The sequence below is a fragment of the Streptomyces sp. NPDC111802 genome, from assembly GCF_055634335.1.
Window position 1 is genome coordinate 226,729 of record NZ_JBVKCZ010000004.1, and the last position, 57,671, is coordinate 284,399.

Sequence of the window (57,671 nt, forward strand, 5' to 3'; positions counted from 1 at the left end):
CGAGACGTTCTCAGGCATGCGCTCCAGTAGACAACACGGTCCGGGCCTTTGGGCCCGGACCGTGACGTATCTCGCAGGTGCCGTGAACAACTCACAGCGCCCCAAAGGGACAAGCGGGAGCCTTACGCGGCGACCGGCTGCTTCGCCTCGGCCGCCTTCGCCGCCGGGGACACGGAGTCCGCGACGCCCTCCGGCGCCGTCTTGCGCATGCCCTTCAGCAGGATGACCAGGCCCGCCGTGACCGCTGTACCGGCCGCGATGGCCAGCAGGTACAGGAACGGCTTGCCGATCAGGAAGGTGACCCAGATGCCGCCGTGCGGGGCGCGCAGGGTCGAGCCGAAGGCCATGGTCAGCGCGCCGGTGACCGCGCCACCCGCCATGGAGGCGGGGATCACGCGCAGCGGGTCGGCCGCGGCGAACGGGATCGCGCCCTCGGAGATGAAGGAGGCACCGAGGACCCAGGCCGCCTTGCCGTTCTCGCGCTCGGCGGTGGTGAACAGCTTCTTGCGGATGGTGGTGGCCAGGGCCATGCCCAGCGGCGGGACCATACCGGCGGCCATCACGGCGGCCATGATCTTCATCGCGGAGTCGCTGGGCGCCGCGACCGAGATGCCGGCCGTGGCGAAGGTGTAGGCCACCTTGTTGACCGGGCCGCCGAGGTCGAAGCACATCATCAGGCCGAGCAGGACGCCGAGCAGGACGGCGTTGGTGCCGGAGAGGCTGTTCAGCCAGTCGGTGAGGCCCTTCTGCGCCTCGGAGATCGGCTTGCCGATCACCACGAACATCAGGAAGCCGACGACCGCCGAGGAGACCAGCGGGATCACCACCACCGGCATGATGCCGCGCATGACCGGCGGGATGTTGATCCGCTGGATACCGAGGACCACACCACCGGCGATCAGACCGGCGACCAGACCACCGAGGAACCCGGCGCCGATCGTCACGGAGATCGCGCCGCCGACGAAGCCGGGCACGAGCCCTGGCCGGTCCGCCATGCCGTACGCGATGTACCCGGCGAGGACCGGGACGAGGAAGCCGAACGCGGCCGCGCCGATCTGGAACAGCAGTGCGCCCCAGCTGTCGACCTGGCCCCAGTCGAAGTGCTCGGTGACCGACTTGGCCTCGTTGATCTGGTAGCCGCCGATCGCGAAGCCCAGCGCGATCAGCAGACCGCCGGCCGCGACGAACGGGACCATGTAGCTCACGCCGGACATCAGCCACTTGCGCAGCTTGGTGCCGTAGCCCTCGCCGGGCTCGCCCGTGCGCTCGACGGGGGTGCCGGGCCGGGCGGCCGCCGTGACCTCACCGCGGGCCGCCTTCTCGCGCACCTCGGCGATGAGTTCGGCGGGGCGGTTGATGCCCGCCTTCACGCCGGTGTCCACGGTCGGCTTGCCGGCGAACCGGTCCTTCTCCCGTACGGCCACGTCGTGGGCGAAGATCACGCCGTCCGCCGCCGCGATGACGGCCGGGTCGAGCCGGGTGAACCCGGCCGAGCCCTGTGTCTCGACGACGAGTTCGACGCCCGCCTCGCGGCCCGCGTTCTCCAGCGACTCGGCCGCCATGTACGTGTGGGCGATGCCGGTCGGGCAGGAGGTGACGGCGACGATGCGGAAGGGGCGCTCGGTGGCCGTAGCCGCGGGGGTGGTGCCCGTGGCGGCGTCGGCGGAGGCCGCCACCGACGACGCCACGGAGTCCTGGGAGGTCCCGGCGTCGGAGGACTCGGCCGCCGGGGGCTCCTCGCCGCGGATCAGCGCCGCCGCCGACGCCGCGTCGCCCACGGACCGCAGCGCGTCCGTGAACTCGGTGTTCATCAGCTGCCGGGCCAGCGACGACAGGATCGTCAGATGGGCGTCGTCCGCGCCCGCCGGAGCGGCGATCAGGAAGATCAGGTCGGCCGGGCCGTCCGTCGCGCCGAAGTCGATACCGGCGGCGCTGCGCCCGAAGGCGAGCGTCGGCTCGGTGACGTGCTCGCTGCGGCAGTGCGGGATGCCGATGCCGCCGTCGAGGCCGGTGGGCATCTGTGCCTCGCGGGCGGCCACGTCGGCGAGGAAGCCCTCCAGGTCGGTCACCCGGCCCAGGGCCACCATGCGTTCGGCGAGGGCGCGCGCCGCCGCTTCCTTGGTGTCGGCGGACAGGTCGAGATCGACCAGGTCCGCGGTGATCATGTCGCTCATCGCGGGCTCCTTCGCACGCGTATCGCCCGGGGAGTCTGGTGGGCGGTGAAGGGGACGGGGGTGCCATGGGGGGTGGCGGGGCTGTGGTGGGGGGTCGCGGGGGTGGCGGAGGCGGGCTCGGGGAAGACCCGCCCCCGCCGGGCGGCAGAGCGGCTCAGAAGGCGCTGCCGTCCGTCGATGGCCGTGGCTAAGGGCGAGCTTCGCCGCCGACGGGACCGATCGGCAAGAAATGTGACAACCACGACATTGGTCATGACGCCGGCTCCTTCAGTACGCGGTCCATCGGCACCTCGGCCGTGACCGTCACCGCCGCCCGGTCCAGGTCGGCCGGGGACGGCATCACGCTGCCGGGCAGCCGCACGGCCGCCGCGCCATGGGCGACCGCCGAGGCGAGCGCCTCCGGACCGCTGCCGCCGGCGATCAGGAAGCCGGCGAGCGAGGAGTCACCGGCGCCGACATTGCTGCGTACGGTGTCCACGCGCGCGCTGCCGAACCAGGCGCCCGCGTCGTCCACGAGCAGCTGCCCGTCGGCGCCCAGGCTCGCGAGTACCGCGTGTGCGCCCATCGCGCGCAACTCCTCGGCGGCCTTCAACGCGTCGCCCACGGTGGCCAGGGAGCGCCCGACCGCCGCCGCGAGCTCCTCGGCGTTCGGCTTCACCACGTCGGGCCGGGCCCGCAGCGCTTCGAGGAGAGCGCGCCCGGAGGTGTCCAGCGCGATCCGCGCGCCCCCGTCGTGCGCCCGCGCGACGACATCGGCGTACCAGGACGGGGCGAGCCCGCGCGGGAGGCTGCCGCAGCAGGCGATCCAGTCCGCGTCGCGCGACTGCTCGCGCACCGTCTCCAGGAGCAGTTCCTGCTCGGCCGTCGACAGTTCGGGTCCCGGCGCGTTGATCTTCGTGAGTACGCCGTCCGACTCCGCGAGCGCGATGTTGGAGCGGGTGGCGCCGGTGACCGGGACCGGTGCGACCTCGATTCCCTGCGCGTCGAGCAGGTCGGCGACCAGTGCGCCGGGCGCACCACCCAGGGGCAGGACCGCGACCGTGCGCTGTCCGGCGGCCGCGACCGCGCGCGAGACGTTCACGCCCTTGCCGCCCGGGTCCATGCGCTCGCCGGTGGCGCGGATGACCTCGCCCCGGTCGAGGGAGGGGACCTCGTAGGTGCGGTCCAGGGACGGGTTCGGGGTGACGGTGAGGATCATGCGCGCACTACTTCCGTGCCGCCGCGCTCGATGGCGGTGGCGTCTTCTTGGCTCAGCCCGCTGTCGGTGATCAGCAGGTCCACATCGCTCAGGTCGCCGAAGCGGGCGAAGTGCTCCTGGCCGTGCTTGGCGGAGTCGGCGAGCATCACCACACGGCGGGCCGCGGCCACCGCCGCGCGCTTCACCGCGGCCTCGGCGAGGTCGGGGGTGGTCAGACCGTGCTCGACGGAGAAGCCGTTGGCCGCGACGAACAGGACGTCGGCACGGATCTCGCCGTACGCACGCAGCGCCCAGGCGTCCACGGCGGCGCGCGTACGGTGCCGTACGCGCCCCCCGACGAGGTGGAGCTGGATGCCGGGGTGATCCGCGAGACGGGCCGCGATGGGCAGGCTGTGGGTGACGACGGTCAGGGACGCCTCCAGCGGCAGCGCGGCGGCCAGCCGGGCCACCGTCGTACCGGCGTCGACGATCATCGTGCCCTCGGTGGGCAGCTCGGCGAGGGCCGCCTTCGCGATGCGGTCCTTCTCGTCAGCCGCGGTGCCCTCCCGCTCGGCGAGGTCCGGCTCGAAGTCCAGTCGCCCGGCCGGGATCGCGCCACCGTGCACCCGGCGCACCAGCCCGGCGCGGTCGAGGGCCTTCAGGTCCCGGCGGATCGTCTCCGCCGTGACCTGGAACTCCTCGGCCAGCGACAGGACGTCCACCCGGCCCCCGTCACGGGCCAGCCGGAGAATCTCCTGCTGCCGCTCCGGTGCGTACATGTCCGTTCGCCTCCGAACTGTGCCCGAACTTGTGGTTTCGACAGGGAGAGTACGCCCGGATTTCCAGGAAGTAAACAGGTCCGGACCCAATCGGGCATGAATGGCGTCCGACCTGGGCGTGAGTGGGCATGAGTGGGCATGAGTGGGTACGACTGGACGTGCGGGAACGACGAAAAGCCCGGCAACGAAGTGCCGGGCCACCGTCTCTCTCCCCCCGCTCTCAGCCCACCAGCGCGGGCTCCTTCTCCGGCTCCGGCCCCGGGCCCGCCTCGGACCCGGACGCCTCGGCAGCTCCCTCGACGTGCAGTGCCGGCCGCTTCGGCAGCGCGAACATCAGCAGGAAGATCGCGCCCATCACCGCGGCCACCCAGCCCAGCGCGTGCTGGAAGCCGTCCGCGAAGGCCGCGGCCGCCTGCGGGCCCTGCGGGGCCTGCGCGGACTCCGTCAGCCTGTCGTCGACGACCCCGAAGAAGACCACCGAGACCAGGCCGAGGCCGAGCGCGTTGCCCATCTGCTGGACAGTGTTGATGAGGCCCGACGCCGAACCCGCGTGCTCGCGCGGCACCTCCGACAGGATCGCGTCCGTCAGCGGGGCCACGATCAGGCCCATGCCGACGCCCATCACGACCAGGGGCAGGGCCATCTGCCAGGGGGCGATGGAAAGGCCGTAGCGGCCGGCCTCCCAGATGTAGAGCAGAACGCCGATCGCCATCACCAGCGCACCCGCCTGGAGCACCTTGCGGCCGAAGCGCGGGACCAGCGCCTGCACGGACATGCCGGCCGCCGTCGAGACCGCGATCGAGAACGGGATCCCGGTCAGGCCCGCCTTCAGCGGGCTCCAGCCCAGGCCGAACTGCATGTACAGCGTCCACACCAGGAAGAAGATGCCGAGCGCAATACCGAAGACGGTCTGCACCGCGATGCCGGCCGCGAAGCTCTTCACCTTGAACAGCGACAGTTCGACGAGCGGGGAGCCGTCGCGGGCGGCCTTGCGACGCTCATACGCCACCAGCACCCCGAGGACGACGAGTGCGCCCGCCATCGACACATACCCCCGCAGCGGCCAGCCCAGCTCACGGCCACGGGTGAGCGGGTACAGCAGCATCAGCAGGCCGAGGGTGACGAGCGCGACGCCGACCAGGTCCAGCTTCAGTGCCTTCGGGGCCTTGGACTCCGTGATGAAGCGGCTGCCGAGGATCAGACCCGCGATGCCGACGGGCAGGTTGATCAGGAAGATCGGGCGCCATTCGAGACCGAAGAGGTTCCACTCCGTCAGCAGTGCGCCGAGCAGTGGACCGGTGACCGCGCCAAGTCCGACGACCGCGCCGAACAGGCCGAAGACCTTGCCGCGTTCGTGCGCCGGGAACGTCGCGTGCACGATCGACAGCACCTGCGGGACCATCAGCGCCGCCATCGCGCCCTGCAGGATGCGGGAGGCCACCAGCATCTCCGGGTTCGCGGCGAAGCCGCACAGGGCCGAGGCCAGGGTGAAGCCGCCGATACCGATCAGGAACAGCCGCTTTCGGCCATGTATGTCACCGAGACGACCGCCGGTGATCAGGCCGGCGGCGAAGGCCAGGGCATAGCCGGCGGTGATCCACTGGATCTGACTGAAGGACGCGCCGGCGTCCCGCTGGATCGACGGGATGGCGATGTTGACGATCGTGACGTCGACGAGGTCCATGAAGGCCGCGGTCATGACGATCGCCAGGGCGAACCATCGACGGCGGTCGCCCGGTGCGCTGGGGTGGATCACGAGTGCTGGTTCTGTCCCGGTTGAGGTCATGGCTTGAAGGTATTCCTTCATTAGGTCAGATCGTGTCCTAGTACTGCGGCATCCTCGGATTCATGACGAGGGACACTCCGGCACGGCTTCTGACACTCCTCTCCCTTCTCCAGACGCCCCGCGAATGGCCCGGCGGTGAGCTCGCCGACCGGCTCGGGGTGTCCCGACGGACGGTGCGGCGTGACATCGACCGGCTGCGGGAGCTGGGGTATCCGGTGCAGGCGACCATGGGGGCGGAGGGCGGCTATCGGCTCGTCGCGGGCAAGGCGATGCCGCCGCTCGTACTGGACGACGAGGAGGCCGTGGCCATCGCGGTCGGGCTGCGGGCCGGGGCCGGGCATGCGGTCGAGGGGGTGGAGGAGGCGTCGGTGCGGGCGCTGGCGAAGCTGGAGCAGGTGCTGCCGTCGCGGTTGCGGCACCGGGTGACCACGCTGCAGGCCGCGACCACGCCGTTGACCAGTGGGGACGGGGCGAGCATCGCGCCCGAGACGCTGACCGTGATGGCGTCGAGTGTGGCGGGGCGGGAGCGGTTGCGGTTCGCCTATCGCGCCGCGGACGGCACCGAGTCGCGGCGCCTGGCGGAGCCGTACCGGCTCGTCTCGACCGGGCGCCGCTGGTACCTCGTCGCATACGACCTCGATCGCGCCGACTGGCGCACGTTCCGGGTGGACCGGGTGAGCGAGCCGTTCGCGACCGGGGCGCGGTTCGCTCCGCGGGAGTTGCCTACGGGGAACGCCGCGGAGTACCTACGGCGTTCCATGCAGCGGCATCAGGCGTCGTACGACTTCGAGGTGACGTTCGCGGCGTCCGCCGAGGCTGTCGCGGCGCGGGTTCCCCGGTGGTTGGGGGTGCCGGAGCCGATGGGTGCGGAGTGCTGTCGGCTGCGGGCCACCGTGGGGGACGCGGTGGAGTGGTTGGCGGTGCGGTTGGTGTTGCTCGGGTTTGAGTTCACTGTGCGGGAGCCGGTGGAACTCGTGGAGTGTGTACGGGAGTTGGGCGGGCGGTTGAGTCGGGCCGCCGCGGGGTGAGTGGGGGGCGGGATGCCCGCGGGGGCCCGCTGCGCTGAGTTGCTGTGGGTGCGTTTCGGCTGTGGGTTCAGGACGGGGCGATCTCATCCCATGGGAACGTCCTCAGCGCCGCCAAGTTGCGCATCGCCAGGGCCGCCGGGCCGTCCGGGCCCTCTGCGGGGGCGGTGCCGGATGCCCATGTTTCCACTGCTACTCGTACCGAGGCTGCTGCCACCGCGGCGGCGAAGTCGAGGGCCGGAGAAGGGGGTTCGGCAACGTTGTCTGCAACGTTGTCCCGGCTTCTGTGGGCCAGGACCTCCGCCAGCTTCTCCTCCGACTCGTGGCAGACCTCGGCCCACACCCTTCGCAGGGCCGGGCTCGATGTGGCAAGGCGGACCAGGGTGCGGACCCAGTCCCAGGACGCCGCCGAGACACCTGCGCCGGGGGTGAGGGTGTGGTGGGCCGCGTGTTCCAGGGCCTCGGGGAGGGAGAGGTCGGCGGGGGCGTTGCGGACGGCCTGGGTCCAGCGGGCGGCGCCGGCCGCGTAGAGGGGGGCCACCGCCTCCTCCTTGGTGGCGAAGTAGCGGTAGAACGTGCGCGGGGCGATGCCTGCCGCCTGGGCGATGTCCTCGGCCCGGGTGGCCCGAAGGCCCTGTCGCACGAAGAGGGCGGCCGCCGCGCGGGCGATCTCCATGCGGGTCGCCGCCTTGCGGCGTTCCGTCAGTGAGGGGGAGATGGGGCTGCTCACGCTCGGCAGGCTATGCCCATGTGGCACAATCTGCCATCCGGGTGGGCGACCCCGTGGTTCAGGTACGGGGTGGCCCACCCGTCCGGTCGGCCCGCCGCAGAAAATGAGCCGGGCTCCGGCACCCAGGGGGGATAGGCGCCGAAGCCCGACTCGGGGGAAGTCCCGGCGCCGGGGGGAGTGCGTCGGGACTTGGTCCGTTGGTATGTGTGGTGGGGGTGTCGGGGGGCCGAACTCCCTTGCCTGGAGGTCTTTTTCCCGGTCCCTGTGAATTGAAGCGGCGTTACATCGCCATGTTTGCGCGGTCTTTGGCCACCCGGCGTACGCCCCCGCCCTTGCGGACGGAGGACTCGCACGGAGGACTCGGGCGGAGGACTACGCGGCCGCGTCGAAGCCGGTGCTGCGGGCCATCTTCTTCAGCTCCAGCAGGGCGTGCTTCTCGATCTGGCGGATGCGCTCGCGGGTCAGGCCGTGCTCCTTGCCGACCTCGGTCAGCGTGCGCTCTCGGCCGTCCTCGATGCCGTACCGCATCTTGATGATGGACGCCGTGCGCTGGTCGAGGCGGCCGATCAGGTCGTCCAGCTCCTCGCTGCGCAGGAGGGTGAGGACGGACTGCTCCGGGGAGACCGCGGAGGTGTCCTCCAGCAGGTCGCCGAACTGGGTCTCGCCCTCGTCGTCCACCGCCATGTTCAGGGAGACCGGGTCGCGGGCCCAGTCCAGGACGTCCGTCACACGCTCCGCGTTCGAACCGAGCTCCGCGGCGATCTCCGCGGGCTCCGGGTCGCGGCCGTGCTCCCGGTTGAACTCGCGCTGGACGCGGCGGATGCGGCCCAGCTCCTCCACGAGGTGGACGGGGAGGCGGATGGTGCGGGACTGGTCCGCTATCGAGCGGGTGATCGCCTGACGGATCCACCAGGTCGCGTACGTCGAGAACTTGAAGCCCTTGCGGTAGTCGAACTTCTCGACCGCGCGCACCAGGCCGGCGTTGCCCTCCTGGATCAGGTCGAGGAGGGGGAGACCGCTGCGCGGGTAGCGCCGGGCCACCGCCACGACCAGGCGGAGGTTGGAACGGATGAAGATGTCCTTGGCCCGCTCGCCGTCGGCGACCAACGCTTCCAGTTCCTCACGGGTGGCGTCCGCCTTGGCCTCCTCGTATCCGTCGAGGACCTGCCTTGCGAACACACCCGCCTCGATGATCTGCGAAAGCTCGACCTCTTTGGCGGCGTCGAGTAGCGGCGTGCGCGCGATCTCGTCGAGGTACATGCCGACCAGGTCGCGGTCCGCGATCTCGCCACCATGGGCGCGAACACTGCGTGCCGCGTCGACGGCCTCGCCGGTGGCGGACTGACGACGGGCGACGGCACGGGTTGCCATGCGTGCTCCCTTGCGAAGTGGGCGGGCGGGTGCTTCTTAACGCTGCTTCTTGAACGCTTGGGACTCTTGTCGAGTGCCCTGCATCCGATGGAAACAACGACTGGAATCAGGACAGAATTCCCAACCCACCCCGCTATTTTTCTGATCTTGCAGTACCCTGCCCGGCCATACGAGGAGGCCCGATGTCGTCGGAACGTACAGAGGTGCAGGTCAGGTCCGGAGTCGAAGGAGACCTCGAAGCCCTCACCGACATCTACAACCACTATGTACGCGAGACGGCCATCACATTCGACACCGCGGCCTTCACGCCGGAAGAGCGCCGCTCTTGGCTGGTCTCCCACCCTGAAGACGGCCCGCACCGGCTGATGGTTGCCGTGGAGGCCGGGCCCGAAGGGAACTCACAGCGGATTCTGGGCTATGCCACATCCGGCCCTTTCCGGGCCAAGCCCGCCTACGGCACCTCCGTGGAGGTCACCGTCTACCTCGCGCCGGACGCCGGCCGGCGCGGCATCGGCACCCTCCTCTACAAGGCCCTGTTCGAGGCCCTGGCCGAGGAGGACCTGCACCGCGCCTACGCGGGCATCGCCCAGCCGAACGAGGCGTCCACCCGCCTGCACGAGCGCTTCGGCTTCCGGCACATCGGCACGTATCGCGAGGTCGGCCGCAAGTTCGGCCGGTACTGGGACGTGGCCTGGTACGAGAAGGAGTTGTAGGCACGGGAAGGGCCTCGGCCAAGCCCGGCAAAGGTCTCAGCCAGGCACGGGAAGGGCTTCAGCCAAGCCCGTCACGGGCCTCAGCCGAACTGCACGGACCGCTTCGCCAGCCCCATCCAGAACCCGTCGATCACGGACTTCTGGCCCGCCTGGCCCGTCTGCTCACCGGCCGCGTCCGCGGCGCCCATCGTCACGAACAGCGGGGCGAAGTGCTCGGTGCGCGGGTGGGCGTAGCGGCCGGCCGGGGACTTGTGGAGGAAGTCCAGCAGGGCGTCCCAGTCGCCGCCCTCCAGCGCCCGCCGCCCCCAGTCGTCGAACTCCGCGGACCAGGCGGGGACGCCCTCCTGGCGCAGGGCGGCCAGGTTGTGGGTGAAGAAGCCGGAGCCGACGATCAGCACGCCCTCGTCGCGCAGCGGCGCCAGCTTGCGGCCGATCTCCATGAGCCTCACGGGGTCCAGGGTCGGCATGGAGATCTGCAGGACGGGGATGTCGGCCGCGGGGTACATCTCGACGAGCGGGACGTAGGCACCGTGGTCGAGGCCGCGGTCCGGGATGTCCTGCACGGGCATGCCCGGGGCGCGCAGCAGCTTCCGTACGGACTCGGCGAGCTCGGGGGCGCCGGGGGCCGGATAGGTCACCTGGTAGTAGTGCTCGGGGAATCCCCAGAAGTCGTAGACGAGAGGGACGGGCTCGGTGGCAGCGATCGCCAGGGGGGCCTCCTCCCAGTGGGCGGAGACCATGAGGATCGCCTTGGGGCGCGGCAGAGCGGCAGACCAGGCCGCGAGCTCGCCGGGCCAGACCGGGTCGTCCGCGAGCGGCGGGGCGCCGTGGCTGAGATAGAGAGCAGGCATGCGCTCCTGCGTGACGGCGGACATGACGGCGACTCCCTCCGGAGACTCAGTTGCTTCGCTGCAACCAGGTCGATGTGTTTGCTTCGATGCGGCTGCTTAGATGCGGCGACTTCAGTACGGTCGCTTCAGCGGTTGCTTCAAATCTAAAGCTTCCTCTGCCAGAGAACCGTACGCCCAGGTAGTTAAAACTTCAAGGAGAGCTCTCGTACAGTGGAGTACATGAATACGGCATCGACCTCCGCGCCACCCGCACCCGACGCGTCCGCACCCCCGCAGGAAACGCGTTGGCTGACCGTCGAGGAGCAGCAGGTCTGGCGCTCCTACATCGAGGCGACCACCCTGCTCTGGGACCACATGGACCGCCAGCTCCAGCGGGACGCGGGCATGCCGCACATCTACTACGGCCTCCTGGTCAAGCTCGCCGAGTCCCCGCAGCGCCGACTGCGGATGACCGAGCTGGCGATGCTCGCGAAGATCACCCGCTCCCGTCTCTCGCACGCCATCGCCCGGCTGGAGAAGAGCGGCTGGGTGCGGCGCGAGGACTGTCCCGACGACAAGCGGGGCCAGTTCGCGGTGCTGACGGACGCGGGCATGGAGATGCTGCGGGAGGCGGCACCCGGCCATGTGGAGGCCGTTCGTCAGGCGATGTTCGACCGGCTCACGCCGGAGCAGCAGAAAGCCCTCGGCGAGATCATGCAGATCGTCGCCGAGGGCCTGCAGCCGAGTGAAGCGGGTGCGGACCTGCCCTGGCTCCGCTGAACCGCTCATTCAGCGAGCCGGGGCAGGTCCTTCGAGGCGTTACGTACGGAGCGTCCCCATCCCCGTACGTACGCCCGGTCCCAAGGGGTACGACCGGACGGTCGTCGCCGGTCTCAGTGCGCGACGACCGGCACCGCGACCTCGTTCTCGGCGCCCTCCTCGGAGGAGGCCACCGTCGTGCCGCCCGGACGGCCGGCGTTGACGAAGGTCAGGGCGATGGCCGCGGCCACGACCAGGATGCCGACGGCGAACCAGATCGCGTTGGTGTAGCCCTGCACCATGCCCTCCAGCTGGACCAGCTGCTGCTGGGACCGGCTGGTCGCGCCGGCGATGTGGTCGGCGATGTAGGACGTGGTCGCCGAGGCGGCGATCGTGTTCAGCAGGGCCGTACCGATCGCGCCGCCCACCTGCTGCGAGGTGTTGACCATCGCGGAGGCGACACCGGCGTCCTGCGGCTTGACGCCCTGCGTGGCGAGTGACATCGCCGGCATGAACGCCGTACCCATGCCGAGGCCGAGCAGCAGCATCGCGGGCAGCAGGAGCGCGGCGTACGAGGAGCCGATCTCCAGCTGCGTCAGCAGCAGCATGCCGAGGGCGGCGACCAGGAAGCCGGGGCCCATCAGCAGTCGCGGCGCGACCCTGGTCATCAGTCGGGTGCCGATCTGGGTGGAGCCCGTGATCATGCCCGCGATCATCGGCAGGAAGGCGAAGCCGGTCTTCACCGGCGAGTAGCCCTTCACGATCTGCAGGTAGTAGGTCAGGAACAGGAACAGACCGAACATCGCGATGATCGCGAGGCCGAGCGAGAGGTAGACACCGCCGCGGTTGCGCTCGGTGACCACGCGCAGCGGCAGCAGCGGTGCCTTGACCCTGGCCTCGACGAGGACGAAGGCCAGCAGCAGCACGGCGGAGGCGACGAACATGCCGACCGTCACCGAGTCGGCCCAGCCGCTGGACTCGGCACGGGTGAAGCCGTAGACCAGCGCGACCAGACCGAGGGTGGAAAGGATGACGCCCGGGATGTCGAGCGCGGAGCGGTTGCGGCTGCCCTCGGGCTCACGGATGACCAGCCAGGCACCGGCCGCGGCGAGCACGGCGAACGGGATGTTGACGAAGAACGTCCAGCGCCAGTCCAGGTACTCGGTGAGGAAACCGCCGAGGATCAGACCGACGGCACCGCCACCACCGGCGATGGCGCCGTAGATGCCGAACGCCTTCGCGCGCTCCTTGGCGTCGGTGAACATCACCGCGAGCAGCGAGAGCGCGGCCGGGGCGAGCAGCGCGCCGAACGCACCCTGGAGGGCACGGGCGCCGAACATCATGGCCTCGTTGGTGGCCGCCCCGCCCAGCGCGGAGGCCGCGGCGAAGCCGCCCAGACCGATGACGAAGGCGCGCTTGCGTCCCCACAGGTCGGCGATACGGCCGCCGAACAGCAGCAGACCACCGAAGGCGAGGGCGTAGGCCGTGACGACCCACTGCCGGTTGCCGTCGGAGATGCCCAGGTCCTGCTGGGCGGAGGGCAGTGCGATGTTCACGATGGTCGCGTCGAGCACGACCATCAGCTGGGCTATCGCGATGAACGCGAGCGCTTTCCAGCGGTTGGGATCGACGGCGCCGAGGGCGCTGCCGGGAGCCTTTGCGGCCGTTTCAGACATTGCGGTACCCACTTCGGGACTTCGTGACGGAAAAAGTGAAAGGAAAGGGGACGGCTCGTCGGCTGTGACGGCCGGTGAGATTCAGCGAGATGAGGCGAGATTCCGTGAGACTCGGTGAGTCTCGGTGAAATGCGGTGAGATGCGGTGTGGTGACTGCTGTGGCGCTCTGAACTAACCGGTCAGGCCTGGCGCAGGTCCTCCATGGTCAACGCCGTGCCCGGCAGGACCGAGCGGGCCGGTGCCCGCAGTCCGTCCAGGAACAGCTGAAGATGACGGTGGACATAGCGGTCGGCCATGTCGCACCCGGTTCCGGCAGGGGGGCGGCTGAGCTGGGCCGCGGCGATCATGAGGTCGCCGACGTCCACGTCGGAGCGGAGCTGGCCGGCCGCCTTGGCGCGGTCCATGATCGCCCCGATCAACTGCTCGACCCGCTCCCGCGAGGCCTCCAGATCCGGGTGGTGCTTGTCGAACGTGCTCTGGACCATCGGGCACAGCGCGCTGATCCGCTCGTCGGCGGCGGTGTGCACGAAGCGCTCCAAGGCCTCGAAGGCATCCCCGGTCTGCGCGAGCGCGAGCTCGGCCGCCGCCGCCGTACGGTCCATGACCGTGCAGACGACCTCGCGGACCAGTGCGTCGCGGTCGGGGAAGTTGCGGTACACCGTGGCGTTGCCGACGCCGGCCCGGCGGGCGATCTCGTCGAGCGGCACGTCGGGGCCGAACTCGACGAACATCTCCTGGGCGGCGGTGACGATCCGCTCCCGGTTGCGCAGGGCGTCGGCGCGCGGCCGCGTCGCCTTGCGCGCTACGGGGGTCGCGGTCTGCACGGTGTACTCCTCGATTTCCGGTGAGTGGGCGATCCGGGGAAGGTGTCCCCGTTTCGCTTGGACACATGGCTAAACGGGGAAGGGCTCCCCGGTTATTTCCCGCCCCGGGAAAGATTTCATGTGACCTGAATCACAAACACCCGGACCCAAGAACCCACGTTCGGTCTCTTCCAACGCGCGCCCGCGCACCCCTCGACACAGGGTGATCGAGAGGGAGCAGCACGCAGTCGGGCGGCTGCCATGGACTGAAGGGCCCATGCATGCAGCCGAGCCGTCGGATACGCACCCGCCGTGTGGCCGCCCTCGCCTCCGTGACCGCCCTGACCCTGGCGGTCAGCACCTCGGCAGGCACCGGGCACCTCACGGCGGGATCCTCGACGGTGGCCGGCGCGGGCCCGATCTCGCCGGAGCACCCCTCCGCCCTGCGCCCCTGCATGATCAGCGGCCGGCCGACGGTCCAGATGTCCGAGGGCGTACCGACGGTGCGCGGCTACTCCCGCTCCACCGGAACCGTGCGCGCCCTCACCGTCATGGTCGACTTCCCCGACGCCCCCGGCCCCGGCCGCGCCCTCGACCGTTTCTCCGAGTTCTTCCCGCAGACCCAGGACTGGTTCCGCACCAGCTCCTACGGCCGCCTCGACTACCGCCCCGAGACCCCGGTCCCCGGCTGGCTGCGCATGCCCAAGTCCTTCCGGGCGTACGGCATAGAGCGCGGCGCGCCGTTCGACCCCGGCTACCGGGAGCTGGTCCAGGACATCGTGGTCGCGGCCGATCCGAAGGTGGACTTCCGGTCGTACGACTTCCTGAACGTGCTGGTGACACCCAACGCCGGCCCGTCGGCCCTGGACACGGTCCTGTCAGTGACCTTCGCGGGCAACACCGACGCCCCGGTCGCCGACGGGGTCTCGGTGGCCAACGCCTCCTTCGTCTACTCCCGCCAGGACGACGGCTCCGGCACCTACCACCGCACCGGTTACCGGGTCCTCCCCCACGAGAACGGCCACGTCTTCGGCCTGCCCGACCTGTACACCGCCGAGGGCGGCAGCGCGGTCGGCCACTGGGACATCATGAGCGAGGACTGGGGGGCCAACAACGACCTGCTCGGCTGGCACAAGTGGAAGCTGGGCTGGCTGGACGCCGCGCAGATACGCTGCGCCGCCACCCCGGGCACGACCGAGTACGTCCTGACCCCGCTGGCCCGTGAGGGCGGCCCGAAGCTGGTGTTCGTCCCCCTGGGCCGCCGCACCGGATACGCCCTCGAACTACGCACCCGCGAGGGCAACGACGAGGCCGTGTGCCGCCCCGGCGTCCTGATCTACCGGGTCGACGCGGATGTGGACACCGGGATGGGGCCGGTGAAGGTCCACGACTCCCACGAGAACAGCGGCGGGTGCACGCGCAGCGCGAACGTCCACGCCGAGCTGTCCGACGCGACGTTCGCACCCGGGGAGGAGTTCCGCGACGAGAAGCGGGGGGTGCGGGTGGCGGTGGTGGGGGTGGATCTGACGGGGGGGTATCGGGTGCGGGTGACTCGGGGGTAGGGGGTGCGGGTGGGGGCGGGTGGGGGCGGGTCGGGGTGTCGTACCCGGGCGTGAACCGGAGATTGCCGTACGCGGGCGGGAGCCGGAGATCGCCGTACGCGCGAGTAAGCGGTGGTTGCCGTATGTGCGCGGGGGTCGGATTACGGTTAGGGCTGCCGCGAACGCCGTACGGAGAGCCGATGCCCGCGAAGACGACCCTGGACGACGACCGAGCCCTGCCGTTGGAGGCGGTCACTCCGCTGATCCGGGGTGTCGCGGTGCTGCGGCGACTGACGGAGGCCGGCGGGACGCTGAGCGCGAGTGGGCTGGAGCGGGGCACCGGGCTGGCACGCTCGACGGTGGACCGGATCACGTCCACGCTCGCCCGCATGGGATACGTCCGCCTCGACGGCCGTGACATCGCCCTGGCGCCGCGCGTCATGGAACTGGGCAACGCCTACCTGGCCGCACTCGGCCTGCCCGCCCTGCTCTCCGCGCACGCGGACGCGCTCGCCGACGAGTTGGACGAGTCGGTGTCGCTCGCGGTCGCCGACCGTGACGGCATCCGCTTCATTCACCAGGCGACCCGCCGCCGCGCGATGTCCCTCAGCTTCCGCATCGGCGACCTGCTCCCGGCCGAACGCACGGCGCCGGGCCCGCTGTTCGCGACGGAGTGGACGGAGCCGGAGTGGCAGGCGTGGCGTGAGCGCCGGGCGAAGGACCCCGAGGACCGGGGCTTTCCGGCCGCACCCTGGCAGGTGCACCCGTCCTCCGACGAGGACTTCGAACGCCGGGCGGCGCGGGCGCGGGAGGACGGCTGGGCGTTGGACGACCAGTTGATCGAGCCGGGGCTGGTCGCGCTGGCCGTACCGGTGAAGGACCCCCGGGCGGGCGGCCGTATCGCCTGCGTGGTGAGCGTGGTGAGCCATACGAGCCGGCACACGGCCGCGGACCTGCGCGACACGCTCCTCCCCCGGCTGCGGACGGCGGTCACCGAGATGGAACGCGCACTGCGCGAGGCCCCGCAGCCGCGCCCCGGCCCGGTCCCGGCGGGCCTCGCGACCTGGACGGGCGCCTCCAAGCAGGAACTGGGCAGGGAGTTCGTCGAGTCACTGGCGCGCGGACTGACCGTACTGACCGCCTTCGGCGAGGGCCGGGCGGAACTGACACTCACGGACGTGGCGAACGCGACCGGGCTGGCCCGGGCGACGGCCCGACGTGCGCTCATCACATACGAACATCTGGGCCTGGTACGCCCGTCGGGGAACCGGTCCTTCACCCTGACCCCCCGCGTACTCTCCCTCGGCTACCCGCCCCTGTCCCGCACGTCCCTGGCCCAGATCGCGACCCCGCACCTGGCCGAACTCGCCGACCGCGTCCACGAGTCGGCGTCCCTGGCGGTGCTGACACCGTCGGCAGAGGAGGTCCAGTACATCGCCCGGGCCGCCACGAGCCGGGTGATGAGCGTCAACATCACGGTCGGCACGCGGCTGCCGGCGTATGCGACATCGCTGGGGCGGGTACTGCTGGCGGACCGCCCGTCGGACGAACGCCAGTCAACCGCCCCGACAGTCGAACTGCGCCCACTCACCCCCCAAACAATCACGAACCCCTCGGCCCTGGCCGCCGCCCTGAAGGAGGTCCGCACCCGCGGATACGCCCTGGTCGACGAGGAGTTGGAGGCGGGCCTGCGCTCGGTGGCGGTACCGGTACGGGACCGAACGGGCCGCGTGGTCGCCGCGCTGAACGTGGCCATGCACGCGGCACGACGGTCGGTGGAGGAGTGCGTGCGGGAGGTGCTGCCGGAGCTGATGGAGACGGCTGGACGGGTGGAGGGGGAGCTTCGGGTGGCGGGGCGGTTTGCTCGGGTGTCGGTGGCCTGAGTGCCTGGAGGTTCAGCCGTCGTACGGCCGCCTGGCGGCACGGCATAAGCCGTCGGTACGGCCTGCCGGCACGGCATCAGCCGTCGTAAGGCCTGCCGGGCACGGCACTAGACGTCGCACGGCCTGGCGGGCAGGGAACTAGCCGTCGTACGGCCTGGCGGCGCGGCCCTCGCGGAGGGTCAGCCCCCACCAGGTGAGCTGGTCGAGCAGGACATCGGCGGCCTTGGTGGTGCCGTCCTGGTCGTGCGGGCGCCCCTCGTCGTCGAACTGCTCCCAGGCCATGTGAAAGCTGACGGTGTCGCGCAGGGTGACGGCATGCAGCTCGGCGAAGACCTGACGCAACTGCTCGACGGCGCGCTGGCCGCCGGCCATGCCGCCGTAGGAGACAAAGCCGACCGGCTTGGCCCGCCACTCCCGGTAGACGTAGTCGATGGCCAGCTTCAGGGCGGCCGGGTACCCGTGGTTGTACTCGGGAGTGACGACGACGAACCCGTCGAGCCCACCGATGCGCTGGGCAAGCCTTGGCGCGTCACCCGTCACGTCGGACCGCTCCAGGGTCAGCTTGAGCTCGTCGGCGAGGGCGGGCTCGGACAGATCGATGACATGCGTCTCCATGTCACCCCGACGCCCGATCTCGGCCACGAACCACCGAGCCACCTTGTCGGCGAACCGGCCGGGCCGGACGCTGCCGATAAGAACGCCGATCTTGAGCGGGGCCTGGGAGGCGTGCGACATGGGTGTACCTCGTTTTCGGGGAACGGCTGGGAGTGATCGCGGGGCGCCTCTGAGTGGGGCCCCGCGATCACAACGTAAAATCTCAACTTAACTTGAGGTCAAGCGAGCCTGAGCCGACGTTCCGAAGATCACCGAGCCGCACCATCGCTCACCGACAACCGGGGCGAACGCCGCAGGTCAGGGCGCGTTCTGGGATCATGTCAGTCGGCCTTCTGGAAGTGACCCGTAGAGACGTGAAGCCGGGCACGTTCTTGTCGGCTCGAAGGCTTCCTCGCACACTCAATGCTTCACCCGGAAGACGGTGAACGATGGTGTCGTACGTGGGTCCAGACGGCAGTCAAGCCACGGCCCCTTCCCGTTGAACGCCTGCTCGTAGAACGCGATGACAAGCGCCTTGTTGTCGGCAGCGGACACGTGCTTCTCATGCTCTCTGGGTGCTGGGTCGTGCGTCAGAGGGTCATGGCGTCGCGGACGAGCGCCGTGTCGACGAACTGTTCGAAGCGGACGATGCGTCCTGCGCGTACGACGAAGTGGTGGGCGACGCGGACGGCGATCGGCTTCCCGGTCGCCTTGTTGGTTGCGGTGTAGCGGGCGAGGACGACGACGTTCTCGCCGTCGACGACGTAGGTGTCGTCGTGGGCGGTCCAGCCGTCCCAGTCCTGGCCGAGCTTCTCCATCACGCCGGCGGTGACGCCGTCGGGGGTGCGGTAGGTGCCGGCGAGGGGGAAGCCGGCCATCTCCGTCCACTCCACGTCGGGGGCGAGGGTGGCCCGAAGGGCCTCAAGGTCACCTGCCGCGGAGGCGAGGTACTGACGGCGCACGACGTCGGCGGGTGCGGTGGAGGTCGCGAACTCGGCCATGGTCAGCCCCACTTCATTTCGCCCTTGGCGACCTTCGCGCCGATCTGGGCGGCGATCAGCATGCCGTTGTCGGGGTAGCGCTTGACCAGCACCTCGGTCAGCGTGGCGCCGTCGGACGCCTTGCCGAGCTCCTCCTCGAAGGCGAGGAGGTACTCGCGGGTCGCGGAGATGGCGGACGCGTCCGCCGCCGTACCGGGCAGACGGTGGCCCGGCACGACGAGCCGCGGGTCGAGCGCGGCCATCTCGTCCAGCAGGTCGATCCACGCGGCACGGTCGCCGGGGGTGGGGGTGTCGGCGACCCAGACGTGCTCCTGCTGGAAGAGCAGGACGCCGCCGAGGAGGGCACGCTGCTCGGCCTGCCACAGATAGTGGCGGTCGGGCAGCGCGGCCGGGCCGCCCTTGAGCTCGAAGCGGCGGCCCTCCAGGGTGAGGTCGCCGGTCAGCGGGGTGAGGTCGACCAGGCGGGTGGGCAGGTTCGGGCCGAGCGTGGCCCATGCCTTGAGCTTGCCCTCGTAGGAGTGCTGGATGTGTTCGATGACGATCGGGGTGGCCACGAAGGCCGCGTCGGGGAAGGCGTCGGCGATGACTTCGGCGCCGAAGTAGAAGTCGGGGTCGGCGTGACTGACGAAGACGGTGGTCAGCGTCTTGCCGGAGTCGAGGATCTCGGCGGCGAGGCGGTGGCCGTCGGCGCGGGTGAAGGCGACGTCGACCAGGAGGGCCTCGTTCTCGCCGGTGACGAGGGTGGCGGTCTTGTTCTTGCTGCCGGCCGGGAAGTCGAGGTCGAGGACCTTGAAGGACAGGGTGCTCATGCGAGGGCTCCTTTACGCAAGGGATGGGGTGGGGGCAGGGGAAGATCAGTGGACGGCGAAGCGTGCGTCGACCTCGTCGGCGGTGGCTTGGCCGTAGGCCAGCGGGGTGACGGAGTCGCCGTCGACGGCGAGCAGAGTGGGGAACCCGGTAACGCCGAGCTGGACCGCGCGGCGGAAGTCGGCGTGGGCCGCGGTCTGTGCGTCGGGTCCTTCGAAGGCGGCGACGACCGTATCCGCGTCGAGCCCGGCGGCCTGGGCGACCTTCCGGTAGGTGGCCGCCTCGGACAGGCTGCGTCCGTCGACGTAGAAGGCGGCCTGCAGGGCCGCGGCCAGCTCCGCCACGCGAGCGGGAGCGACCTGGCGCAGGGCGGCGACACCGCGCGCGGCGGCCTCGGAGTCCATCACGAAGGAGCCGTCGGCGATCAGCCGCTCATACGCCTCGCCGAACTCGGCGCCGGTCAGCTCGGCGATCTTGGCGTTCGCGCCCTGGACGTAGCCGAACTGGCGGATCGGTACCCGGCGCGATCCGGTGAACAGGCCGCCGGAGACGACCTCGACCGGCAGTTCGGGGTGACGGGCGGCGACCTCGCTCAGTGTTCCGGAGAACCCGTGCGACCAGCCGCAGTAGGCGTCGAAGACGTAGACGAGCTTCATCGAGGACCTCGGCAGGGATGTGCGCCCGCGGGTTGCGAACGATTCACCTGACAGAACAGTAACTGACGCGTCAGATATTTCAAGATGCGTGTGAGGTGAGGCACACGAGTCTGGCTGACCGCGTCATTGCACCAGCGTTGCCGCTGGTCCGCAGGTCAGGGCAGCCGGGGCAGCAGATCCCGGGCCGTGTGGCTGAGGATCCGAAGATCCTCCGCGAACCGCTTCCGATCCGCCTCGGGCAAGGGATTCACGAGGTACCGCTTGATGTTCTCCAGGTGCACCCGGGACGCGCGCACGACCGTCTCCTCGCCCAGCGGCGTCAGCCGCACCAGCTTTCCGCGCCGGTCGTCGGGGGAGTCCGCACGCGTCACGAAACCCGCCGCCTCCATGCGATCCACCAGCCGGGTGGCACCGCCCGTGGTCAACACCTGTTCCTGGGCGATGGCACGCATCGGAAGCCCCGGCTCGCCCGCGCGCCCGAGGATCAGCAGCACCTCGAAGACCAGATGGCTGATGCCGCACTCCACCTCCAGCGCCCGGCCGAGGATGTACTCCAGCCGGTTCGCCGCCCCCTGCAGCCGCCCGAACGCCAGGATGAGCTCGTGGTCGGCAGCCTCCTTCGCCGTCCCGATCTCCGCTTCCTCACCCACGGACACACCGCCCCTCGTCGTCCCGGTACCACCGTACCGATCATGTACGGACACGCGGGGTAGCGGAGGCAGCCGGACCAGTCGGCCCTCCGCGGCCTCCGCGGCCTCCCCGGCCTCCCGGAACAAGGGACGACGCGCCGTGCCAGACGCCAGCGAGACAGCGCCCAGTGGCCCCACAAGCTGACGCATGGAGCAGAACGGTCCAATCACCCTTGACCTCTGCCCCCACAACGCCCACCAATCATTCGCTGCAGGTCACAGAAGCTGCAGATCAGAGGCACTCCAGCTCGCCTCTCCGCTCTCCTGCCCCTATACAGAGGACAGTCGCTGGCGCGCATCCGCTAGGCTGTCCCTGGTCAGCCGTTGGTACGTCGCCCTGTCTGCTCAGATGACAGTGCAGAGCGCGTCGCACTACGTTTGACCAGCGGGCTTGTACTCCTCGTCGAAGATCCGCAGCCTGGGTTTTCAACAAGGTTTTCTACAAGCCCCCGCCTTCGTAGCTCAGGGGATAGAGCACCGCTCTCCTAAAGCGGGTGTCGCAGGTTCGAATCCTGCCGGGGGCACAGGGTCTGACCAGCGCGTTTACCTCTCTCGGGTGGGCGCGCTGTTCGTCGTAGCCGTGGCATTGGCCATCAGCATGGCAAACACCAACCTCAAGCCCGTTCGGAGAGTCCGCATCCAACGGATCCGGCGTTCAGGGGCGGCACCAGCCGATGGTCCTGTTTGGCCGCAGTGGTGGTGTCTCCGCTGCTGGCGGTCGCAGCCCGTGGCCTGCTGCGACCGAACACGCAGCGGGCATCTCCGCTTGATCGCGCGTCCCCTGCGGGATACCGGACGGCCTTCTTCACGTCCATCTCGACGCAGACCCGGTTCACGCAACGCGGGCGGTCGATCCCTCGTCTGGCAGGGAGAACAGCCAGGAACCACCCCCCTGAACGGAGCGCTCGGTGCTCATAGGACTCCTGACCGCCGTTGCGGCCTCGATCTGTTACGGCACGGGCTCCGTCCTCCAGGCCGTCGGCTCCCGCAAGTCGGCCCGCCGCGAGGCGGCCGCCGCCGGGCATACCACCGGACAGGTCACCGCGCATGGCGGCCCCAGTCTCTCCTCCACTGCCCAGGCCGCGATGACCTGGGAATTCATCGTCGGCACGGTCCTGGACTTCGTCGGCTTCGGACTCGGCGCGCTCGCCGCCCGCCTGCTGCCGCTGTTCCTCTCCCAGACGGTCATCAGCGCCAACCTCGTCATCACGGCCGTCCTGAGCGTCAAGCTGCTCGGCATCCGGCTGACCCGGGCGGAGTGGACCTCGATCGCAGTCGTCTGCTCGGCGCTGGTGCTGCTCGCGAGCGCGGCGGGCTCTGAGGGCAGCGGGCACACGCCGATCACCACCCACTGGTGGCTCCTCACGATCTCACTGCTGCTGATGGCGGGCGGCACGGTCCTGGTCCGGCTGCTCGGCGCCCGGGCCGCGATCCTGGCCGGTCTGCTCTCCGGTCTCGGCTTCGGCGCGCTGGGCGTGGGCGTGCGAGTGCTGAACGGGATCGATCCGTTCGACCTGGCCACGCTGCTCACCGACCCGGCCCTGTACGCCATTCTGGTCGCCGGAATCGGCGGCATGTACCTGCACACCGTCGCGCTGCAGATCGGCTCGGTGAACGGGGCGACGGCGGCGCTGGTGGTCGGCGAGACCGTGCTGCCCGGCATGATCGGCGTCTGGTGGCTGGGGGACGCGTCACGCCCCGGCTTCGCCTGGCTGGCGGTGACCGGCTTCGTCCTGGCGGTCTCGGGCGCGGTCGCGGTGGCCTGGTTCGGCGCGCCGGAGAACGCCGGGAAGGACGTCCCGGCCCCGACCGACACCCCCACCCAGAACCCGGCGCTTGCCCAAAACCGAGCCTCTTAGCATCGGGGACTGGCGCGGTGGCTGCCGCTCCCTGTCCAGTCCCCGCCGCTTCGAACCATACGTGCGGTTCTCCCGCATACGGCTTTCCGACATCGTTCACCGGCTGGCATGACTGTCGCCCTGCGCACGGCGTCGTCACGTTGTTGGGCATGTGATCGCCTGAGAGAGCGTTAAGCCCCTTCCCTCCCGGTTCGTGATCACTCGCTCCCCCTCGGTGCCTGGGCCCGGACCGCCTCGGGCACCACCGGCGGCCACCATCTGTTGATCACACACATGCCCGAGTTCCTGTATTGCACCCTCCACGGGTTCAGTGCGCTGAAATCGCCAGCCGGTTGCCAGGACTGATCCCAGCGCGAGAGACGATGCGCACGGATTCAGCACACATGAGGCCGGGACACCCCGTGAAGACGTGAGAACTACGGAGGGGTGTTTGCCCAGGCCAGACGCCCGGTAGCCGACGTTTCCGCAGGTCACAGCCCCGCCCCGGGAAAACTCCTAAAGCGGGTGTCGCAGGTTCGAATCCTGCCCGGGGCACCGTGCCTGACCAGGCAAGACGAGGAAACAAAACGCTGCCGGTGTGGATCCCGGTTGTCACCTCGATGGCGCCGCCGGAGGCGGATAGCAGGCCGTTGGGGGTGCTGCTGTCGGGGGCGTCGAGGTCGCCGGCCAGGGGGCCCTGTGGGTCCGTGATCTGGAAGTGGTGGTGCTGGGTGAAGACCAGATCTGTTCCTGTGCGGGGCGGCTCATTCACAGCTGTTCTCTTTCCGATCTTGACCAGCAAGTGCAGGAGGATTGACCTGGGGTCTCAACAGATCGGGAAATGCCAGGTCAGCGGCGTGAAGCGGTTGCTCCCGTCCGGGTTTGTGCCGACGGCCACAGCGAGCAGGCCGCACGTAGGCTCATACTTAGCCATGACTAAACCTGCGGCACCGAAGCGTCACCTGCCTACCAGCCCCTTCAAGGCCCCGGTCGCACCCGTTCCCAAGCACTTCGCCGTGGGCGACCAGGTCACCCATGACATGTACGGCCTCGGCCGGGTCATCGGCATCGAGGACGGCATCGCGGCGCTCGTGGATTTCGGCTCGGCGCAAATGCGGATCTTGAGCCCGTACGCCAAGATGACCAAGCTGTAGAACCGCTGTGCCCGGTCACGGCACGCCAGGCCCCCTCAGGGACCTGTAACGAAAGGCAGACCTCTCATCGACTCGACCTCGCTGTTCTCCGCCCCGGAAGGGCAACCGCGCCGTTCCACCGCGGTATCGCCTCCTCCGACGACCACGCCCTTCCAGGCCCCGGACTTCGGGGAAGAGGAGCTGTTCTGGCCCGAGGACGCACCGGAGCCCGCCCCGGGCACGCGTGCGGCGCGGACCAAGGCTGCCTAGGGGTGGGCTCGACAGCTACCCGCGGGCTGTCTCCGGTCAACACAGGCGCATCCGTTCCCGTGAGTCCGATCAGACAAGCCGCAGGTCGCCGGCCAGACGCCCCGACCTCTGTGCTGTAGCGGGTGTCGCAGGTTCGAATTCCGCCGGGCTGTCGGCCGAATGGCCCAATGGCCAAATGGCCACCTACGAGCTTTCGTTGGTGGCCATTGGCATTCAGCATCCAGGTCTGGCAGGAACGTGGCGGGGCTACTTGGTGATCGTCACCGTCGTCCGGGTCGTTGCGGGGATGTGTTGGCCGTCGCCCTTGTACGTGACGGTGTAGGTGATGTCACCCGTCTCGCGCGGGCTTTCCGTGAAGGTGAACTCGCCCGTCGCCGTGGAGATGGGGAAGGTGCCGACCGGGGTGCCGGTCGGGTGTTCCGCGTCCGTGCGGATCACTTCCACCGTCGTGCCCGCGGGGAAGGGCTCCGCTGCCTGCAGCCAGCCGGTGATGGTCAGGTCCTTGCCCTTGCGGGAGGTCGCGGGGGCCTGGAGGCTGAGTGTGGTGTCCAGCTTGCCCGCGTCCGGGAGGACGTGGAGGGTGGGGGCGCTGCCGTAGGAGAAGCCCGTGATCGCGAAGAGGCGGTTCTCGTCCGGGGCCCAGGCGAGGCCGTCGCGCTGGAGGTCGTTCACGGCGTACTCGTGCAGCGACGGCCAGGTGGAGCCCGGGCGGTAGGTCTTCACGAAGTCGCCGTCCGCGCCCGTCGCCACCGTTCCGTCGGTCGCCACGGCCACCGCGTTCGGGAACTGCCAGCTCGAGTAGGAGCCGTTCGACGACAGGTCGGACACGCGGACGATCTGGTGGTCGTACGGGTTGTTCGCGGCTACGACGATGTTCTGGCCGTCGGCCGTCACCGCGAAGTCGTTGAGGTACGAGATCGACGGCGACGAGGTGAAGCTGCGCTCGGTGCGCCTCTGCAGGGTGCCGGTCGCCGTGTCGTACACCGCGAGGGTGGCCGGGCTGACGGCCTCCTCGCCCGCGACCAGCGTGTTCGGGTCGGCGGGGGACGATGCCAGGGCCGGGGCGTAGTACCAGTACCGGCCGCTCGGGACGAGCGTCGCCGTCGGGGCCGGAGAGGCCACGTCGAGCGAGCCGATGCCGCCGCTGCTGCCGACCGTGTAGCCGAACCACAGCTTGCCGCCCGCCATCGCCAGGCTCTGGGGCGAGGTGTCCGCGCCGGTCGGGTAGCGGTTGGTCTCGGTGAGGGTGGCGGTGTCGATCTCGGCGATAGCGCCAGCCGTCGACAGGGCCACGTACAGCTTGCTGGAGTCCGCCGAGAGCACGAGGCCGGCGGCCCCCTCCTCGGCGGTGATCTGCCGGACGACCGCGCCCGCGTAGTCGGTGACGACGATGCTGCCGCCACTCGGGTCGCTGACGAACACCTGGTCGTGCACTCCGTCGACGACGATGTCCCGGAACGAGGAGCTGGGCAGCGCCACGCTCGTCTCCTCGGCCGTGGCAGTCACCGTCCCCGCCCCGATCAGGGTCAGCGAGCCGATCAGTGCCGTTGCGACCGCGACGGCGGTGCGTCTGTGAATGCGCAAGTGAACAGAACCTCCTCGGAGTTGGGCCGGTCGTTTTCGACCTCCCGTTCGAACAGCGCAGGGCGGTGGGCATGTGTCACGCACCTCGCGAGTGTCCGGCCGGGGCGGAGGCCTGAACCTCTCGGGCCGGCCCTTGCTGTGATCCACTTCTGCTTACGGAGGCGGTGGAGCGTCAGGAGGAGCGGGGATGAGCGACGACGAGGACGGGCTCGCGGAAGGTCAGCGTGCTCAATGGCAGCGGACCTACCGCGCCCACCCGCACATGTACGGGGAGCAGCCCTCCTCCGCCGCCGTTCATGCCGCCGCCGTCTTCCGGGACGCCGGTGCCGACGACGTGTTGGAGTTGGGGGCCGGGCATGGGCGGGATGCGCTCTACTTCGCGCAGCAGGGGTTCCGGGTCCAGGCCACGGATTTCAGTCCCGTCGGGCTGGAGCAACTGCGTGACGCGGCCCGTTCGCGGGGCGTTGGCGAGCGGGTGACCACCTTGGTTCACGATGTGCGCGAGCCGCTGCCCCTGCCGGAGACGTCCGTGGACGCGGTCTTCGCGCACATGCTGCTGTGCATGGCCCTGTCCACCGAGGAGATCCACCGCCTGGTGGGCGAGGTGCGGCGTGTGTTGCGGCCGGGTGGGGTGTTCGTCTACACGGTGCGGCATACCGGTGACGCCCACTACGGGACAGGTGTCGGTCACGGTGACGACATCTTCGAGCACGGCGGTTTCGCTGTGCACTTCTTCGGCCGGGAGCTGGTTGAGTCTCTCGCCGACGGCTGGAGTCTGGACGAGGTCCATGCCTTCGCCGAGGGCGAGCTTCCCCGCCGGTTGTGGCGTGTGACGCAGAGTCGCGCAGTACCGGCGTCCGCGGGCCGCCTGTGACGGCGACGGGTCAGGCCAGGGATCAGGCCAGGCCGAACCTCTCCGCGTGCACCTGTCGTGCCGGGACCCGCAGGTCGCGTAGGCCGGAGAGTACGGCCGTGGTCATGGCGGGCGGGCCGCAGACGTACACGTCGCGTTCGGTGATGTCGGGGACCAGCCGGTGCAGGCTCTCCGGGGCGAAGGGTGGGGTGCCGCCCTCGGCCGTTCGGCCGGTGAGCAGGTGCAATCGTCCGCCCCGTAGCGCCACCAGGTGGCGCACCTCGTTCAGCAGCACGGCGTCGGCCTCGCTGCGAACCCGGTACAGCACGACGACGTCGCCGGTCGTCTGCTCCTCCAGCATGGCGCGCACGGGTGTGATCCCCACGCCGCCGGCGATCAGCAGGGCGCCGGGCCGGCTGCGGTGCAGCGAGGTGAACGCCCCGTACGGTCCCTCGACGAAGGCACGAGAACCGACCGGGACGTTCCGCAGGCCGGCGCTGGTGCTGCCAACCGCCTTCGCCGTCAGGCGCAGTCCCTGTCCGTCGGGCGCCGCCGACAGGGAGAAGGGGTTGGCCAGCCACCAGTGGTGGTGTCCGGGGAACCGCCAGATGCAGAACTGGCCCGCCCGGGCGGGGAGTTTGCCGAGGTGTCGGCCGGTGACATACACGGAGACGACGTTGTCCGACTCCGGCACCACGGCCGCGACGCGGAAGCGGTGGTAGGCGTTGCGCCACAGCGGCATGGCGAGCCGCCCGGTCACCAGCGCGCCGAAGGCGAACAGCCACAGGATCCACCAGTAGGCCGTGGCGAACGCGGAGGACGTGAACGTCGTCGTCTCCTGCAACTGGTGGACGAACGCCAGGCCCAGGGCGACGTAGAGCAGCAGGTGCAGACCGTGCCAGACCTCGTACCGCAGCCGGCGCCGCAGGGAACGGGTGGAGATCGCGGCGATCACGACGATGACGGCCGCGGCGAGCATGCCCAGCAGGGAGGCCGGCACCCCGCTCAGCGCGACGAAGGTCTTTCCCATGGAGGTGTCGTCGAGCGTCGCGTAGCCGAGCACCACCAGGGTGGCGTGGGTGAGGACGGTCCACAGCAGGGTGAAGCCGACCCAGCGGTGCCACACCGTGAGGCGGTCCATTCCGATACGGCGGTCCAGCCACGGCAGCCGGGCCACCAGCAGCAGTTGGAACAGCATCAGCAGGGCCGCGTGCAGTCCGAAGAACTTGGCGACCGTCAGCACACCGTTCTTGCCCGAACCGGCGCTGAGGAACAACGCCTCGACGATCACCACGTTGACGATGACGAACGTCCACATCGCCCAGCGCGCCGCGTACACCGGAAGCACGGTGCCGCTGCGCACCGCGTTACTCGCCGTCGTCATGGTTGCCCCTCATCCCCCGGTGGCCGCTGTACTCACGACCGTGTGCACAAACCCCATGAAGACCGAGGAATTCAGCCGAATGCGCACCTCGATCGGGTAAGGATACGGCTCGCGGGCCCGATCCGTTCATGCCGGGAAGCATCCCGTTCCACCCCATAGGCTGGGACGGCGATCCGGTGATGGGTGGGGGTGGGCAGGGGATGTCGGACGAGGAAATCGCGCACGTCCTGGACGCGGTTCTGCGCGACCTGCGTGCGCAGTGCGCCGTACGGCCGCGGCTGGAGGAGGACGCCGAGTTGGGGCTCATGATGTATGCGCCCGATGGGAGTGGGCAGGGCATCGACCCGTCCTTGGGCGTCAGCCCGGCGGAGCGTGTTGCCAACCTCGCGGATCAGGTTCAGGAGTGGGCTGTCGAGGCGTTGTGGTCGGAGGGTGTGTCGGCTGTGTGGCCGCACTGTCCGGAGCATCCGGACACCCATCCGCTCACGGCTACCGTCGCCGGCGATACGGCGATCTGGGTGTGCCCGAAGAGCGGGGCGGGCTTCGGGCGGATCGGAACGCTGGGGAGCCGGTAGGGATCTGCGGCGCGGGGGCCCTAGGGACGGCCCCTCGGGAGGGCGTCTCGGGAGGGCGTCTCGGGAGGGCGTCTCGGGAGGGCGTCCGCGCTTCGCGTGTCACGGCTCCTGTGTGCTGAGTCGCTCCACCACCGCCGCTGCCGCCTCCGCCCTGCGCCTCGTCTCCCTGAGCCTGCGGTCGCTCGCGCGTGCGTGCTCCCGGGCCGACTGTTCCGCGGAACGTGCCTGCTGTTGCTGCTCCTTGGCGTGTTGGAGTTCGGTGGTCAGGTCGCTGACGCGCTGCTGAGCTTCGTCCCAGTGCTTCTTGGCCGCGAAGGCCTCGCGGCTCGCTGTGGCCGCCTCCTTCTCCCGGGTCCGGAGTTCCCGCGCGGCCTCGTCCGCCTCCTTGCGGGCCCGGGTGAGCCGTCGGCGGTGTTCCGCGGTGGCGGCCTTGGTGGCTGCCTTGGTGGCCTTGGAGGCGGGGCGTGCCGGGCGGGGGGTTGCGGTGGGGCGTGGTGTCGCGGGGGCGGCTTCGGGCGTGGTGGGGAAGCCCGTGTCGGCGGTGAGGGGTTTGACCAGTCTGCCGCTCGCCCATTGCTTGGCCGCCTCGGGATCCGCGAGGACGGCGCGCAGGGTGTTCTCCACCTCGTGGCGGGCGGCTTCCGTGATCGGGTGGCCCGCCTGTGCGGCCAGCTGGCCGGCCTGGCGGGACAACGTGTTGATCAGGACCCGCTGGCGGCGGCTCAGCTCTCGCAGCTGCTCGGCGTCCAGGTCGCGGTGGGCCTGTCTCAGGCCCTCGCCGAGGCGGAGCAACGGTTCGACCTCGCTCCCCCGTTCGTGGACCAGGAGGTTGCTGGCCCAGGCCGACAGGCTCGGGCGCCGTAGCTTGCCGATGCGGTCCGCGAGGGCTCGGTCGCCGGCCGTGCGGGCCGCGGCGATGCGGGCGGCGCGGGTGGCGGTGAACTCCTCCGGCCGCAGCCTGTACAGCTCGTCGGCGACAGTGTCCAGGTCCATGTCCAGGTCCAGGTCCAGGTACAGGTCCATCGATGTTGGCTCTCCGCGCCGGCGCCACATGGATCCCGCGCCACAGAGGGTCGTATCGATTTTCCCACCCCTGGTGCGGAGCGCGCAGGTCCGGTTACTTCCAGGCGCGGTCGAGGAAGTCAGCGATCAGCGGGGCGATCTCCGGCAGATGGGTGTCCAGGGCGAAGTGGCCGGTGTCGAGGAGGTGGAGTTCGGCGTCCGGCAGGTCGCGCAGGTAGGCGCGGGCGCCGGGCTCGGTGAAGAAGGGGTCGTGACGGCCCCAGGTGATCAGGGTGGGCGGGGTGTGGCGGCGCAGCCATGCCTGCCAGTCGGGGTAGCGCGCGAAGTTGGAGCGGTAGTCGAGGATGAGTGAGCGCTGGGCCTCCTTGCGGCCCGGCTGGTCAAGGAAGTGCTGGTCGAGGGTCCAGCCGTCCGGGGCGATCAGGTCGGGGTCGGGGACGCCGGTCTCGTACTGGCTGCGGGTGCCGGCGAGGGTGAGTACGCCGGCGATGGTCTCGTCGACGCCGGGGGTCTCGGGGGTGAGGCCGATCAGGCCGAGGGCCATGTCCGAGAGGCCCTCCTCGTAGGCGTTGCCGTTCTGGACCACCAGCCCCGCGATCCACTCCGGGTGGCGCTCGGCGACGCGCAGGCCGATGGGGGCGCCGAAGTCGAAGACGTACATCACGAACCGGTCGAGGCCCAGGCCCCGGACGAAGCCCTCGGTGATGTCGGCGAGCCTGTCGAACGTGTACGTGAAGCCTTCGGGGGCCAGGGTGTGGCCGAAGCCGGCGTGGTCGGGGGCGATCAGCCGGTACCGCGAGCCGAGGGCGTCGATGAGGCCACGGAACTGGTGGGAGCCGGACGGGAAGCCGTGCAGGAGCAGCAGTACGGGTGCGTCGGCGCGGTCGGGGACGGACTCCCGGTAGAAGACGCGGACGCCGTCGACGTCGAGGTGGCGGTGGCGGGTGGGTGTGGGTGCGGTGAGCATGACCTGCCTCTCCCTAATTCCCTGAGTGGTCGCTTATGCATTAGATAGTGCTCCGTCGGCGACTAACGTGTCAACCCTTCCCTGTACCATTAGCCGTATGACTGACCCCGCACCGCTGACCGGCGAGCCCCTGGCGCTGGACCTGGTCAACACCCACCCGACCACCGGTGACCTGCTCACCACGCCGGACGGCCTGCGGGCCTGGTGGGCTCTTGAGGCAGAGCGGATCCCGGACGACGTGCCGCGGGAGGTCACCGCCGCGGAGCTGGACGCCGTGCTCGCCGTACGAGAGCACACCGCGCGCGCCCTCGACCACGTACGCCGGGGTGAGCGGCCCCCGGCCGAGGACATGGAGGCGCTCAACGAGGCGCAGCGTGCCGCGCCCGCGATCAGTGAGCTGGTGTGGGACGGGACGGCCGTGGCCGTCACGCGGCGGCGCGCGGGCTCACCCGGTCTGCGGCTGGCCGCCGGGCTGGCCGAGGCCGCCGCCGAGCTGCTGGCCGATCCGGCGGTGGGAAAGATCCGTAAGTGCGAGGCCGACGACTGCGTGATGCTCTTTCTGCCCACCAACCCGCGCCGCCGCTGGTGCTCGGCGGCCCGCTGCGGCAACCGGATGCGGGTCGCCCGCCACTACCAGCGCCACAAGTCCGGGTAGCCGACGGCGGGTTGCCCGACGGGCGGCGAGTCGAACCGCCCTGCACCTCGGCAGGGTGACGGTTCATCGTGATGTTCTGGCCAACGTACGCAGGGCTCGTCACTGGTCCAGATACGCCAGCACCGCCAGTACCCGCCGGTTGTCGGCATCCCCCGGCAGCAGGCCCAGCTTGGTGAAGATGTTGCTGATGTGCTTGGCGACGGCCTTCTCCGAGATGAACAGCCCTTGGGCGATACCGGCGTTGGAGCGCCCCTGCGCCACCCACTCCAGCACCTCGCGCTCGCGTCCGGAGAGGCTGCCCACGGCCTCGTCGCGCTCCTTGCGGACCAGGAGCTTGGAGATCACCTCGGGGTCCATCGCCGTGCCGCCCTCGGCCACCCGGCGGATGGAGTCCAGGAACTGGCCGCCGTTGGTGACCCGGTCCTTCAGCATGTAGCCGACGCCCCGGCCGCCGCTGGTCAGCAACTCCCGGGCGTAGAGCGGCTCGACGTACTGGGAGAGGAGCAGCACCGGCAGCTCCGGCATCCGTTCGCGGGCCGCCAGCACCGCGCGCAGGCCCTCGTCGGTGAACGTCGGCGGCAGCCGGACGTCGACGACCGCGACGTCCGGCTGCTCCCTGATGAGCGCGTCCAGCAGTTCCGTACCGTTGTCCACGGCGGCGACGACCTCGTGGCCGTGGGCGCCGAGCAGGCGGATGAGTCCGTCCCTCAGGAGGAAGTGGTCTTCGGCGAGGGCAATACGCACGGAAGCTCCATCGTCACCATGGTCGGTCCGTTCACGGGGCTGTTCACGGCCAGCACCCCGTCGAAGGTGGCAAGCCGGCGCTCGATGCCCCGCAGTCCGCTGCCGCGCGAGGCGTCCGCGCCGCCGTGGCCGTCGTCCGTGACGGTGATGCGCAGCATCCCGCGATCGTAACGGATGTCGATCCAGGCCCGGTCGGCGCCGGAGTGCTTGGCGACGTTGGTGAGGATCTCCGAGATCGCGAAGTAGGCCGCCGATTCGACCGGCATCTCCGGCCGGCCCGGCAGGTCGACGTGAACCTCGGTGCGGACCGGGCAGACCATGGCCAACGCCCGTACGGCATCGGCGAGTCCACGGTCGGCGAGGACCGGCGGGTGGATGCCGCGGACCAGGTTGCGCAGTTCCTCCAGCGCCTTGGAGGAGGACTCGCGCGCCTCGATGAGGAGGGCGCGGACGGCCTCGGGGTTGGTCTCCAGGAGGTGTTCGGCGGCGTCCAGGGTCATGCCCATCGCCACCAGGCGGGCCTGGGCGCCGTCGTGCAGGTCGCGTTCGATCCGGCGGATCTCGGCCATCTGTGTGTCGACGGCGTCGGAGCGGGTGGCGGTCAGGTGCTGGATACGGCCGGCCATCATCTCGCTCTCGCTCGGGGCGAGCATCGAGCGCGTGTAGAGGGCGTGCCGGCGTACGGCGCGCGGCGCCGACCACAGGGCCAGCGGCAGCTGGAGGACGCCGAGGACACCGGCGAGCACGGCGGTGGCCTGGCCCTCGATCGGGATGAACTGGTACCAGAGCCCGTCCCACTCGACGGACAGCGGGACACCGAAGAAGGCGAGGAAGACGCCCCACACGCCGCTGAGGATCAGCGCGAGCGGGAAGAACGCGAAGAACGCGCCGGCCAGCGGGTCGACGAGCACCCAGACCCACTCCCGCCGGGTCTGCGGGTCGCTCATGATCCACCGGTAGCGGGCGGCCGCCCCGGAGGCGCCCTCGGGCACCGGCGGCAGCGGGCCGGGCGGGCCGGGGATCTCCACGCCCGACCAGCGCAGCGCCAGTGCGCGCTGCTGGGCGGCCAGGTTGCGCACGCCCTCCATGGCGCGCGGCACCACACCGAGGCCGGGTCCCACCAGCCAGATCGCGCCGGAGACCGCCAGGGACCGGCCGAAGGCCGCCATGGACATCCAGCACAGGGTCATCGCCCGCCGCAGTCCAACTAGCCCTGCCGCGACCGAGAATCCCCTGATCCCGTCCGGCGGGCGGTTCACCCCGAGCTGCATCGTGCGGTCCATACGACTCGCTCCTCTCTGCTGCCTGTGCGGTACGTGGGCCGAAGCGCCCGTGCCCTCATTGTGGCGACGGTCGGGGTGCTGCCGCGGTGGGAAAAACTCCCCTCTTGGGCGGCCGGAAAGGGGTGGTTCTTCTACCCGGTTCTTCTACCCGCCCGCGGGATCAGGGGCGATGAAGAGGGAGAGCGTGTCCGCCACACAGGCCGACTGCGGCTGTCCGTCGACCTCCACCTGCACCGTCATGCGTACGGCGGCGAGGTGGCCGGCGGGTGTCTCGCGCACGCCGGTGAGCTTGGCGCCGCCACGGACGCGGGCGCCGACCGGGATGGGGCGCGGGAAACGGACCTTGTCCAGGCCGAAGTTGACGCCCATCTCGATGTTCTCGATGTCGAAGATCGCGCGCATCATCTCCGGCAGCAGCGCGAGGGTCATGTAGCCGTGCAGGATGGTCCCGCCGAACGGGCCGCTCGCCGCCCGCTCGGGGTCCACATGGATCCACTGCAGGTCGCCGGTGGCCTGGGCGAACTGGTCCACCTTGCCCTGGGTGACCTCCAGCCAATCGCTGTAGCCCAGGTGTTCACCGGTGGCGGCGGAGAAATCGGCCAGACTGGCGAAAGATCTCATGGCTCCGATTCTGTTCGGGGGTGGGAGAACGGGACAAGGCGCGCCTCGGCCACGGGTCCGTGGCGTCAGCGCGCTGTCAGCGAGGTGTCAGCCGTACCGCTTCAGTTCGTGGAAGAAGCCGGGCACGGTGTGCAGTTGGCCCGCTTCCGCGACCCGGTCGTGGACGTACTTGGCGACGGCCAGGTCGAGCACGCCGAGGCCGAACGGCGAGAAGATCACCGGGCGGTCGGACGGCGGGGTGATGCTTCCGGTGAGCACGTCGTACAGCGTCCCGGCGACGAAGTCCCGGTGGCCGACGCGCTGTTCGGCGAGGTGTGGTGAGGTGTTGGCCTTCATGCAGTGCTCGATGTCGTCGACGGCGTTCCACGAGCCGAGGACGATCTCGGGCGACAGGTCGCGCAGCGAGACGTGCAGCACCAGCGGGTTGTGAGTGAACCACTGCGGGTCGGTGACATGCGGTTCGCCCGCGACGGTGGCGAAGACGACCAGGTCGCATGCGCGGATCAGGTCCTCGGCCTTGTCGTGGACGGTGATCTCGACGTCGTCGCCCTCCGCGCGCCTCAGGTAGCCCGAGAAGCCCTCCGCGTGCTCGGCGGACAGGTCGTGCACCCCGATCGAGTCGAAGTCGAACCCGGTGGCGGCGAGGTAGGTGTGCAGATAGCGGGCGATCAGGCCGACGCCGATGAAGCCTACCCGGGTGGGCTTCCCGCCGCGCGCCGCGCTGAGCCGGTCGGCCGCGAGCGCCGCCGAGGCCGCGGTGCGGGCGGCGCTGATGATGGAGCTCTCCAGACAGGCGAAGGGGTAGCCGGTCTCGGCGTCGTTGAGGATCAGCACGGCCGAGGCGCGCGGGATGCCCGCGGCGACGTTCTCCGGGAAGCTGGAGATCCACTTGATGCCGTGCACGCCCACCTCGCCCTTGACCGAGGCGGGCAGGGCGATGATCCGGGACGAGGGGCGGTCCGGGAAGCGCAGGAAGTACGAGTCGGGGTTGACCGTCTGTCCCTCGCCGTGCAGCCGGTAGGCGGCCTCGACCGCCGCGACGACCTCTTTCTCGTGGCCGTCGAGCACCTCGTGCACCTGGGCGCCGGAGACCACGGCGAAGGGAGGGACCTGATTCATGGGAATGCTGCTCCTGAGAAGAGTGGGAAGGTCGTACGGGATCCGAGTCCGGGTCCGGGGGCCGGGGCCGAACCCCGGTCCGGGGCCGGGGTCAGCCGATGCGCGCGAGTCCCTTCGCGCCCTGCCGTGCCCGCCCCCGGGACACCAGCAACGGGTCCCAGTCCGGGGCGCGTTCGGGCAGCCGGGAGGGATCGCCGAGGACCGTGCCGGCGTACACCTCGGCCAGCAGCGGGCGGCCGAGGATCTGGGACGCCACGGCCATGCCGCCGGTCGCGACCCCGCCGACCCCGCTGCCGTAGCGGACGTTCTGGCCGACGACGTACAGGCCCTCGACGTCGGTGCGCACATCCGGGCGCCGGCCCTCGGAGCCCCAGCCGGCCATGCCGTACGGGGTGCCGCCGCTGGCGCGGATGTAGCGCTCGTTGGTGAGCGGGGTCGCCGTCTCGACGTGGGTGATGCGGTCCCGGAACGGGCCCAGCACCTTCTCCGCGGCGTCCAGGATCAGCTCGGTCAGCTCGCGTTTGCGCGCCAGGTAGGCGGGGTTGCGGCGGTAGGGCTCGCCGTCGACCGGTCCGCCGCGCACGCCCCAGAAGTCGTAGCCGGGCGGGCAGCCCGTCATCAGCTGGAAGTTGCTGTGGCCGGGCGGGCACACGGCGAGGGATCCGGAGCCCTTCAAGGAGGCGAAGGAGAAGGCGAGTTGGGGCACCCGGTCGTAGACGCCGTCGCGCTCGTAGCGGTCGAGCACGGCCGCGTGGGCGCGCTCCATGTCGTCGCTGTCGTGCCACCAGATGTTGGCGTTGGGCAGGCCGTCCAGCTCGGTGTCGAGGGCGACGTACACGGCGACGACCGCGCTGCGCATGGTCGCCTCGCGGGTGCGGGCGACCAGATCGGCGGGGAAGGCCGCCTCGCCGCCGCACAGGTCGAGGACGGTGCGGCGGTAGTCGGCGTTGGAGACGACGAGGGGCGCGAACACCCGCTGGCCGTCGGCGAGTTCGACACCGGTGGCGCGCCCGCCGTCGATCAGGATGCGGCGCACCTCGCAGCGGGTGCGCAGCTCTCCGCCGTGGGACTCCAGGGCTTCGACGAACGCGGCGACGAGGGTCTGTCCGCCGCCCTCGGGGTAGTACGCGCCGCGCAGGTAGTGGTCCATGATGTTGACGTGCTCGGCGAAACCGATCCCGTCGGGCATGGCGCCGTAATTACCGGCCTGGGCGGCGAGCAGGGTGCGGCCCTTCGGGGACAGCTCGCAGTGGTCGAGCGCCTGGCCGAGGGTGCGGCGGGTCCAGCGCATCGTCTGCGGGGATCTGCGGAACAGGTCGACCATCGACTCGCCCATCAGCCCGGCCCGGCTCGCGCCTGCCACGGCGGTGGCGAGGTCGATGAACCGGTCGATCCGGTCGGCCTCGGCGGGCAGGGCCCGCTTGAGGCGTGCGCGGTACGGCTCCCAGCCGGCGGGGACGTCCACGGTGGCCGTGGGCGTGATGATCCGGTCGAAGCCGCCCTCGTTGTCCATGGGCCGGAAGCGAACCCGGTCGCGCACGCCGAGCCCGTTGAGGATCGCGGGGAGCAGTCCGTCCTCGCCGCAGTCGCCGAGGTAGTGGGTGCCGACGTCGAACTCGTACTTGCGGCGCCGTCGGAAGACATGGGCGTTGCCGCCCGCCACGTCGTGCTGTTCGAGGACGAGGACCCGGCGGCCGTCGGCGGCCAGATACCCGGCGCCGACGAGGCCGCCGATACCGCTGCCGACGACGATCGCGTCGAAGTGCCGGCCGTCGAGGTCCTGAACGCCGCCACGCTGGGGTCGTGTTCCGCCGTTCATCAGAAGGTGCCGCCGCCGTGGATCTCGAAGACCGAGCCGGTGATGTACGCGGCCCGTTCGGAGACCAGGAAGGAGACCAGGTCGGCCACCTCCTCGGGACGCCCGAGGCGGCCGAGCGCCACGTTCTTCAGCTGCTTGTGCAGCGTCGCCTCGGGCATGTCGCCGACCATGTCCGTCTCGATGAGGCCCGGCGCGACCACGTTGGCGCGGATGCCGCGCGGCCCGCACTCCTTGGCGAGGGACTTGGTGAAGCCGATGATCCCGGCCTTGGAGGCGGCGTAGTTGGCCTGGCCCAGATTGCCGTGGATCCCGGCGACCGAGGACAGGTTGACGATGGCGCCCGTCTTGCGCTTGCTCATGGAGAAGGCGGCGGCCCGGCACACGTGGTAGACGCCGTCGAGGTTGGTGCGCAGCACCTGGTTCCAGTCGTCCTCGGGCATCAGCACCAGCGGCCGGTCCCGGGTGATGCCGGCCGAGGTGACGGCCGCGTCGACGGGGCCGAGCTCGCGTTCGGTGCGGGCGTACCAGTCGCGTACGTCGTCCGCGTCGGCCACGTCGCAGCGGGTGGCGGTGACCCGGGTGCCGGACTCGGCCGCCTCCTTGGCGAGTTGCTCGGCGGCGTCCTCGTTGGAGCGGTAGCAGAAGGCGACGTCGTATCCGGCCCGGGCCAGGCGCAGCACGATCGCCCTGCCGATGCCCCGGGAACCGCCGCTGACCAGCGCGATCACTGCTGCTCTCCCGTCAGTCTCAGGACCGCGGCGGCCACGGCGCCGTCCCGGTCGACGGCCGAGACCAGGGCGATACGGCCCCGGGCGTCCGGGTCGGCCTCGGCGACCGCGAGGACCGCGGCGATCTGGAAGGACGCGCAGGCGGCGCCGGCGTCACCGAGCAGCTCCATCGACGGCACCCGGGAGAGCGCCTCGGCGGGCACGAGCGCGGCGAGGGCCTCGTGCTCGGCGCGTCCGGCGGCGGTGGGCGCGGCGCACGGCACGGCCGCCCAGACGTCGGCGGCGTCGACGCCGGCCCGCTGAAGGGCGCGGCGGGCGCAGGCGGTGACGGCGGCGTGCGGGTCGTCGTCGATGTCGACGCGGGTCTCGACGCTCAGTACGGCGGCCAGCGGCGGGCGCTGAGCGGTCTGAGCGTGCTCGATCAGGAACAGTCCGCAGCCCTCGCCGAGCAGCGGCGAGGTGTCGCCGGGTGCGGCGGCGGTGTGCTCGAACCAGGCGTGCGCGGCGGAGAACTCCTCGGCGGAGCCCACCAGGTACTTCGTCGCCCGGCCCTGGGACATCAGGCGGCGCGCGTAGTTGAGGGCGAGCAGTCCGCTGACCCTGCCGCCCGCGACCGTGGTGTTGGGGCCCTTGAGGTCGTGCCGGATGGCGGTGGCGCCGGCCGCGTGGTTGAGGCTGCCGAAGGGGATGCGGCCCGCGTCGACGTAGAAGGGGCGCGCGTTGGTGTACGACTGGCGCAGGAAGCCGGTGACGTTCTCCAGGCTGCCCATGGTGATGCCGAGGACGACGCCGGTCAGCTCGTCGGTCTCCACGGCACGGTTGCCCTCGGCGTCCAGGAGCAGTCCGTCGGAGGCGACCAGGGCCAGCGCGGTGAGCCGGTCCATCTTGGCGGTGCCGCGCGGGCCGAGCACCGCCTGGATGTCGAAGCCGGGCACCGTGCACACGTCGGACGACGGCAGCGGACCGAGGCCCGCGTCCGCCTTCACTGCCGTCTTGGCGCCGGCGCGCACCCCGGCGGCGAACTCCGCGCGGCCGATGCCGTGCGGCGAGACCGCCGACCAGCCGGTGATCACGGGTGTGCCGGGTGGCAGCGTGGGCCCCGGCCTGGCTGTTGCGGTGCTCATGGTCGTCTCACTCCCCGTATGTGCCGAGTATCAGAACGGCGTTGTTGCCGGCGAAGGCGCTGGAGTTGTTCTGCACGATCCGTACGTCCGCCTCGACGGCCTGGTTGGGCACGACGTCGAGCGGGCAGTCCGGGTCGGTCTCGCGGTGGTTGATGGTGGGCGGGATGAACCCGTGCTCGATGGCGAGGCCGCAGGCGATGGCGCCGAGCGCGCTGGCCGCGCCCATCGAGTGGCCGAGCATCGACTTCACGGCGACGGTGCGCGGCGGGCTGTCGCCGTACACGTCGACGATGGCGGCCGACTCGGTCTTGTCGTTGGCCTTGGTGCCGGTGCCGTGCGCGGAGATGAAGTCGACCTCCTCCCGCTTGACGCCGGCGTCGTCCAGGGCGAGGCGGATACCGCGGGCGATGCCGTCGCGGTTGGGCGCGGTGGGGTGCGCGGCGTCGCAGGAGAGGCCGTAGCCGAGGACCTCGGCGTGGATCCGGGCGCCGCGGGCGAGGGCCGACTCCAGGCTCTCCAGGACAAGGATGCCGGCGCCCTCGCCGGTGAGGATGCCCTGGCGGTCCTTGTCGAAGGGCCGCACCACGTCAGGGGTGAGCGCCCCGAACCGCTTGAACAGGGCGAACGCCTTGCGGCACACGGCGTCCGCGCCGCCGCACAGCGCGAGGTCGACCTCGCCGGACCGGATCGCGTCCAGGCCGTAGCCGATGGAGTAGTTGCCGGCCGCGCAGGCCGTGGTGACCGTGGTGGCCTCCACGTTCGGCATACGCAGCTCGCGGGCGATGACGGTGGACAGACGGCCCGCGTTGATACGGCGGGACAGCACCGGGTCCATCGCCTCCGGGTCACCGGCAGCCAGCTCCTGCTCCAGCAGCAGGGCGATGTCGTGGGACTCGCCGTCGGTGGTGCCTACGGTGATGACGGCCTGCCGCTCGCCGAGGTCGTCCTCGGTGAGCCCGGCGTCGTCGACGGCCATCCGCGCGGCGGCGACGGCGTACTGGCCGGCGCGGCCCATGTCGTCCAGGGGGACGTGGTGGATCCAGCGCTCGGGCTCGAAGTCGGGGACCTCGCAGGCGATGTTCTGGCCGAAGCCCTCGGTGTCGAACCGGGTGATGGGCCGCGCGCCGGAGCGGCCGGCCCGCAGCCCCGCCGTGTACTCCTCGACTCCCGTGCCGATGCTGGAGATCACTCCGAAGCCGGTGAGGACGACCCGGCGGCGTGCGGTTGCGGTGGACATGTGGGTTCCCCTCACCAACCGGCGGCGGTGGCGGTCACCTGGTAGGTGGCCTCCACGTTGACCATCTTGGGCAGCTCGTTCATGTCGATGACGATGGAGTACTCCATCTCCAGGGCGCTGAGGACGTCGATCAGCTTCAGCGAGTCGGCGCCGAGTTCGTCGATGAACAGTGCCGTGTCGGAAAGGCGCTCGGGGTCGACGTCGATGTTCTCGGCGATGATTTCCCGGATTCGGGTGAGGCGCTCGGGCGCGACGGTCGTCATGGCTGTCCCTCCGTTTATTACGGGTATGGTGAAGTCATTGCGGGTGAAGTCATTGCGGGTGAAGTCTGCTTCGCGGAAAAACGTAGTCAGCGCCGGTGACTGCCCACTGACGTCCAACTGATGGACCGCTGACGGCGGTTGCCGGCCGCGCGCCGGCTCACCGGCCGACGGCCCGCCGAAAGCCCCGTACGCTGCCCAGAACCGCCACGACCAGCAGCGCGGACAGGGTGATGGCGGTGACCAGGCCGGGGTGCTCGGCGGGGAATCCGCTGCCGGCGGCGCCCGCCGGGTCATTGCCCCACAGGCGCCGGCAGGTGGTGATGACGGAGGTCACCGGATTCCATTCGGCGACCGGGCGCAGCCAGCCGGGCAGGCCGCTCACCGAGACGTAGGCGTTGGAAAGGAAACTGAACACGACGAGGACGAGCGCGCCCGTGCCGTCGATGGCCTCGATGTTCTTCTGGGTGGTGCCGAGCAGAATTCCGATCCAGAGCATCACGTAGACGAAGGCGAGCAGCACGCCGAATCCGGCGGCGGTGCGCAGCACGCCCTCGTGCGGGCGCCAGCCGACGGCGAGGCCCACCAGGGACACCGCGGTGAGGCTGACCGCGCCGACGAACAGGTCGGACAGCGTGCGTCCGACGAGCACCGAGGCCGGTGAGATCGGCAGCGACCGGAACCGGTCCACCAGACCGTGCCGCAGATCGAGGGCGACGCCTATGGCCGTGGGGCCGACGCTGGTCAGGCCGACCTGGATGGCGATGCCGGCCATGATGAAGTCCTCGTAGGCGACGCCTCCGGGCACCTGCATGGAGTTGCGGAAGAGATAGCCGACGGCGATCAGCATCACCAGCGGGTTCATGGTGACGAGGATCAGCCGCCCGGGCGAGCGGCGCAGATGCGTCAGGTGCCGGCCGGCCAGGGCGAGGGTGTCACCGAGGTGCCCGGCGAACGCGCCGCCTGATGTCCGGGGGCGGGTGGCGGTTGCCGTGGCCATCACTGGGTCTCCTCTTTCCGGCCCGTGCCCGTGAGGTCGAAGAAGACGTCGTCGAGCGTGGGCTTGCGCAGTTCGAAGTCGGCGGTGGGTACGCCCTTTTCGCGCAGCGCCAGGGCGGCGCGGGCCACGTCGTCGAGGCCGTCGGGGCCCAGCTGGACCGAGACGCGCAGGGCGGCCTCGTCGACGACCGGGGGACGGCCGCCGAGGGTGGCGAGGGCGGCCGCCGCGTCGCCGAGGCTCTCCGGGCGGGCCACGGTGACCTCGAGGCGCTCGCTGCCGACCTGCCGCTTGAGGGACTGCGGGGTGCCCTCGGCGATGACGCGGCCCGCGTCGATCACGGCGATACGGTCGGCGAGTTCGTCGGCCTCCTCCAGGTACTGGGTGGTGAGCAGGATGGTCACGCCGTCGGCGACCAGGTCGCGCACCACGTCCCACAGGACGACCCGGCTGGTCGGGTCGAGCCCCGTGGTCGGCTCGTCGAGGAACAGCACCTCCGGCTCCCCGATGACACAGGTGGCCAGGTCGAGTCGGCGGCGCATACCACCCGAGTAGGTGCCGACGGGCCGGTCGGCGGCCTCGGTGAGCTCGAAGCGCTCCAGCAGCTCGGTGGCGCGCCGGGCGGCCCCGCGCCGCCCGAACCGCAGCAGCCGGGCGAGCAGCACGATGTTCTCGCGCCCGGTGAGCAGTTCGTCGACGGCCGCGTACTGCCCGGCCAGACCGATGCGCCGGCGCACCTCGCGGCTGTCGGACACCACGTCGTGCCCGGCGACGGTGGCCCGCCCGGCCGACGGCCGGACGAGGGTGGCCAGGATCCGCACGGTGGTCGTCTTGCCCGCGCCGTTGGGCCCGAGCACCCCGAGGACGGTGCCGGCCGGCACCGACAGGTCGATGCCGTGCAGCGCCGTGTGGGAGCGGTACGTCTTGCCCAGGCCCTCGGCGAGGATGGCGATGTCGGACGAGGACACCTCAGCCCGCCTGCCGCTGGAGGCTGAGCGGACGCATGTCGGTCCAGTTGCTCTCCACGTACGCGACGGCGGTCGCGCGGTCGCTCGCGTCGAGCACCACCCGCCAGCCCTCGGGCACGGCGGCGAAGGACGGCCACAGGGAGTGCTGCCCCTCGTCGTTGACGAGGACGAGGAAGGTGCCGTCTTCGTTGTCGAAGGGGTTGGCCATGACGGTTCTCCAGATCTGTGCGGACGGGTCGGACATTCGGGTACGGCGGTTCAGCGGGCGGCCGTCAACGCCGCGAGGTCGCGCTCGACTCGACGGCCGATGACCGCCGCCGGGCCGGGGCCCAGCATCTGCTGGTGACCGCAGTCGACGTCGTACACGTCGACGGCGCCCGTGAGATGCGGCTCCCAGCTCTTGGTCTTCAGTACGCGCTCCTCCTGGCTGAGGCCGCCGCCGGTGGCCAGGAACAGCGTCATCGGGCAGCCGTCGAGGCGGCCGGGCGTGAACCGCTGGAACAGTTCGAGGTTGTTGCGCATGACGCCCAGCAGTCGCTCCAGGGTGGCCTCGCCCAGGCCGGCGAGCGGGCCGCCGGCGCGCGCGAGGTGCGCGGCGACCCCGGACGGGGTGAGCCGGTCGAGCCCGGCCGTCCCGACGCCCGCCTCGGTGAGGAAGTCGGCGAGGAACTCCTCGTCCGTGGGCGCCGCGCCCCGCGCGTCGTCGGGAAAGGCGTCCAGGTTGGCCAGATAGGCCACCTCCTCGCCGGCCGCGCGCAGCCGCAGCGCCATCTCGTGGGCGACGACACCGCCGTAGGACCAGCCGAGCAGGTGGTACGGCCCGCTGGGCTGGACGGCCCGGATCCGGGCCACGTACTCCTCGGCGACCTCGGCGAGATCGCCGGGCAGTGGCGCGTCGGCGGCGAGGCCGCGGGCTTGGAGGGCGTACACGGGCTGGTCGGCGTCGAGATGCTCGGCGAGCGCCGCGAAGGGGATGCCGAAGCCGAGGCCGCCGTGGACGCAGAACAGCGGGGGCCGGGTGCCGGTGGATCGGATGGGCAGCACCGGCCCGAAGAGATCTCGCGGCTCGGCAACGCCCCCCAGGGGCGCGGGGAACTGCGCGCCCAACCCCCACGGCGCGGCAGCCGAACGACTACCCGCCTCGCCACTCCCGGCGATAGCCGACAGCGTCCGGTGCTCGAAAACCGCCGCGAGACTGATCCGCAGCCCCCTTCGAGCCGCCGCGTTGACCAGCAGGATCGCCTTGAGGCTGTCCCCGCCGAGGGCGAAGAACCCGTCGTCCGGGCCGACCGGTCCCGTGCCGAGCACCTCGGCGACGGCGGCGCACAGCACCCGTTCCGCGTCGGTGCGCGGCGGGCGTACGACACGGTCGGCGGGGGCGGCGTCGGCGGACGGCAGAGCCCGGACGTCGAGCTTTCCGTTCGGGGTGAGGGGCAGCTCGGGCAGGGAGACGCAGGCAGCGGGCACCATGTAGCCGGGCAGGGTGCGGGCCAAGTGGGCACGCAGGTCAGCAGGTTCGGGCGCCGGACGGCCGGGCGCGGGTACGACATAGGCGACCAGCCGGCGCTGTCCGCCTGCGCCTGCGGGGGCTAGGACGGCGGCCCGCGCGACGGCGGGGTGGGTCGTCAAGTGGCGTTCGATCTCGCCCGGTTCGATACGGAAGCCGCGGATCTTCACCTGCTGGTCGGCGCGGGCGACGTAGTCGATGCGGCCCCGGGCGTCCCAGCGCACCAGGTCCCCCGTGCGGTACATGCGCTCACCCGGCTCGCCGAACGGACAGGCCACGAACCGCTCCGCGCTCGCGCCGGGCCGGCCCAGATATCCGAGCGCCAGTCCCGGCCCCGCCAGATACAGCTCGCCGACGACACCGCGCGGCACCGGCCGCAGCGCCTCGTCCAGGACATGGGCGTGGGTGTCGCCGATGGGCAGTCCGATGGGGACGGCCACCGGGGCGTCCTCGGCGTGGGCGAGGTCCTGGAGGGTGGCGAAGGTGGTGGTCTCCGTCGGCCCGTACACGTTGTACACGCGGGTGTACGGCAGCGCCGCGCGCAGCCGGTCGAGGTGGTCCCGGGAGTGCGCCTCGCCGCCGGTGAGCAGGATCCGCAGCGGGGCGAGCGCGTCGGGCCGGGTGTCGGCGACCGCGTTGACGAACTGGGTGGTGAGGAAGGCGACGGTCACCCCTGCCCGGCCGCAGAACTCCCCCAGCGTCACCGGGTCGGCGGGCCCCGGCGGGCAGATCGCGAGCCGGGCGCCCTGTGTCAGCGGCCCCCAGATCTCGAAGGTGGACGCGTCGAAGGCGACCGGCGCGAAGTACAGGAAGGTGTCGTCGGGGGTGAACTCCAGCTCGGGCAGGCCCTGTACGAGTCGGACGGCGGCGCGGTGCGTGACGGCGACACCCTTGGGCCGGCCGGTGGAGCCGGAGGTGTAGATGACGTAGAGGAGGTCGTCCGGGGTGGGCGCGCTGACGGTGGGCGGGGTGGCGGGGAGGTGGACCAGGGCGCCTCGGACGCCGGGGGCGTCGAGGACGACGAGTTCGGCCTGGGCCGGGTCCAGCCCGTCCGCCAGGGACTCCTGGGTCAGCAGCAGCCGTGCCCCGCTGTCGGCGAGCATCCCCCGCGTCCGCTCCGCCGGATACGCGGGGTCGAGCGGCAGATAGGCGGCGCCGGTCCTGGCGATGGCCAGCAGGGCCGTCACCGTGGCGGGCCCGCGCTCCAGGCACAGGGCCACCAGGTCGCCCCGGCCGATGCCGCGCCCGGTGAGCAGATGGGCGAGCCGGTTGGCCGCCGCGTCGAGGTCGGCGTACGTCGTGTCGACGACTCGCCCGTCCCGGTCGGTGTGGAGCAGCGCCACCGCGTCCGGAGTTGCCGCGACCCGGCGGGCCACCAGCTCGGTGAGGGTGGTCCGTTCGGTGCCGGTGTCGCGGGTGCCCCGCTCCAGCAGTTCGGCGCGCTCGGCCGGGTCGATGAGGTCCAGGCGGGACAGGGGCAGGCCGGGCTCGGCGAGCGCGGCGCCCAGCAGCCGCAGATAGGCGTCGGCGATCCGGCGGGCCGAGGCGGGCTCGAAGAGGTCGGTGCGGTACTCCAGGGCGAGCGACAGCCCGTCGGTGCCCTCCTCGGTGAGCTGGAAGAACAGGTCCCACTTGGCCGTGGCCCCGGGCACCTCCTGCGGCCGCACGGAAAGACCGCCGCTCGCGCCGCCCCGCGGCAGGTCCGCCTGCTGCTGGTGGCCGAGCATGACCTGGAACAGGGGGTGCCGGGACATCGACCGCTCGGGATTGAGCACCTCGACGAGCTTCTCGAACGGCACGTCCTGGTTGCGGTACGCGGCGAGGTCGAACTCCCTCACCCGGTCAATGAGTTGGCGGAACGCCGGGTCGCCGTCGGTGTCGGTGCGCAGTACGAGGGTGTTGACGAACATGCCGACCAGGTCGTCGAGCCGTTCGTCGGCGCGGCCCGCGACCGGGGTGCCGAGGGGGATGTCGGTGCCCGCGCCGAGCCGGGTGAGCAGGGCGGCGAGCGCGGCCTGGAGCACCATGAACACGCTGACGCCCGACTCGGCGGCGAGCGTCCGCAGGTTCCGTACGACCTCCTGCGGGGCGTCGGCCCGGACGAGGCCGCCGTGGTGGCCGGAGTGGGTGCCGCGCGGGAGGTCGAAGGGCAGCTGGAGTTCCTCGGGCAGTCCCTCCAGGGCCTTCGTCCAGTGGGCGAGCTGGCGGGCGAGTTCGCTGCCGGGGTCGTTCTCGTCGCCGAGCAGCTCGCGCTGCCAGAGGGTGTAGTCGGCGTACTGCACGGTGAGCGGCGGCAGTTCGGGCCGGTGCCCGGCGCGACGCGCCTCGTAGGCGGTGGTCAGGTCGCGGGTGAGCGGGGCGAGGGACCAGCGGTCGGCGGCGATGTGGTGCAGGACCAGCAGCAGGACGTGCTCGTTCGGGCCGAGCGCGAACAGGCGGGCGCGCAGCGGGATCTCTTGCTCCAGGTCGAAGCCACGTGCCGCTTCGGCGGCCAGCGCCCCGGCCAGTGCGGCCTCTTCGACGGTGCTCACCGGCAGGGGGACGGGGGCGTCGGCCGGCGCGAGCACGTGCTGCTCTGCGGGACCGACGGCACCCGGGGAACCGGCGCCGAGGATGGGGGGTATCCCGGCGCCGGTGGCTTGCTCCGCGGACGCGGACGACGCGGCGCCACGCGAGGGAAACACCGTCCGCAGTGCCTCATGGCGAGCCACGACATCCCCCAGCGCCGCCCCCAGCGCCGCCGCGTCCAGCGGGCCGGAGAGCCGTACCGCGAGCGGGATGTTGTACAGGCCGTCGGGGGCGCCGAGGTGCTCGATGAACCACAGGCGCTGCTGGGCGTACGACAGCGGCAGCACGTCGGGGCGGGGGCGGACGGTGAGCGGCGCCCTGCCGGGCTCGGCGGCCGGCACGCGCGCGGCGAGCGCGGCGACGGACCGCGCCTCGAAGAGGTCGCGCACGCCCAGCTCTGCGCCGAGTTCGGCGCGGACGCGGTTGATGATCCGGGTCGCGAGCAGCGAGTGCCCGCCGAGCGCGAAGAAGTCGTCGTCGGCACCGACGCGTTCGAGCCCCAGCACCTCGGCGAAGATCGCGCACAGTGCCTCCTCCTCGCGGGTGCGCGGGCCACGGTCGGACGTGGCGTACTCGGGCGCGGGCAGGGCGCGGCGGTCGAGCTTGCCGTTGGCGGTCAGGGGGAGCGCGGGGAGCTGTACGACGGCCGCCGGGACCATGTGGTCGGGGAGCCGAGCGCTCGCGAACTCTCTTAGTTCGGCGCCGAGTTCGGCGCCGGAGACCACGTACGCCACCAGCCGCTGGTCCCCCGGCCGGTCCTCGCGGGCCACGACCGCCGCCTCGGCGACCTGCGGGTGCCGGCCGAGGACGGTGGCGATCTCGCCCAGCTCGATACGGAAGCCGCGCAGCTGTACCTGCTGGTCGGCGCGCCCCAGGTATTCGAGGGTGCCGTCGGCCCGCCACCGTCCCAGGTCGCCGGTGCGGTACATGCGCCCGCCGGCCGGACCGAACGGGCAAGCCACGAAGCGGTCGGCGGTCAGGTCGGGGCGCCCCAGGTAGCCGCGCGCGAGTCCGGGACCGGCGACGTACAGCTCGCCGGGGACGCCGGCCGGGACGGGGCGCAGCGTGCCGTCCAGGACGTACACCCGCAGGTCGGGGATGCCGCGCCCGATCACGCTGCCCCCGCCGGCGGCGGCCGTGGCGCTGTCCAGCTCCTGGTAGGAGACATGCACCGTGGTCTCGGTGATGCCGTACATGTTGACCAGACGGGGGGCGTCGTCGGCGTGCCGCTCGTACCAGTCGGTGAGCCGGCCGATGTCCAGCGCCTCGCCGCCGAACACCACGTGGCGCAGCGCGAGTTCGCTCCGTGCCTCGGCGTCGGCGCGCATCAGCTGGTAGAAGGCGGACGGTGTCTGGTTGAGGACGGTGACCCGTTCGCGGGCCAGCAGCTCTCGGAAGGCGTCGGGCGAGCGGGTGACGTCGTACGGCACGACGACGAGGCGGCCGCCGTACAGCAGGGCACCCCACAGCTCCCACACGGTGAAGTCGAACGCGATCGAGTGGAACAGCGTCCACACGTCGTCGGGCCCGAACCCGAACCAGGCGTCGGTGGCGTCGAGCAGCCGTACGACGTTCCGGTGCGGGACCACCACGCCCTTGGGGCGGCCGGTGGAGCCGGAGGTGTAGATGACGTACGCCGCGTGCTCGGGGGTCACGGCGGCGCGCGGGTCGGTGGCCGGGCGGGTGGCGAGGTCGGCCCGGGTCTCGTCGGCGTCGAGCTCGACGCGCGCCAGGTCGGGGGCCGTGGGCGGGGCGGCGTCCGTGCTGGTGAGCATCAGCACGGGGCGGGCGTCGCGCAGAGTGTGGGCGACGCGCTCGGCCGGGTGGGCGGGTTCCAGGGGCAGATAGGCGGCGCCCGCCTTGAGCACGGCGAGGACGGCGACGATCAGATCCGCGCCGCGTGGCAGCGCGACGGCCACGAACGACTCCGGCCCGGCACCCCGGGCGACAAGGAGGTGCGCGAGCCGGTTGGCACGCTCGTCCAGTTCGCGATACGTGAGGCTGTCGGCGCCCGCGGTCACCGCCACGGCGTCGGGAGTGCGCGCGGCCTGTGCGGCGAACAGCTCCGGGACGGTCGTACGGCGGGACGGGACCGGACCGGATTCCGGGGCGCCGCTCCACTCCGTGAGGATCCGCCGCTCCTCCTCGGGGTCGAGCCCGCCGAGGTGGGCGAGGAGGACGTCCGGGTCGTCGGCGACCTCGCGCAGGACACGCACGAGCCGCCCGAGGACGCCTTCACCGCCCGGCACCGCCGCGCTGTACGACAGTTCCAGCTCCAGCCGCTCCCCCGGCAGCACCGTGAGATGGAGCGGATAGTGCGTGGCCGAGTGCACCCGTGCCGCGCTCACCGCGCCGCCGGTCTCCCGGCGCAGGCCCTCCTCGTCCAGCGGGTAGCTCTGGAAGGCGAGGACGGTGTCGAAGAGTTCGCCCTGGATGCCGCCGGCGGACTGGACCTCGGCGAGCGGCAGGTGCTCGTGCGGCATCATCGCCAGCTGCTGCCGGGCCAGCTCCTCGAACAGCTCGCTCGCCCGCCGCCCGGGGCGCACATCGGCGCGCACCGGCAGGGTGTTGGCGAACAGCCCGATCATCGACTCGACGCCCGGCACCTCGGCGGGCCGCCCCGAGGTGACCGCGCCGAAGACGACGTCCCCACGGCCAGTCAGCCGGCCCAGCACCACCGCCCAGCAGCCCTGCACCACGGAGTTCAGCGTCAGCCCGCGCCCGCGCGCCCAGGCGGCAAGGGCGGCCGTCTGCGGTGCGGTCAGGAAGTCCCGTACGGATTGCGGCAGTTCGGCGTCGCTCGCGGCGTCCGGCACGACCCGCACGGGGCCGTCGAGACCGTCCAGCAGCCCTGCCCAGGCCGCGCGGGCGGCGTTACGGTCGCGGCTGTTCAGCCAGGTCAGGAAGGTTCGGTAGGCGGCCGGCTCGGGCAGCTCGGCCGCGCCCCGCTCGTCGGCGAGGAGCGTCAGCTCGCGCACGGCCAGCGGCAGCGACCAGCCGTCCACCAGGATGTGGTGCACGGACCACACCAGCCGGCAGCGGTGCTCGCCGAGCCGCAGCAGCGCGAACCGCATCAACGGCGGGCGGGCCGGATCGATCCGCCGCAGCCGGTCCTCCCGCGCGATCCGCGTCGCCTCCGGCTCCCGCTCCTGCTCCGGCAGCGGCGTGAGGTCGTGCACCGCCCACTGCGGCCGTACCTCGTCCTCGTGCAGGACGACCTGCACGGGCTCGCCGTTCTTACGGTTGCGGAAGCAGGCCCGCAGGTTGGGGTGGCGGCGCAGCAGCGCGGCGGAGGCGGTGCGCAGCCGGCGCTCCACGTCGGTGGCGTCGCCGTCGATGTCCGCGACGAACTGGAGGGTGTACAGGTCCGGGGCGGTGCGGTCGTACGAGGACAGGAAGAGCAGGCCCTGCTGGAGCGGGGAGAGCGGAAGTACCTCGCTGATTCTGGGCCTGGTTCTGGGCTCGGTCACGACAGATCCTCACTCAACTCGAATTCAAGATCGGCGAGTTCCTCGTCGGTCAGGGAGATCAGCTCACCCTCGGGCTCCGGGGCGGGCTCTGCCTCGACCCCGCCCGCGGCCCGGGCGAGCGCGGCGGCCGTACGGTGCGTGAAGACGTCCCGCGTGGTCAGGGCGAGACCGGCCGTACGGGCGCGGCTGACGACCTGGATGGAGCGGATGCTGTCCCCGCCGAGCGCGAAGAAGTCCTCGTCGATGCCGACGGCCGGCATCCCGAGCACCTCGGCGAGAATCCCGCAGAGGATCTCCTCCCGCTCGTCGCGCGGGCCACGCGCCGGCTGTGTCTCGTCCGTCCGCTCAGGAAGCGGCAGGGCCTTGCGATCGAGCTTGCCGTTCGCGGTGAGCGGCATGACGTCCAGGACCAGCCACGTCGCGGGGATCATGTAGGCGGGCAGTAGCCGGGCCAGTTCGTCGCGCACCTGTCCGGCGTCCACGGTCGGCCCGGTCAGATAGCCGACCAGCCGCGGATTGCCGGACGCGTCCGGTACGACGGCCACGGCCGCGTCGGTGACCTGGTCGAGCCCTCGGACGGCGGCCTCGATCTCACCGAGTTCCACGCGTCGGCCCCGGATCTTGACCTGGTGGTCCCGCCGCTCGATGAACTCCAGCTGCCCGTCCGGGCGTTGGACCACTCGGTCACCGGTCCGGTACATCCGCGCACCGGCTCCGGCGAACGGATCCGCCATGAAGGTGCCCGCGGTGCGGGACGGGTCGTGCAGATACCCGCGTCCCACGCCCGCGCCACCGACGTACAACTCACCCGGCACACCCACCGGAACCGGCTGCAGCTCATCACCCAGCACATACAGCCGCGTGTTACGGACCGCGCCACCGATCGGCACCCGGCCACCGAGCTCGTCACCGGCCCGGATCACCGCATGCGTGACATCGTCCGAACACTCGGTCGGACCGTAGGCGTTCATCAGCGGGATGTGCGGATAGCGGGCATGCCACCGCTCACACAGATCGGCGGGCAGCGCCTCACCCGTCACCATCAGCCACCGCAGCTGCGGCAACTCAGGCGCCCGGTCGTCCAGATCCCACGCGTCCAGCGCCGCCCGCAACAGCGACGGCACCACCTCCAGCACCGCCACCCGCTCCTCGCGCACCATCGCGAACAGCCCGCCCGGATCCGCCGCCAACTCCGTGCCCGACACCCGCACCCGACCACCCACCAGCAGCGGAGCCAGCATCTGCCACACCGACACATCGAAGGTCAACGGCGCGTTCTGCACCACCGCCTCACCCGCGACCAGATCCAGATCCCCCACCTTCGCCCACAGGTGATTGACCATCCCCGACCGCTGCACCATCGCCCCCTTCGGGCGACCCGTCGACCCCGACGTGAACATCACATACGCCAGATCGAGGCCACCTCCGACAGCGGGCGGCAGGGCGCGGTCGGTGAGGGCGTCCTCCAGGACGAGGACGGTGGCGGCACCTGCGATCTCGCGGGCCTGTGCCTCGTACGCCGAGCCCACCAGCAGGTACCCGGCGCCGCTGTCCCGCAGCAGGCCGGCGTTGCGGGCGGCGGGCGCGGCCGGGTCCAGCGGCAGATACGCGCCACCCGCACCCAGCACTCCCAGCACTCCCGCCACGAACGGCACCCCGGGCTCGGCGAGCATCGCGATCACGGAGCCGGTCGTCACCCCGGCCGCCGTCAGACGGACCGAAAGGCCACCGGACTTCTCGACCAGCTCCCGGTACGTCAGGGATCCGGCGCCGTCCGTCACCGCCCGCTCGTCGGGGATGCGGTCGGCCACCGCGCGTACCCGTTCCACGACGCCCAGGGTCTCCTCGGGGATCGAGGGGTCCCAGGTGCCGAGGAGACCGCCGAGTTCGCCGGTGCTGCCGGGGCCGGTGAGCGTGGCCGGGGCGGTGACGTCGATCTGCGCGAGGGGCCGGGCGGGGTCTTCGGCGACGGTGCGGAGCAGGTGCTGGAACATCAGGGCGACGCGCTCGACGTCGGCGCGCGTGAGACGGTCCGGCGCGTAGTCGAGCCGCAGGGTCAGGGCGTCACCGGGGAAGACCGCCATGCTCAGCGGGTGGTGGCGGGCGTCCCTGGCCTCGGTGCGCAGCACACGGGTGCCGTCGGCGCCTTGTTCGGGGCCGGCCGCGTCGAGGGGGAAGTTCTCGAAGAGGACGACCGTGTCGAAGACCTCGCCCGCCAGTCCGGCCGCCTTGTGGATGTCGGCGAGGCCCAGGTGCTCGTGCGGCATGAGCGCGGTCTGCTGGTCCTGGAGGGTGTGCAGCAGTTCGGTGAGGGTGGCGCCGGGGTGCAGCCGGACGCGGACCGGCACGGTGGTGAGGAACATGCCGATCATCGACTCGACGTCGGGCACCTCGGCCGGGCGTCCGGAGGTGACGGCGCCGAAGACGACGTCCTGGCGTCCGGTGAGCCGGCCAAGGAGCAGCGCCCAGCAGGCCTGGACGACGGTGTTGAGGGTGAGCCCCTGGGCGCGGGCCCAGCCGGACAGGGCGGCGGTCAGCTCGCGCGGAACCTCGGTCCGTACGGCGTCGGGCAGCACCGGGGCGCGGTCGGGGTCGGCCGGGACGATCAGGGTCGGCTCGTCGACGCCGTCCAGTGCCGTACGCCAGGCCGCGCGGGCCGCGTCGCGGTCCTGGCCGGAGAGCCAGGCGAGGTAGGCGCGGTAGGGGGCCGGGTCGGGCAGCAGGGTGGCGTCCGCGTCCGTGCGGCACAGGGCGAACAGTTCCCGCACCAGCAGCGGCATCGACCAGCCGTCGACCAGGATGTGGTGGCTGGTCCAGATGAAGCGGTGCCGTCCCTCGCCGTGGGTGACGAGCGCGAACCGCAGCAGCGGCGGGGCGGTCAGGTCGAAGCGGCGGGTGCGTTCGGCCTCGGTGATCCGGTCGAGCTCGGTCGTGCGCTGCGGCTCGGGCAGGTCGCGCAGATCGGTCTCCCGCCACGGCAGTTCGGCGCGGTCGGGGACGAGCTGCACGGGGTCGCCGGTGGCGCGGGCGCGGAAGGCGGCGCGCAGGTTCGGGTGCCGGTCGAGGAGGGCCTGGCCTGCCGCGCGCAGGACGGCGGGGTCGAGGTCTCCCTCCAGTTCGGCGACGATCTGGAGGGTGTAGACGTCCGTCGCCTCGCGGTCGTAGTCCGCGTGGAAGAGCAGGCCCTGCTGGAGCGGGGTGAGCGGCAGGACGTCCGTGAGGGCCGTGCCCGCGTCCGCGAGCTCGGTCTCGTACGCCTCGATCTCGTCCTGTGTCAGGTCCACCAGCGGCAGGTCGGACGGGGTACGGCCGCCCGCGCCGGGTGTGGCGGTGTGCCGGACCAGCAGCTCCAGGGCCCGGAACCAGGTCTCGGCGATGTCCCGGGCGTCCTCCTCGTCCACCGCCTGCCCGGCCCAGGCCCAGTTGGCGATCAGGTGGGGCCCGTCGTGGCGGTCCTCGGTCGCCGGGGTGACGTCGAGGAGGTGCGGCAGCGGCATGCCGGGGTGGGCGCCGGTGCCGACGACGCCGTCGCCGCCCGCCGGTTCCCACAGCCGGTTCTCGCGGGCGTCGAAGCGGCCCATGTAGTTGAAGCCGAGCTGCGGGCGCTCGTACGGGGCGAGGACGCGGGCGGCGTGCGGGTTGAGGTAGCGCAGCAGGCCGTGGCCGACGCCTCGGTCGGGCAGGGCGCGCAGTTGTTCCTTGACCCGCTTCAGCGCGGTGGACAGGGCGGGACCGCCGGCCCACGCCTCGTCCCAGTCGAGGGCGCCGGGGTCGAGGCGCACCGGGAAGGCGCTGGTGAACCAGCCGACGGTGCGGGACAGGTCCAGGTCGTCGGCGAGCTGTTCGCGGCCGTGGCCCTCCAGCTCGATCAGGGTCTGCGCGTGGTGGGTGTGCCCGTGCCGGCGGCGCCAGTCGGCGACGGCCAGGGCGAGCGCGGTCAGCAGGACGTCGTTGACCTCCGCGTGGAAGGCCGCGGGGACGTCGGTGAGCAGCGGGGCGGTGACCTCGGGGCCGAGTTCGAGGCGGAGGGCGCGTCGGGTGCCGTACACGTCCTTGGCTGGGTCGAGGCGCCGGGTGCCGACCAGGGGGTCGGGGCCGTCCAGGATCCGCTGCCACAGGGCGAGTTCGGTGCCGCGCACCTCGGTGCGGGCCTGGTCGGTGAGCAGCCGCGACCAGGCGCGGTACGAGGTGCCGACCGGGTCGAGGTCGGGGGTGCGGCCCTCCGCGAGCGCCGCGCAGGCGGCGGCCAGGTCGGGCAGCAGGATGCGCCAGGACACTCCGTCCACGACGAGGTGGTGGCCGCACAGCACCAGCAGGGCGGTGTCGGCGCCGGGCGCGGGCGCGATCAGCACGGCCTGGAGCATGACCGCGGCACCCGGATCGAGCCGGGCCCGGGCGGCGGCGGCCTGCCGCTCGGCGAACGCGAGCAGCTCCTTGCCCCGTACGCCGCCCGCCTCCGCGCTCGCCACCATCCGCACCCCGGCCGGTGCGCCGCGCCCCAGCACCTCCATGTGCCACAGCCCGGGGGCCGGTTCGGTGGCGCGGGTGCGCAGGGCGTCGTGGTGGTCGACCAGGGCGTGCAGGGCGGCGTCGAGCAGATCGGCGTCGAGTGCGGCGGGGACGTGCACGACGACGTGCTGGCTGTACTTGACGACGGGGCCGGTCAGACTGCGGGTGTCCTCATGCAACTGGCCCATGATCGGCGTGAGTTCGTACGGCCCCACCGCCGCGTCGCCCGCCGGCTCCCGCGCGGCCTGCGTGTCGAGGCCGCCCGCGGTCCGGGCCAGCGCGGCAACCGTCTTGTGCTCGAAGACGTCCCGCGTGGTCAGCGCCAGCCCCGCCTTGCGGGCGCGGCTCACGACCTGGATGGAGCGGATGCTGTCGCCGCCGAGCGCGAAGAAGTCCTCGTCGACGCCGACGTCCCGGGTGCCGAGCACGTCCGCGTAGATCCCGCACAGCACCCGCTCCCGCTCGGTACGCGGCCCGCGCACCGACTCCTGCCCGGCGAGCGCGGGCTGGGGCAGGGCCTTGCGGTCGAGCTTGCCGTTCGGGGTGAGCGGCATGGCGTCCAGGACCAGCCAGGAGGACGGGATCATGTACGCGGGCAGCAGCTGGGCCAGTTCGTCGCGCACCTGTCCGGCGTCCACGCCCGGTCCGGTCAGATAGCCGACCAGCCGCGGATTGCCGGACGCGTCGGGCAGCACGGCGACGGCGGCGTCCACCACGCTCTCCAGGGAGCGGATGACGGCCTCGATCTCGCCGGTCTCGACACGCCGGCCCCGGATCTTGACCTGGTGGTCCCGCCGCTCGATGAACTCCAGCTGCCCGTCCGGGCGTTGGACCACCCGGTCACCGGTGCGGTACATGCGGGAGCCCGCGGGCCCGAAGGGGTCGGCCATGAAGGTGCCCGCGGTGCGGGACGGGTCGTCCAGATACCCGCGTCCGACGCCCGCGCCACCGACGTACAACTCACCCGGCACACCCACCGGCACCGGCTGCAGCTCATCACCCAGCACATACAGCCGCGTGTTACGGACCGCACCGCCGATCGGCACCCGGCCACCGAGCTCGTCACCGGCCCGGATCACCGCATGCGTGACATCGTCCGAACACTCGGTCGGACCGTAGGCATTCATCAACGGGATGTGCGGATAGCGGGCATGCCACCGCTCACACAGATCGGCGGGCAGCGCCTCACCCGTCACCATCAGCCACCGCAGCTGCGGCAACTCAGGCGCCCGGTCGTCCAGATCCCACGCGTCCAGCGCCGCCCGCAACAGCGACGGCACCACCTCCAGCACCGCCACCCGCTCCTCGCGCACCATCGCGAACAGCCCGCCCGGATCCGCCGCCAACTCCGTGCCCGACACCCGCACCCGACCACCCACCAGCAGCGGAGCCAGCATCTGCCACACCGACACATCGAAGGTCAACGGCGCGTTCTGCACCACCGCCTCACCCGCGACCAGATCCAGATCCCCCACCTTCGCCCACAGGTGATTGACCATCCCCGACCGCTGCACCATCGCCCCCTTCGGGCGACCCGTCGACCCCGACGTGAACATCACATACGCCAGGTCCAACCCGGTCCCGACGGCGGGAAGTCCGGTGTCGCAGGCGGCGTCGGCGGCCTCGGTGAGCGGGAGGGCGGTCACGTCCGGGGACGGTGTCGCGCAGGCGGCGCCGATGAGGAGGTGGCGGGCGCCGCTGTCCTGGAGCAGGCCGGCGTTGCGGGCGGCGGGCGCGGCCGGGTCCAGCGGCAGATACGCGCCACCCGCACCCAGCACCCCCAGCACACCCGCCACGAACGGCACCCCGGGCTCGGCGAGCATCGCGACCACCGCGCCCGGCTCCATGCCCGACGTGCGCAGGCGGGCGGCGACTCCGGCGGCGCGGGTCAGCAGTTCGCGGTAGGTGACGCTCTCCGTGCCGTCGGACACGGCGACGGCGTCCGGCGAGTCCGCCGCGACCGCCCGCACGCGCTCCACGAGCCCTTCGTACGTGACCTGTTCGGTGTAGCGGTCCCAGGTGCCGAGCACCCCGCGGGGTTCGCCGGCGGCGCCCAGGCCGATACGGCCGACGGAGTGATCGGCGGGCAGGGCGGCGAGGGAGGCGAGGAAGGCCTCGAAGCGGGCCAGGTGGGTGGCGAGCTCCGCCGAGGTGTACAGCTCCGGGTTGCCGTCGAGGTGGATCTCCATCGTGCCGTCGGGGGTGTTCAGGACGGTGATGATGAGGTCGTTGACGATGCCGGTGGACAGGTTGACGACGGTGCCGTGGCAGGCGTCGGCGAAGGCGAGCACCGGGTCCTGGTTGAGGACGTTGATGAACGGCCCGAAGGGGCGCCGGTCGTCGCTGCGCAGGCCGATGTCACGGCGGATGCGGTCACCGCGGTAGCGCTGGTGCTTGAGGGCGCCCGACACCTCCACCCAGGCCTGGCGCAGCAGCTGGGCGCGGGTGGTGTCGGGGCGTACCGGCACCGCGAGCGGCAGGTAGTTGGCGAGCATGCCGGGGATCTCACGGCTGGCGGCACCGACCCGGCCGGTCACCGGCAGGGTGAGCAGGGGACGGTCGACGCCGGTGGCGCGCCGGGTGTAGGCGGCGGCCGCGGCGACCAGGACGACCGGCATGGTGACCTTGCCGTCGCGGGCGAGGGCGCGCAGGGCGTCGGTGGCCTCGACGGACAGGCGGGCGGTGTGGCGCAGCGCGCTGCGGCCGGGGGCGGGCTGCCGGGCCGAGAGCGAGACGAGTTCGGGGGCCGGGCCGCGGGCGCCGGCGGTGAGGCGGGCGGTCCAGTGCGCGCGGTCCCGCTCGACGTGGGCCGAGTCGAGGTAGTCGCGCTCGGCGTCCAGCAGGCGGTGGAAGGGCGGGATGGCGTCGGCGTCGAGGGCGCGCTCGTCCTCGCCGGCCGCGAGCCGGGTGTAGAGGGCGGCGAGCTTGGGGTAGAGCAGGGCGCGGCTGAACCCGTCGGCCAGGATGTGGTGCATGCACAGGTAGAGCAGGTGGTGTTCGGGGCCGAGCCGGATCAGGGCGCCGCGGAAGAGCGGGAAGTCGGTGACCTTCAGGGGCTCGGCGTGGTCGGCGCGCATCCACGTCCCGGCGGCGGCGAGCGGCTCGGCGTCGTCGCTGAAGTCGAGCCGTTTCAGCGGGAGTTGGGCGAGCGGGCGGATGATCTGCCCCGGGCCGCCGTCCTCCTCGACGAACTGCACGCGCAGCCCCTCGGCCTCATGGCCCAGGCGGCCGAGCGCCCGGCCGAGCAGCTCGGGGTCGAGCGGGCCGCGCAGGTCGATGTAGTCGGCCATGTTGTAGCCGAGCGGGCCGGTGGCGAACTGCTCGTCGAACCAGATCTCGGCCTGCGCCGCGGTGAGCGGCAGGACGGCGCCTCGGTTTGTCGTCATCGCTTTGCTCTCCGTCATTCTCAGCGCCCTCAACCAATTCGTCCACTCGTGCCGT

At 71.4% G+C, this 57,671-nt stretch carries 44 protein-coding genes and 1 tRNA gene (1 of these 45 running past the window's edge); 11 read left to right on the forward strand and 34 right to left on the reverse strand.

Annotated features, from left to right (window positions below):
* The 5 genes from ACZ7NC_RS05865 to ACZ7NC_RS05885 form a co-directional block, all read right to left on the reverse strand.
* On the reverse strand, positions 1-18 hold the start of the coding sequence (locus ACZ7NC_RS05865; protein WP_471485241.1) for a hypothetical protein. 237 nt of this gene lie to the left of the window's left edge; the window shows 18 of its 255 coding nt (coding positions 1-18); the start codon lies at positions 16-18; its stop codon lies off the left edge, out of view.
* 104 nt (positions 19-122) lie between these two features.
* Positions 123-2,174 carry a PTS fructose transporter subunit IIABC gene (locus ACZ7NC_RS05870; protein ID WP_471485243.1) on the reverse strand — a complete coding sequence of 684 codons (2,052 nt, stop codon included), beginning with the start codon at positions 2,172-2,174 and terminating at the stop codon, positions 123-125.
* A 250-nt stretch (positions 2,175-2,424) separates the two neighbouring features.
* The gene (gene pfkB, locus ACZ7NC_RS05875; RefSeq protein ID WP_471485245.1) at positions 2,425-3,372 is read right to left on the reverse strand and encodes a 1-phosphofructokinase; all 948 of its coding nucleotides are present in this window, start codon (positions 3,370-3,372) and stop codon (positions 2,425-2,427) included.
* Positions 3,369-4,130 (reverse strand): DeoR/GlpR family DNA-binding transcription regulator, encoded by a 762-nt coding sequence (locus tag ACZ7NC_RS05880; RefSeq protein WP_471485246.1) that lies wholly within the window; start codon positions 4,128-4,130, stop codon positions 3,369-3,371. Before ACZ7NC_RS05880 ends, pfkB begins: the two co-directional genes overlap by 4 nt.
* Positions 4,131-4,350: 220 nt before the next feature.
* Positions 4,351-5,916, reverse strand: coding sequence for an MFS transporter (locus ACZ7NC_RS05885; RefSeq protein WP_471485248.1), 1,566 nt, complete (start codon positions 5,914-5,916; stop codon positions 4,351-4,353).
* A gap of 62 nt (positions 5,917-5,978) precedes the next feature.
* Here ACZ7NC_RS05885 and ACZ7NC_RS05890 point away from each other — a divergent pair, with 62 nt between their 5' ends.
* On the forward strand, positions 5,979-6,944 hold the full coding sequence (locus ACZ7NC_RS05890) for a helix-turn-helix transcriptional regulator (RefSeq protein WP_471485250.1): 966 nt from the start codon (positions 5,979-5,981) through the stop codon (positions 6,942-6,944).
* A 67-nt stretch (positions 6,945-7,011) separates the two neighbouring features.
* On the opposite strand, the gene ACZ7NC_RS05895 is transcribed toward ACZ7NC_RS05890, so the two are convergent.
* Entirely contained in the window at positions 7,012-7,617 is a 606-nt protein-coding gene (locus ACZ7NC_RS05895) for a TetR/AcrR family transcriptional regulator (protein WP_471485386.1), read from the reverse strand.
* Positions 7,618-8,043: 426 nt separating this feature from the next.
* Entirely contained in the window at positions 8,044-9,042 is a 999-nt protein-coding gene (locus ACZ7NC_RS05900; protein WP_471485252.1) for a sigma-70 family RNA polymerase sigma factor, read from the reverse strand.
* 182 nt (positions 9,043-9,224) lie between these two features.
* Here ACZ7NC_RS05900 and ACZ7NC_RS05905 point away from each other — a divergent pair, with 182 nt between their 5' ends.
* Positions 9,225-9,755 carry a GNAT family N-acetyltransferase gene (locus tag ACZ7NC_RS05905; RefSeq protein ID WP_471485254.1) on the forward strand — a complete coding sequence of 177 codons (531 nt, stop codon included), beginning with the start codon at positions 9,225-9,227 and terminating at the stop codon, positions 9,753-9,755.
* Positions 9,756-9,835: 80 nt separating this feature from the next.
* Here the strand turns inward: ACZ7NC_RS05905 and ACZ7NC_RS05910 are convergent, their stop codons facing one another.
* A complete protein-coding gene (locus tag ACZ7NC_RS05910) occupies positions 9,836-10,630 on the reverse strand; it encodes a dioxygenase family protein (RefSeq protein ID WP_471485256.1) in 795 nt (264 codons plus the stop codon).
* 195 nt (positions 10,631-10,825) lie between these two features.
* Here ACZ7NC_RS05910 and ACZ7NC_RS05915 point away from each other — a divergent pair, with 195 nt between their 5' ends.
* Positions 10,826-11,365, forward strand: a complete 540-nt coding sequence (locus ACZ7NC_RS05915) for a MarR family winged helix-turn-helix transcriptional regulator (RefSeq protein WP_471485258.1) — start codon at positions 10,826-10,828, stop codon at positions 11,363-11,365.
* Between the two features lie 113 nt (positions 11,366-11,478).
* On the opposite strand, the gene ACZ7NC_RS05920 is transcribed toward ACZ7NC_RS05915, so the two are convergent.
* A complete protein-coding gene (locus ACZ7NC_RS05920; RefSeq protein ID WP_471485260.1) occupies positions 11,479-13,020 on the reverse strand; it encodes an MFS transporter in 1,542 nt (513 codons plus the stop codon).
* 179 nt (positions 13,021-13,199) lie between these two features.
* Positions 13,200-13,844 carry a TetR/AcrR family transcriptional regulator gene (locus ACZ7NC_RS05925; protein WP_471485262.1) on the reverse strand — a complete coding sequence of 215 codons (645 nt, stop codon included), beginning with the start codon at positions 13,842-13,844 and terminating at the stop codon, positions 13,200-13,202.
* Positions 13,845-14,104: 260 nt separating this feature from the next.
* Between ACZ7NC_RS05925 and ACZ7NC_RS05930 the strand changes: the two genes are divergently transcribed.
* Both ACZ7NC_RS05930 and ACZ7NC_RS05935 read left to right on the forward strand, forming a co-directional pair.
* On the forward strand, positions 14,105-15,385 hold the full coding sequence (locus ACZ7NC_RS05930; RefSeq protein WP_471485264.1) for a M6 family metalloprotease domain-containing protein: 1,281 nt from the start codon (positions 14,105-14,107) through the stop codon (positions 15,383-15,385).
* Positions 15,386-15,564: 179 nt separating this feature from the next.
* Positions 15,565-17,247, forward strand: a complete 1,683-nt coding sequence (locus tag ACZ7NC_RS05935; RefSeq protein ID WP_471485266.1) for an IclR family transcriptional regulator domain-containing protein — start codon at positions 15,565-15,567, stop codon at positions 17,245-17,247.
* Positions 17,248-17,385: 138 nt separating this feature from the next.
* Here ACZ7NC_RS05935 and ACZ7NC_RS05940 read toward each other — a convergent pair whose 3' ends face one another.
* From ACZ7NC_RS05940 to ACZ7NC_RS05965, 6 genes are all read right to left on the reverse strand, one after another.
* On the reverse strand, positions 17,386-17,982 hold the full coding sequence (locus ACZ7NC_RS05940; protein ID WP_471485268.1) for an NADPH-dependent FMN reductase: 597 nt from the start codon (positions 17,980-17,982) through the stop codon (positions 17,386-17,388).
* A gap of 279 nt (positions 17,983-18,261) precedes the next feature.
* The gene (locus ACZ7NC_RS05945; RefSeq protein ID WP_471485269.1) at positions 18,262-18,396 is read right to left on the reverse strand and encodes a hypothetical protein; all 135 of its coding nucleotides are present in this window, start codon (positions 18,394-18,396) and stop codon (positions 18,262-18,264) included.
* A 35-nt stretch (positions 18,397-18,431) separates the two neighbouring features.
* Positions 18,432-18,842 (reverse strand): nuclear transport factor 2 family protein, encoded by a 411-nt coding sequence (locus ACZ7NC_RS05950; protein WP_471485271.1) that lies wholly within the window; start codon positions 18,840-18,842, stop codon positions 18,432-18,434.
* 2 nt (positions 18,843-18,844) lie between these two features.
* Positions 18,845-19,651, reverse strand: coding sequence for an MBL fold metallo-hydrolase (locus tag ACZ7NC_RS05955; protein ID WP_471485273.1), 807 nt, complete (start codon positions 19,649-19,651; stop codon positions 18,845-18,847).
* 45 nt (positions 19,652-19,696) lie between these two features.
* Complete coding sequence (locus tag ACZ7NC_RS05960; protein ID WP_471485274.1) at positions 19,697-20,305, reverse strand: DsbA family protein; 609 nt, start codon at positions 20,303-20,305, stop codon at positions 19,697-19,699.
* Positions 20,306-20,460: 155 nt separating this feature from the next.
* A complete protein-coding gene (locus ACZ7NC_RS05965) occupies positions 20,461-20,955 on the reverse strand; it encodes a MarR family winged helix-turn-helix transcriptional regulator (protein ID WP_471485276.1) in 495 nt (164 codons plus the stop codon).
* A gap of 490 nt (positions 20,956-21,445) precedes the next feature.
* Here ACZ7NC_RS05965 and ACZ7NC_RS05970 point away from each other — a divergent pair.
* From ACZ7NC_RS05970 to ACZ7NC_RS05980, 3 genes are all read left to right on the forward strand, one after another.
* Positions 21,446-21,518: transfer RNA gene (locus tag ACZ7NC_RS05970), tRNA-Arg, on the forward strand.
* Between the two features lie 384 nt (positions 21,519-21,902).
* Positions 21,903-22,853, forward strand: coding sequence for a hypothetical protein (locus tag ACZ7NC_RS05975; RefSeq protein WP_450950035.1), 951 nt, complete (start codon positions 21,903-21,905; stop codon positions 22,851-22,853).
* 911 nt (positions 22,854-23,764) lie between these two features.
* A complete protein-coding gene (locus ACZ7NC_RS05980) occupies positions 23,765-23,986 on the forward strand; it encodes a hypothetical protein (protein WP_149823567.1) in 222 nt (73 codons plus the stop codon).
* A gap of 495 nt (positions 23,987-24,481) precedes the next feature.
* On the opposite strand, the gene ACZ7NC_RS05985 is transcribed toward ACZ7NC_RS05980, so the two are convergent.
* A complete protein-coding gene (locus tag ACZ7NC_RS05985; RefSeq protein ID WP_471485278.1) occupies positions 24,482-25,819 on the reverse strand; it encodes a YncE family protein in 1,338 nt (445 codons plus the stop codon).
* 187 nt (positions 25,820-26,006) lie between these two features.
* Here ACZ7NC_RS05985 and ACZ7NC_RS05990 point away from each other — a divergent pair, with 187 nt between their 5' ends.
* Positions 26,007-26,693, forward strand: coding sequence for a class I SAM-dependent methyltransferase (locus ACZ7NC_RS05990; RefSeq protein WP_471485279.1), 687 nt, complete (start codon positions 26,007-26,009; stop codon positions 26,691-26,693).
* Positions 26,694-26,715: 22 nt separating this feature from the next.
* Here ACZ7NC_RS05990 and ACZ7NC_RS05995 read toward each other — a convergent pair whose 3' ends face one another.
* Positions 26,716-28,056: a ferredoxin reductase family protein gene (locus ACZ7NC_RS05995; RefSeq protein WP_471485281.1), complete on the reverse strand. Its 1,341-nt coding sequence runs from the start codon at positions 28,054-28,056 to the stop codon at positions 26,716-26,718.
* Between the two features lie 128 nt (positions 28,057-28,184).
* Here ACZ7NC_RS05995 and ACZ7NC_RS06000 point away from each other — a divergent pair, with 128 nt between their 5' ends.
* Positions 28,185-28,631 carry a hypothetical protein gene (locus ACZ7NC_RS06000; protein WP_471485283.1) on the forward strand — a complete coding sequence of 149 codons (447 nt, stop codon included), beginning with the start codon at positions 28,185-28,187 and terminating at the stop codon, positions 28,629-28,631.
* Between the two features lie 99 nt (positions 28,632-28,730).
* Here the strand turns inward: ACZ7NC_RS06000 and ACZ7NC_RS06005 are convergent, their stop codons facing one another.
* Together ACZ7NC_RS06005 and ACZ7NC_RS06010 are read right to left on the reverse strand one after the other, a co-directional pair.
* Positions 28,731-29,654 (reverse strand): hypothetical protein, encoded by a 924-nt coding sequence (locus ACZ7NC_RS06005; RefSeq protein WP_471485285.1) that lies wholly within the window; start codon positions 29,652-29,654, stop codon positions 28,731-28,733.
* Positions 29,655-29,748: 94 nt separating this feature from the next.
* On the reverse strand, positions 29,749-30,621 hold the full coding sequence (locus ACZ7NC_RS06010) for an alpha/beta fold hydrolase (protein WP_471485287.1): 873 nt from the start codon (positions 30,619-30,621) through the stop codon (positions 29,749-29,751).
* Between the two features lie 97 nt (positions 30,622-30,718).
* On the opposite strand from ACZ7NC_RS06010, the gene ACZ7NC_RS06015 reads away from it, so the two are divergent.
* Entirely contained in the window at positions 30,719-31,276 is a 558-nt protein-coding gene (locus ACZ7NC_RS06015) for a CGNR zinc finger domain-containing protein (protein ID WP_471485289.1), read from the forward strand.
* 99 nt (positions 31,277-31,375) lie between these two features.
* Here ACZ7NC_RS06015 and ACZ7NC_RS06020 read toward each other — a convergent pair whose 3' ends face one another.
* The 14 genes from ACZ7NC_RS06020 to ACZ7NC_RS06085 all read right to left on the reverse strand — a co-directional run bounded on the left by ACZ7NC_RS06020 (position 31,376) and on the right by ACZ7NC_RS06085 (position 57,616).
* The gene (locus ACZ7NC_RS06020; RefSeq protein WP_471485291.1) at positions 31,376-32,020 is read right to left on the reverse strand and encodes a LuxR C-terminal-related transcriptional regulator; all 645 of its coding nucleotides are present in this window, start codon (positions 32,018-32,020) and stop codon (positions 31,376-31,378) included.
* Positions 31,984-33,303, reverse strand: a complete 1,320-nt coding sequence (locus ACZ7NC_RS06025; protein WP_471485293.1) for a sensor histidine kinase — start codon at positions 33,301-33,303, stop codon at positions 31,984-31,986. The genes ACZ7NC_RS06020 and ACZ7NC_RS06025 overlap by 37 nt, the downstream gene beginning before the upstream one ends.
* A 144-nt stretch (positions 33,304-33,447) precedes the next feature.
* Positions 33,448-33,924 carry a MaoC family dehydratase gene (locus ACZ7NC_RS06030; protein ID WP_471485295.1) on the reverse strand — a complete coding sequence of 159 codons (477 nt, stop codon included), beginning with the start codon at positions 33,922-33,924 and terminating at the stop codon, positions 33,448-33,450.
* Positions 33,925-34,011: 87 nt separating this feature from the next.
* Complete coding sequence (sbnB, locus tag ACZ7NC_RS06035) at positions 34,012-35,043, reverse strand: 2,3-diaminopropionate biosynthesis protein SbnB (protein ID WP_471485297.1); 1,032 nt, start codon at positions 35,041-35,043, stop codon at positions 34,012-34,014.
* A 91-nt stretch (positions 35,044-35,134) separates the two neighbouring features.
* Positions 35,135-36,862 (reverse strand): phytoene desaturase family protein, encoded by a 1,728-nt coding sequence (locus tag ACZ7NC_RS06040; protein ID WP_471485299.1) that lies wholly within the window; start codon positions 36,860-36,862, stop codon positions 35,135-35,137.
* Positions 36,862-37,590 (reverse strand): 3-oxoacyl-ACP reductase FabG, encoded by a 729-nt coding sequence (fabG, locus tag ACZ7NC_RS06045; RefSeq protein ID WP_471485301.1) that lies wholly within the window; start codon positions 37,588-37,590, stop codon positions 36,862-36,864. The genes ACZ7NC_RS06040 and fabG overlap by 1 nt, the downstream gene beginning before the upstream one ends.
* The gene (locus tag ACZ7NC_RS06050; protein ID WP_471485303.1) at positions 37,587-38,714 is read right to left on the reverse strand and encodes a beta-ketoacyl synthase N-terminal-like domain-containing protein; all 1,128 of its coding nucleotides are present in this window, start codon (positions 38,712-38,714) and stop codon (positions 37,587-37,589) included. Before ACZ7NC_RS06050 ends, fabG begins: the two co-directional genes overlap by 4 nt.
* A gap of 7 nt (positions 38,715-38,721) precedes the next feature.
* Positions 38,722-39,951, reverse strand: coding sequence for a beta-ketoacyl-[acyl-carrier-protein] synthase family protein (locus ACZ7NC_RS06055; protein ID WP_471485304.1), 1,230 nt, complete (start codon positions 39,949-39,951; stop codon positions 38,722-38,724).
* 11 nt (positions 39,952-39,962) lie between these two features.
* Positions 39,963-40,214, reverse strand: coding sequence for an acyl carrier protein (locus ACZ7NC_RS06060; RefSeq protein ID WP_471485305.1), 252 nt, complete (start codon positions 40,212-40,214; stop codon positions 39,963-39,965).
* A 157-nt stretch (positions 40,215-40,371) separates the two neighbouring features.
* Positions 40,372-41,211 carry an ABC transporter permease gene (locus ACZ7NC_RS06065; RefSeq protein WP_471485306.1) on the reverse strand — a complete coding sequence of 280 codons (840 nt, stop codon included), beginning with the start codon at positions 41,209-41,211 and terminating at the stop codon, positions 40,372-40,374.
* Entirely contained in the window at positions 41,211-42,176 is a 966-nt protein-coding gene (locus ACZ7NC_RS06070) for an ATP-binding cassette domain-containing protein (RefSeq protein ID WP_471485308.1), read from the reverse strand. The genes ACZ7NC_RS06065 and ACZ7NC_RS06070 overlap by 1 nt, the downstream gene beginning before the upstream one ends.
* 1 nt (position 42,177) lies before the next feature.
* Positions 42,178-42,384 carry an MbtH family protein gene (locus tag ACZ7NC_RS06075; RefSeq protein ID WP_471485310.1) on the reverse strand — a complete coding sequence of 69 codons (207 nt, stop codon included), beginning with the start codon at positions 42,382-42,384 and terminating at the stop codon, positions 42,178-42,180.
* Positions 42,385-42,434: 50 nt separating this feature from the next.
* Positions 42,435-49,721 (reverse strand): amino acid adenylation domain-containing protein, encoded by a 7,287-nt coding sequence (locus ACZ7NC_RS06080; protein ID WP_471485312.1) that lies wholly within the window; start codon positions 49,719-49,721, stop codon positions 42,435-42,437.
* Complete coding sequence (locus ACZ7NC_RS06085) at positions 49,718-57,616, reverse strand: amino acid adenylation domain-containing protein (protein WP_471485314.1); 7,899 nt, start codon at positions 57,614-57,616, stop codon at positions 49,718-49,720. The genes ACZ7NC_RS06080 and ACZ7NC_RS06085 overlap by 4 nt, the downstream gene beginning before the upstream one ends.
* Between the last annotated feature and the right edge of the window lie 55 nt (positions 57,617-57,671).

Bases quoted from the DNA above. Each gene is read 5' to 3' on its own strand.
- ACZ7NC_RS05880 (WP_471485246.1), bottom strand. From the start codon at position 4,130: ATGTACGCACCGGAGCGGCAGCAGGAGATTCTCCGGCTGGCCCGTGAC.
- pfkB (WP_471485245.1), bottom strand. From the start codon at position 3,372: ATGATCCTCACCGTCACCCCGAACCCGTCCCTGGACCGCACCTACGAG.
- ACZ7NC_RS05955 (WP_471485273.1), bottom strand. From the start codon at position 19,651: ATGAGCACCCTGTCCTTCAAGGTCCTCGACCTCGACTTCCCGGCCGGC.
- ACZ7NC_RS06060 (WP_471485305.1), bottom strand. From the start codon at position 40,214: ATGACGACCGTCGCGCCCGAGCGCCTCACCCGAATCCGGGAAATCATC.
- ACZ7NC_RS06015 (WP_471485289.1), top strand. From the start codon at position 30,719: ATGACTGACCCCGCACCGCTGACCGGCGAGCCCCTGGCGCTGGACCTG.
- ACZ7NC_RS06075 (WP_471485310.1), bottom strand. From the start codon at position 42,384: ATGGCCAACCCCTTCGACAACGAAGACGGCACCTTCCTCGTCCTCGTC.
- ACZ7NC_RS05980 (WP_149823567.1), top strand. From the start codon at position 23,765: ATGACTAAACCTGCGGCACCGAAGCGTCACCTGCCTACCAGCCCCTTC.
- ACZ7NC_RS05895 (WP_471485386.1), bottom strand. From the start codon at position 7,617: ATGGAGATCGCCCGCGCGGCGGCCGCCCTCTTCGTGCGACAGGGCCTT.
- ACZ7NC_RS05915 (WP_471485258.1), top strand. From the start codon at position 10,826: ATGAATACGGCATCGACCTCCGCGCCACCCGCACCCGACGCGTCCGCA.
- ACZ7NC_RS05890 (WP_471485250.1), top strand. From the start codon at position 5,979: ATGACGAGGGACACTCCGGCACGGCTTCTGACACTCCTCTCCCTTCTC.
- ACZ7NC_RS05910 (WP_471485256.1), bottom strand. From the start codon at position 10,630: ATGTCCGCCGTCACGCAGGAGCGCATGCCTGCTCTCTATCTCAGCCAC.
- ACZ7NC_RS06025 (WP_471485293.1), bottom strand. From the start codon at position 33,303: ATGGACCGCACGATGCAGCTCGGGGTGAACCGCCCGCCGGACGGGATC.
- ACZ7NC_RS06055 (WP_471485304.1), bottom strand. From the start codon at position 39,951: ATGTCCACCGCAACCGCACGCCGCCGGGTCGTCCTCACCGGCTTCGGA.
- sbnB (WP_471485297.1), bottom strand. From the start codon at position 35,043: ATGAATCAGGTCCCTCCCTTCGCCGTGGTCTCCGGCGCCCAGGTGCAC.
- ACZ7NC_RS06085 (WP_471485314.1), bottom strand. From the start codon at position 57,616: ATGACGACAAACCGAGGCGCCGTCCTGCCGCTCACCGCGGCGCAGGCC.
- ACZ7NC_RS05885 (WP_471485248.1), bottom strand. From the start codon at position 5,916: ATGACCTCAACCGGGACAGAACCAGCACTCGTGATCCACCCCAGCGCA.
- ACZ7NC_RS05960 (WP_471485274.1), bottom strand. From the start codon at position 20,305: ATGAAGCTCGTCTACGTCTTCGACGCCTACTGCGGCTGGTCGCACGGG.
- ACZ7NC_RS05920 (WP_471485260.1), bottom strand. From the start codon at position 13,020: ATGTCTGAAACGGCCGCAAAGGCTCCCGGCAGCGCCCTCGGCGCCGTC.
- ACZ7NC_RS06065 (WP_471485306.1), bottom strand. From the start codon at position 41,211: ATGGCCACGGCAACCGCCACCCGCCCCCGGACATCAGGCGGCGCGTTC.
- ACZ7NC_RS06030 (WP_471485295.1), bottom strand. From the start codon at position 33,924: ATGAGATCTTTCGCCAGTCTGGCCGATTTCTCCGCCGCCACCGGTGAA.
- ACZ7NC_RS05950 (WP_471485271.1), bottom strand. From the start codon at position 18,842: ATGGCCGAGTTCGCGACCTCCACCGCACCCGCCGACGTCGTGCGCCGT.
- ACZ7NC_RS06050 (WP_471485303.1), bottom strand. From the start codon at position 38,714: ATGAGCACCGCAACAGCCAGGCCGGGGCCCACGCTGCCACCCGGCACA.
- ACZ7NC_RS06000 (WP_471485283.1), top strand. From the start codon at position 28,185: ATGCCGGGAAGCATCCCGTTCCACCCCATAGGCTGGGACGGCGATCCG.
- ACZ7NC_RS05990 (WP_471485279.1), top strand. From the start codon at position 26,007: ATGAGCGACGACGAGGACGGGCTCGCGGAAGGTCAGCGTGCTCAATGG.
- ACZ7NC_RS06040 (WP_471485299.1), bottom strand. From the start codon at position 36,862: ATGAACGGCGGAACACGACCCCAGCGTGGCGGCGTTCAGGACCTCGAC.
- ACZ7NC_RS05905 (WP_471485254.1), top strand. From the start codon at position 9,225: ATGTCGTCGGAACGTACAGAGGTGCAGGTCAGGTCCGGAGTCGAAGGA.
- ACZ7NC_RS05940 (WP_471485268.1), bottom strand. From the start codon at position 17,982: ATGTCGCACGCCTCCCAGGCCCCGCTCAAGATCGGCGTTCTTATCGGC.
- ACZ7NC_RS05870 (WP_471485243.1), bottom strand. From the start codon at position 2,174: ATGAGCGACATGATCACCGCGGACCTGGTCGATCTCGACCTGTCCGCC.
- ACZ7NC_RS05930 (WP_471485264.1), top strand. From the start codon at position 14,105: ATGCAGCCGAGCCGTCGGATACGCACCCGCCGTGTGGCCGCCCTCGCC.
- ACZ7NC_RS06005 (WP_471485285.1), bottom strand. From the start codon at position 29,654: ATGGACCTGTACCTGGACCTGGACCTGGACATGGACCTGGACACTGTC.
- ACZ7NC_RS06010 (WP_471485287.1), bottom strand. From the start codon at position 30,621: ATGCTCACCGCACCCACACCCACCCGCCACCGCCACCTCGACGTCGAC.
- ACZ7NC_RS05995 (WP_471485281.1), bottom strand. From the start codon at position 28,056: ATGACGACGGCGAGTAACGCGGTGCGCAGCGGCACCGTGCTTCCGGTG.
- ACZ7NC_RS05900 (WP_471485252.1), bottom strand. From the start codon at position 9,042: ATGGCAACCCGTGCCGTCGCCCGTCGTCAGTCCGCCACCGGCGAGGCC.
- ACZ7NC_RS05935 (WP_471485266.1), top strand. From the start codon at position 15,565: ATGCCCGCGAAGACGACCCTGGACGACGACCGAGCCCTGCCGTTGGAG.